General features: G+C 70.2%; 51 protein-coding genes (2 of these 51 cut by a window edge). 22 read left to right on the top strand and 29 right to left on the bottom strand.

Annotation, left to right across the window (positions count from 1 at the left end):
* Positions 1–550, top strand: partial view of a DegV family protein gene (locus BXU09_RS05515; RefSeq protein ID WP_078301073.1) — the 3' portion only. Its footprint begins 314 nt before the window's first position; the window shows 550 of its 864 coding nt (coding positions 315–864); the start codon falls outside the window, past its left edge; its stop codon occupies positions 548–550.
* 133 nt (positions 551–683) lie between these two features.
* Here the strand turns inward: BXU09_RS05515 and BXU09_RS05510 are convergent, their stop codons facing one another.
* The 3 genes from BXU09_RS05510 to BXU09_RS05500 all read right to left on the bottom strand — a co-directional run bounded on the left by BXU09_RS05510 (position 684) and on the right by BXU09_RS05500 (position 3708).
* Positions 684–1667, bottom strand: a complete 984-nt coding sequence (locus tag BXU09_RS05510; RefSeq protein ID WP_078301071.1) for an aldo/keto reductase — start codon at positions 1665–1667, stop codon at positions 684–686.
* 28 nt (positions 1668–1695) lie between these two features.
* Positions 1696–2079, bottom strand: a complete 384-nt coding sequence (locus tag BXU09_RS05505) for a RidA family protein (RefSeq protein ID WP_078301070.1) — start codon at positions 2077–2079, stop codon at positions 1696–1698.
* A gap of 108 nt (positions 2080–2187) precedes the next feature.
* Entirely contained in the window at positions 2188–3708 is a 1521-nt protein-coding gene (locus BXU09_RS05500; RefSeq protein WP_078301068.1) for a hypothetical protein, read from the bottom strand.
* Between the two features lie 160 nt (positions 3709–3868).
* Here BXU09_RS05500 and paaA point away from each other — a divergent pair, with 160 nt between their 5' ends.
* The 5 genes from paaA to BXU09_RS20135 all read left to right on the top strand — a co-directional run bounded on the left by paaA (position 3869) and on the right by BXU09_RS20135 (position 7621).
* Entirely contained in the window at positions 3869–4831 is a 963-nt protein-coding gene (gene paaA, locus BXU09_RS05495; protein ID WP_078301067.1) for a 1,2-phenylacetyl-CoA epoxidase subunit PaaA, read from the top strand.
* 129 nt (positions 4832–4960) lie between these two features.
* The gene (locus tag BXU09_RS05490; RefSeq protein ID WP_078301065.1) at positions 4961–5551 is read left to right on the top strand and encodes a phenylacetic acid degradation protein; all 591 of its coding nucleotides are present in this window, start codon (positions 4961–4963) and stop codon (positions 5549–5551) included.
* Positions 5548–6330 carry a 1,2-phenylacetyl-CoA epoxidase subunit PaaC gene (gene paaC, locus BXU09_RS05485; RefSeq protein WP_078301064.1) on the top strand — a complete coding sequence of 261 codons (783 nt, stop codon included), beginning with the start codon at positions 5548–5550 and terminating at the stop codon, positions 6328–6330. The genes BXU09_RS05490 and paaC overlap by 4 nt, the downstream gene beginning before the upstream one ends.
* A gap of 8 nt (positions 6331–6338) precedes the next feature.
* Entirely contained in the window at positions 6339–6875 is a 537-nt protein-coding gene (gene paaD, locus BXU09_RS05480) for a 1,2-phenylacetyl-CoA epoxidase subunit PaaD (RefSeq protein WP_078301062.1), read from the top strand.
* 5 nt (positions 6876–6880) lie between these two features.
* Positions 6881–7621 (top strand): CBS domain-containing protein, encoded by a 741-nt coding sequence (locus tag BXU09_RS20135; RefSeq protein ID WP_144011995.1) that lies wholly within the window; start codon positions 6881–6883, stop codon positions 7619–7621.
* Positions 7622–7749: 128 nt separating this feature from the next.
* On the opposite strand, the gene map is transcribed toward BXU09_RS20135, so the two are convergent.
* Positions 7750–8493, bottom strand: a complete 744-nt coding sequence (gene map / locus BXU09_RS05475; protein ID WP_078301061.1) for a type I methionyl aminopeptidase — start codon at positions 8491–8493, stop codon at positions 7750–7752.
* Between the two features lie 173 nt (positions 8494–8666).
* On the opposite strand from map, the gene paaZ reads away from it, so the two are divergent.
* Together paaZ and BXU09_RS05465 are read left to right on the top strand one after the other, a co-directional pair.
* Positions 8667–10766 (top strand): phenylacetic acid degradation bifunctional protein PaaZ, encoded by a 2100-nt coding sequence (paaZ, locus tag BXU09_RS05470; RefSeq protein ID WP_078301059.1) that lies wholly within the window; start codon positions 8667–8669, stop codon positions 10764–10766.
* A gap of 114 nt (positions 10767–10880) precedes the next feature.
* Positions 10881–11825 carry an aldo/keto reductase family protein gene (locus BXU09_RS05465; protein WP_078304781.1) on the top strand — a complete coding sequence of 315 codons (945 nt, stop codon included), beginning with the start codon at positions 10881–10883 and terminating at the stop codon, positions 11823–11825.
* Positions 11826–12036: 211 nt separating this feature from the next.
* Here the strand turns inward: BXU09_RS05465 and BXU09_RS05460 are convergent, their stop codons facing one another.
* Complete coding sequence (locus BXU09_RS05460; protein ID WP_078301058.1) at positions 12037–13704, bottom strand: GGDEF domain-containing protein; 1668 nt, start codon at positions 13702–13704, stop codon at positions 12037–12039.
* A 178-nt stretch (positions 13705–13882) separates the two neighbouring features.
* Here BXU09_RS05460 and BXU09_RS05455 point away from each other — a divergent pair, with 178 nt between their 5' ends.
* Both BXU09_RS05455 and BXU09_RS05450 read left to right on the top strand, forming a co-directional pair.
* A complete protein-coding gene (locus BXU09_RS05455) occupies positions 13883–14863 on the top strand; it encodes an ABC transporter ATP-binding protein (protein ID WP_078301057.1) in 981 nt (326 codons plus the stop codon).
* Positions 14856–15728, top strand: coding sequence for an ABC transporter permease (locus tag BXU09_RS05450; RefSeq protein WP_078301056.1), 873 nt, complete (start codon positions 14856–14858; stop codon positions 15726–15728). The genes BXU09_RS05455 and BXU09_RS05450 overlap by 8 nt, the downstream gene beginning before the upstream one ends.
* A 69-nt stretch (positions 15729–15797) precedes the next feature.
* Here the strand turns inward: BXU09_RS05450 and BXU09_RS05445 are convergent, their stop codons facing one another.
* The 3 genes from BXU09_RS05445 to BXU09_RS05435 form a co-directional block, all read right to left on the bottom strand.
* On the bottom strand, positions 15798–17177 hold the full coding sequence (locus BXU09_RS05445) for a hypothetical protein (protein ID WP_078301055.1): 1380 nt from the start codon (positions 17175–17177) through the stop codon (positions 15798–15800).
* Positions 17178–17288: 111 nt separating this feature from the next.
* Positions 17289–18554, bottom strand: coding sequence for a VWA domain-containing protein (locus tag BXU09_RS05440; protein ID WP_240501033.1), 1266 nt, complete (start codon positions 18552–18554; stop codon positions 17289–17291).
* Positions 18551–19450, bottom strand: a complete 900-nt coding sequence (locus BXU09_RS05435; RefSeq protein ID WP_240501031.1) for a MoxR family ATPase — start codon at positions 19448–19450, stop codon at positions 18551–18553. The genes BXU09_RS05440 and BXU09_RS05435 overlap by 4 nt, the downstream gene beginning before the upstream one ends.
* 176 nt (positions 19451–19626) lie before the next feature.
* Between BXU09_RS05435 and BXU09_RS05430 the strand changes: the two genes are divergently transcribed.
* Together BXU09_RS05430 and BXU09_RS05425 are read left to right on the top strand one after the other, a co-directional pair.
* Positions 19627–19980 (top strand): hypothetical protein, encoded by a 354-nt coding sequence (locus BXU09_RS05430; RefSeq protein ID WP_078301053.1) that lies wholly within the window; start codon positions 19627–19629, stop codon positions 19978–19980.
* A gap of 197 nt (positions 19981–20177) precedes the next feature.
* Positions 20178–20804, top strand: coding sequence for a hypothetical protein (locus BXU09_RS05425; protein ID WP_078301051.1), 627 nt, complete (start codon positions 20178–20180; stop codon positions 20802–20804).
* A gap of 51 nt (positions 20805–20855) precedes the next feature.
* Here the strand turns inward: BXU09_RS05425 and BXU09_RS05420 are convergent, their stop codons facing one another.
* The gene (locus BXU09_RS05420) at positions 20856–21320 is read right to left on the bottom strand and encodes a carbon monoxide dehydrogenase subunit G (protein WP_078301050.1); all 465 of its coding nucleotides are present in this window, start codon (positions 21318–21320) and stop codon (positions 20856–20858) included.
* A 103-nt stretch (positions 21321–21423) separates the two neighbouring features.
* Here BXU09_RS05420 and BXU09_RS05415 point away from each other — a divergent pair, with 103 nt between their 5' ends.
* Together BXU09_RS05415 and BXU09_RS05410 are read left to right on the top strand one after the other, a co-directional pair.
* On the top strand, positions 21424–22071 hold the full coding sequence (locus BXU09_RS05415) for a nucleotidyltransferase family protein (protein ID WP_078301049.1): 648 nt from the start codon (positions 21424–21426) through the stop codon (positions 22069–22071).
* Between the two features lie 31 nt (positions 22072–22102).
* Positions 22103–23296: a Xaa-Pro peptidase family protein gene (locus BXU09_RS05410; RefSeq protein ID WP_078301048.1), complete on the top strand. Its 1194-nt coding sequence runs from the start codon at positions 22103–22105 to the stop codon at positions 23294–23296.
* A gap of 27 nt (positions 23297–23323) precedes the next feature.
* Here BXU09_RS05410 and BXU09_RS05405 read toward each other — a convergent pair whose 3' ends face one another.
* Both BXU09_RS05405 and BXU09_RS05400 read right to left on the bottom strand, forming a co-directional pair.
* Positions 23324–24133, bottom strand: a complete 810-nt coding sequence (locus tag BXU09_RS05405) for a metallophosphoesterase (protein ID WP_078301047.1) — start codon at positions 24131–24133, stop codon at positions 23324–23326.
* Positions 24130–24399: a hypothetical protein gene (locus tag BXU09_RS05400; RefSeq protein WP_078301046.1), complete on the bottom strand. Its 270-nt coding sequence runs from the start codon at positions 24397–24399 to the stop codon at positions 24130–24132. Before BXU09_RS05400 ends, BXU09_RS05405 begins: the two co-directional genes overlap by 4 nt.
* 76 nt (positions 24400–24475) lie before the next feature.
* Between BXU09_RS05400 and BXU09_RS05395 the strand changes: the two genes are divergently transcribed.
* The 3 genes from BXU09_RS05395 to BXU09_RS05385 all read left to right on the top strand — a co-directional run bounded on the left by BXU09_RS05395 (position 24476) and on the right by BXU09_RS05385 (position 31980).
* A complete protein-coding gene (locus tag BXU09_RS05395) occupies positions 24476–25342 on the top strand; it encodes a metallophosphoesterase (RefSeq protein WP_078301045.1) in 867 nt (288 codons plus the stop codon).
* A gap of 289 nt (positions 25343–25631) precedes the next feature.
* On the top strand, positions 25632–30461 hold the full coding sequence (locus tag BXU09_RS05390) for a glutamate synthase-related protein (protein WP_078301044.1): 4830 nt from the start codon (positions 25632–25634) through the stop codon (positions 30459–30461).
* 55 nt (positions 30462–30516) lie between these two features.
* Positions 30517–31980: a glutamate synthase subunit beta gene (locus BXU09_RS05385; RefSeq protein ID WP_078301043.1), complete on the top strand. Its 1464-nt coding sequence runs from the start codon at positions 30517–30519 to the stop codon at positions 31978–31980.
* 56 nt (positions 31981–32036) lie between these two features.
* On the opposite strand, the gene BXU09_RS05380 is transcribed toward BXU09_RS05385, so the two are convergent.
* From BXU09_RS05380 to BXU09_RS05355, 7 genes are all read right to left on the bottom strand, one after another.
* Positions 32037–32513 (bottom strand): hypothetical protein, encoded by a 477-nt coding sequence (locus BXU09_RS05380; RefSeq protein ID WP_144011994.1) that lies wholly within the window; start codon positions 32511–32513, stop codon positions 32037–32039.
* Between the two features lie 26 nt (positions 32514–32539).
* Positions 32540–32971 (bottom strand): hypothetical protein, encoded by a 432-nt coding sequence (locus BXU09_RS20130; protein WP_144011993.1) that lies wholly within the window; start codon positions 32969–32971, stop codon positions 32540–32542.
* A 116-nt stretch (positions 32972–33087) separates the two neighbouring features.
* The gene (locus BXU09_RS05375) at positions 33088–33507 is read right to left on the bottom strand and encodes a nuclear transport factor 2 family protein (protein WP_078301041.1); all 420 of its coding nucleotides are present in this window, start codon (positions 33505–33507) and stop codon (positions 33088–33090) included.
* 61 nt (positions 33508–33568) lie between these two features.
* The gene (locus tag BXU09_RS05370; RefSeq protein ID WP_078301040.1) at positions 33569–34648 is read right to left on the bottom strand and encodes an HD domain-containing phosphohydrolase; all 1080 of its coding nucleotides are present in this window, start codon (positions 34646–34648) and stop codon (positions 33569–33571) included.
* 140 nt (positions 34649–34788) lie between these two features.
* The gene (gene glyA, locus BXU09_RS05365; protein WP_078301038.1) at positions 34789–36015 is read right to left on the bottom strand and encodes a serine hydroxymethyltransferase; all 1227 of its coding nucleotides are present in this window, start codon (positions 36013–36015) and stop codon (positions 34789–34791) included.
* Between the two features lie 53 nt (positions 36016–36068).
* Positions 36069–38363 carry a bifunctional diguanylate cyclase/phosphodiesterase gene (locus BXU09_RS21865; protein WP_144011992.1) on the bottom strand — a complete coding sequence of 765 codons (2295 nt, stop codon included), beginning with the start codon at positions 38361–38363 and terminating at the stop codon, positions 36069–36071.
* A gap of 226 nt (positions 38364–38589) precedes the next feature.
* Positions 38590–40062 carry a potassium/proton antiporter gene (locus BXU09_RS05355; protein WP_078301036.1) on the bottom strand — a complete coding sequence of 491 codons (1473 nt, stop codon included), beginning with the start codon at positions 40060–40062 and terminating at the stop codon, positions 38590–38592.
* A gap of 467 nt (positions 40063–40529) precedes the next feature.
* Between BXU09_RS05355 and pheS the strand changes: the two genes are divergently transcribed.
* The 4 genes from pheS (at position 40530) to BXU09_RS05335 (ending at position 45389) form a co-directional block, all read left to right on the top strand.
* Positions 40530–41549 (top strand): phenylalanine--tRNA ligase subunit alpha, encoded by a 1020-nt coding sequence (gene pheS / locus BXU09_RS05350; RefSeq protein ID WP_078301035.1) that lies wholly within the window; start codon positions 40530–40532, stop codon positions 41547–41549.
* A complete protein-coding gene (locus BXU09_RS05345) occupies positions 41546–41995 on the top strand; it encodes an NUDIX domain-containing protein (protein WP_078301034.1) in 450 nt (149 codons plus the stop codon). The genes pheS and BXU09_RS05345 overlap by 4 nt, the downstream gene beginning before the upstream one ends.
* 86 nt (positions 41996–42081) lie before the next feature.
* Complete coding sequence (locus BXU09_RS05340) at positions 42082–44580, top strand: phenylalanine--tRNA ligase subunit beta (protein WP_078301033.1); 2499 nt, start codon at positions 42082–42084, stop codon at positions 44578–44580.
* Between the two features lie 146 nt (positions 44581–44726).
* Positions 44727–45389, top strand: coding sequence for a hypothetical protein (locus BXU09_RS05335; RefSeq protein WP_144011991.1), 663 nt, complete (start codon positions 44727–44729; stop codon positions 45387–45389).
* Positions 45390–45410: 21 nt separating this feature from the next.
* On the opposite strand, the gene BXU09_RS05330 is transcribed toward BXU09_RS05335, so the two are convergent.
* The 5 genes from BXU09_RS05330 to BXU09_RS05310 form a co-directional block, all read right to left on the bottom strand.
* Positions 45411–46376 carry an NUDIX domain-containing protein gene (locus tag BXU09_RS05330; protein ID WP_078304778.1) on the bottom strand — a complete coding sequence of 322 codons (966 nt, stop codon included), beginning with the start codon at positions 46374–46376 and terminating at the stop codon, positions 45411–45413.
* Positions 46377–46381: 5 nt separating this feature from the next.
* On the bottom strand, positions 46382–47083 hold the full coding sequence (locus tag BXU09_RS05325; protein WP_078301031.1) for a creatininase family protein: 702 nt from the start codon (positions 47081–47083) through the stop codon (positions 46382–46384).
* A gap of 179 nt (positions 47084–47262) precedes the next feature.
* A complete protein-coding gene (locus BXU09_RS20125) occupies positions 47263–47811 on the bottom strand; it encodes a YccF domain-containing protein (RefSeq protein ID WP_144011990.1) in 549 nt (182 codons plus the stop codon).
* A 116-nt stretch (positions 47812–47927) separates the two neighbouring features.
* The gene (locus BXU09_RS05315; RefSeq protein WP_078301029.1) at positions 47928–49148 is read right to left on the bottom strand and encodes a hypothetical protein; all 1221 of its coding nucleotides are present in this window, start codon (positions 49146–49148) and stop codon (positions 47928–47930) included.
* 68 nt (positions 49149–49216) lie between these two features.
* On the bottom strand, positions 49217–49723 hold the full coding sequence (locus BXU09_RS05310; protein WP_078304776.1) for an NUDIX domain-containing protein: 507 nt from the start codon (positions 49721–49723) through the stop codon (positions 49217–49219).
* Positions 49724–49763: 40 nt separating this feature from the next.
* Between BXU09_RS05310 and BXU09_RS05305 the strand changes: the two genes are divergently transcribed.
* On the top strand, positions 49764–51026 hold the full coding sequence (locus BXU09_RS05305; RefSeq protein WP_078301028.1) for an aminotransferase class V-fold PLP-dependent enzyme: 1263 nt from the start codon (positions 49764–49766) through the stop codon (positions 51024–51026).
* Positions 51027–51063: 37 nt separating this feature from the next.
* Here BXU09_RS05305 and BXU09_RS05300 read toward each other — a convergent pair whose 3' ends face one another.
* The 6 genes from BXU09_RS05300 to BXU09_RS05275 form a co-directional block, all read right to left on the bottom strand.
* Complete coding sequence (locus BXU09_RS05300; protein ID WP_078301026.1) at positions 51064–52587, bottom strand: GGDEF domain-containing protein; 1524 nt, start codon at positions 52585–52587, stop codon at positions 51064–51066.
* 93 nt (positions 52588–52680) lie between these two features.
* Complete coding sequence (locus BXU09_RS05295) at positions 52681–53274, bottom strand: TM2 domain-containing protein (protein ID WP_078301024.1); 594 nt, start codon at positions 53272–53274, stop codon at positions 52681–52683.
* Between the two features lie 63 nt (positions 53275–53337).
* Positions 53338–54174: a methyltransferase domain-containing protein gene (locus BXU09_RS05290; protein ID WP_078301022.1), complete on the bottom strand. Its 837-nt coding sequence runs from the start codon at positions 54172–54174 to the stop codon at positions 53338–53340.
* Positions 54175–54257: 83 nt separating this feature from the next.
* Positions 54258–55274, bottom strand: coding sequence for an AAA family ATPase (locus BXU09_RS05285; protein ID WP_240501028.1), 1017 nt, complete (start codon positions 55272–55274; stop codon positions 54258–54260).
* A 50-nt stretch (positions 55275–55324) separates the two neighbouring features.
* The gene (locus BXU09_RS05280) at positions 55325–55915 is read right to left on the bottom strand and encodes a nicotinamide mononucleotide transporter family protein (RefSeq protein WP_168174565.1); all 591 of its coding nucleotides are present in this window, start codon (positions 55913–55915) and stop codon (positions 55325–55327) included.
* 13 nt (positions 55916–55928) lie between these two features.
* On the bottom strand, positions 55929–56200 hold the 3' portion of the coding sequence (locus BXU09_RS05275; protein WP_144011989.1) for a hypothetical protein. The gene runs 313 nt beyond the window's last position; only the last 272 of its 585 coding nucleotides appear in the window; its start codon lies beyond the right edge, outside the window — the gene reads right to left on this strand; the stop codon is at positions 55929–55931.

Raw genomic sequence — 56200 nt, 5'->3', positions numbered from 1 at the left:
CTTCCCGGGCCGCGTCACCGTCCACGACTCCTGGCAGTCCGCCGCCGGACTGGCCCTGCAGGCCGAGCGGGCCGCGCGCCTGTTGCGTGACGGCGTGCCCGCCGCGCAGGTGGCGGCCGCCCTGACCACCCTGCGCCCGCAGACCACCACCCGCATGTGCCTGAACACCCTGAACTACCTGCAACGCAGCGGCCGGATCGGCGGCGCTGCGGCCCTGCTGGGCGGCCTGCTGAACCTGAAACCCATCCTGGGCCTGCGCGAGGGCCGCGTGGAACCCTACGCCCGTGCGGTCGGCGCTGGCCGCGCCCTGAACAGCATGACCGAGCAGCTGCGCGCCTGCGCCGCCAGCCTCCCACAGGGCCGCGTGGCGTTCTTCCACAACGGCGCGCCCGACAGCGTGGACGCCCTGCGCTTCGAGGCCCGCCGCCTGGGCGTGCAGGAAAGCATGACGCTGGGCCTGGGCACCGTCCTGTCCGCGCACGGTGGCCCCGGCGTGTTCGGCTTCAGCTTCGAACCCGCGCACGTCTGGCAGAACTTCCGCGCGTACTGATCCGGATTCCGTTTGTTTCGCTGACAACCCGGAAGGGCACCGGATTGCCGGCTCCACGTCCGGAACCCGTTTTGCTCCAACTCGCTTCGCTCGGATTGAACGGGCTTTGCAGCCCATTCAATCGGAGTCCGTATCAGTTCCAGGGCAGTGCGGCCCGCTCCTGCCAGTACGTGCGGGCGTCCACGGTCAGTTCCGGCAGGGCGTCCGCCGGGACCTGCACGCGCAGCGCCGCCAGATTCTGCGCCAGCTGATCGGTGTTGCCCGCGCCGCTCAGGACCATGTCCGCCCACGGTTGCGCCAGCACGGCCGCCAGGGCCGCCGCGTCCGGCGTGACCTCCAGTTCCGCTGCCAGGGCCGCCAGCGGGGCGGGCACGTCCCCGCGTCCGCTCAGGCCGCGCGCACTCAGGCGGCCGTTCGCCATGCCCTCCTTCACCACCACCGCCCAGCCCTCGGCGTGCGCGTCGGCCAGCGCCGCGCCCGCCGAGCGGTCCAGCAGGTTCCAGGTGGCCTGCACGGCACTCAGGGGATTCACGCCGTCCACCCGCACGTCCAGCGCCCGCCGGATCGTGTCCGCCTGCGCCGGACCGCTGGTGCTCAGGCCCACCCGCACGCCCCCCGCCGCCAGTTCCGCCAGTCGCGCCAGCACCGCCGGGTTGTCCAGCACGCCCGACTCCAGCGTCGCCGAGTGAATCAGGTACAGCGCCGGGGGGCCGCCCAGCGCCGCGAGCGTCTGCGGCCACTGCCGGTCCAGCGTGGCCCGGTCGTGCGTCTTGACCTCATGCACGGATGCGTCGGGCTGCCAGTCCGCCACGTACGTGTACCCCCACTTGCTGCCCAGCACGGCGTCCCGGTGCCCGCGCGCCTGCACCCACGCGCCCAGGAACTCCTCGGCCAGCCCGTAACTGCGCGCCGCGTCGAAATACCGCACGCCCGCCGCGTACGCCACGTCCAGCACCGCCCACGCCTGCGCCCGCATGCCCGCCACCGACCGGTCCGGGAGGTCGCGCGCGTGCCCCAGGTTGATGTAACCGGGGCGGCCCAGCGCGGCCAGCCCCACCCCCAGGCGTGGTGACGCCGGATCGAACGGACGGACAGGACCGGACAGGGAAGAGGTCATGCTCCCCAGTCTGCCGGATGGGCAGGGATCACCCGCCGATGACGGCTTCGGCCTCGATTTCCACGAGGTGCAGCGGGTCGATCAGCGCGGCGACCTGCACCAGGGTCGTGGCGGGGCGGATGTCGCGGAACACCTCGCCGTGCGCGCGGGCCACCTCCTCCCAGCGGCTGATGTCGGTCACGTAGATGCGGGTGCGGACCACGTCGGACAGCTGCGCGCCGGCCGTTTCCAGGGCGGTGCGGATGATGCCCAGCGCCGCGCGGGTCTGCTCGGCCGGGTCGCCCTCGCCGACGACCTCGCCGTTCACGGTGGCGGTCGTGCCGCTGACCTGCACGGTGTTCCCGACCTTCACGGCGCGCGAGTACCCGATCTGCGCTTCCCAGGGGCTGCCACTGCTGATGTTCTGACGCATGACCCAGCGTAAACGGCCCGGCCGGCCGCGCGCCGCGCCGTCGTCTGACCCGGCCTGTGCCGCGCCGCGTGACACGCCATCAGCCACCGACCATCAGCGGGCCGCCGTTCACTCCTCGTACAGTTCGCCGCTGCGGGGCGTGAAGGTCCAGTCCGTGACCTGCCAGCCCTGCGCGGTGCGGCCCAGGTTGACGGTCAGGGTGTGGCGTTCGCCGCTCACGTACTCGCTGTCGGTGCGGTCATCGGTGAAGCCGAGGGTGGTCGTGATGACCGCCTGCGCCTGCGTGGGGCTGTCCTGGGTGAGGGTGACACTGCTGAACGTGAAGTTCCCCAGGCGGCCCAGCGGGAAGTCGGCCGGGCCGCGCCGGGTGTCCAGCCACGGGCGGGCGCGGGTGACGGCCGCGTCGATGCGGCGCTGCACCTCGGCGGTCTGCGCGGCGGTGCGGGGCACGCTGCGGTACTGCGAGGCGACGTGCCCGGCGACGCTGCTCAGGTCGCTCAGCAGCGCGGTCGTGACGCCCAGCGGGTCGTCCCGCAGTTCGGTCAGGGCCGCGCTGCCCACGCGGTACGCGGCGTAGCGGACGCTGCCGCTGCGGGCGTCGCGCAGCAGGGTGTCGTCGCGGCCGCCCGCGCGGCGGACCGTGACGGCCGGCCAGACGGTCAGGGTCGGCTGGCCGTACGCATCACGGGTCACGGGGACAGTCAGAAGGGCGGGCCCGGCGGTGATGTCCGCGCCGCGCGGCTGGAACAGGCGCAGCGTGGCGGCCCCGGTGGCGCCGGGTGGCTGCGTGACGGCCAGGTACGAGCGCGTGCCGGGGGCCGTGAACGCCCCGCCCACGCCGCTGCGCAGGCTGTCGGGGTGGCTGCCGGCGCGGGTGGGCCAGTCCCACATTCCGAAATCCGAGAGGTCCTGCCGGACGTCCGGCCCGTAGTTCGCCAGCCACGCCCGGAAGGGCGCGGGTTGCGTCGCCGCCCAGGTGTCGGCGCTGGCGGCGCCCTGCGTGACGGCGCGGGTGGCGTACTCGACCAGCACGCCGCCGCTGAACGGGTCGGCGTTCATGCCGCGCGCGTAGGTCTGCATGAAGCCGGGGAACGCGCGGGTGTTCTCTACGTACTGGCCGTTCAGGAACGAGTACACGACCGGCAGCGGGGCGCTCTCCGCGAAGCTCATGCCGTACCCGTACGCGAACCGCCAGTCTGCGCCGACCAGTTCCAGCGGGCCGCGTCCGTCCAGTTGCCGGGCTTCCAGGGTGCTGCTGTGCGCGCTGAACGCCGTGAGCAGCCGCCGGGGCGGGCTGGTCAGCGAGTACAGCGTGTGCGTGAAACAGCAGTGCGCGCCGCCGGAGAACCCGGCCAGCAGCACTTCCGGGACGCCGTCGCCGGTCAGGTCGCGGCAGCCGTCCACGCTGACCATGGTGTCCTCGACCGTGGCGTGCGTGACGCCGCCGCGCGAGAGGGTCACGCGGTCGGCCGGTTCCTCGAAGCCGTTCTCGCGCAGGGTCAGGGTGTACGCCCCGCAGGTCTGTGAGGAGACCTTCACGGGCGCGGGCGTGGTCTGCGCGGCGGCGGGCGCGGCCAGCAGCAGGCCCAGGGCGGAGGCCAGCAGGAGGGGCGTGCGGGGTCGGGTCATGGGGAACCTCCGGGGGAAAGGGTGTGGATGTGCGCTCGCCTCACAGCATGCCCCATGCGGGCGTCCGGGTGAACGGGCCGCGCGGATGCAACCCACCCCACATCCAACCTAACGCTCGTTAGGTACACTGGGGTCACGTTCCAATCCGGAGGTTGCCCCCATGACCCACACGAACCCCCTGCCCAGCGCCGAGACGCCCGAACAGCACGCGCACTTCGAGGCCCGCATCGCACGCGGCGAGAAGATCGAACCCGGCGACTGGATGCCCGCCGAGTACCGCCGCCAGCTCATCCGCATGATCAGCCAGCACGCCCACAGCGAGGTCGTCGGCATGCTCCCCGAAGGCGAATGGATCAGCCGCGCGCCCAGCCTGAAACGCAAGACCATCCTCATGGCCAAGGTGCAGGACGAGGCCGGGCACGGCCAGTACCTCTACCACGCTGCCGAAACGCTCGGCGCCACCCGCGAGGACATGCTCGCCGCGCTGCTGTCAGGCAAGGCCAAGTACTCCAGCATCTTCAACTACCCCACCCACACCTGGGCGGACGTCGGCATGATCGGCTGGCTCGTGGACGGCGCCGCCATCAAGAACCAGACCATGCTCGCCGGGTGCAGTTACGGCCCGTACAGCCGCGCCATGGTCCGCATCTGCAGCGAGGAAACCTTCCACCACAAACAGGGCAAGGAAATGATCGTCGCCTACGCCCAAGGCACCCCCGAACAGCGCGCCATGGCGCAGGAATCCCTGAACCGCTGGTGGTGGCCCGCCCTGATGATGCTCGGCCCGCACGACGCCGACAGCCCCAACAGCGGCCCCCTCACGAAATGGGGCATCAAACTCAAGAGCAACGACGAGGTCCGCCAGGAATTCATCAACGAACACGTCCCCGAACTGCTCGAAGCGGGCCTGACCATCCCCGACCCGCACCTGCACCAGGACGAGCACGGCAACTGGCGGCACGGCCCCATCGACTGGACCGAATTCTGGGCCGTCATCAAAGGCGAACGCGGCCTGAACCGCGAACGCCTCGGCACCCGCCAGGCCGCCCACGACGACGGCGCCTGGGTGCGCGACGCCATGCAGGCCTACGCCGACCGGCAACGCGCAGTCGCGGCCGACTGAACCCCTCAGTCAGCTTCGCTGACAGCTCCCCTCAAGGCGAGCCAGTGTGATGGTTGGCTCCCCTCTAAGGGGAGCTGGCCGCGCAGCGGACTGAGGGGTCGCCCCCCAGCCCAGAAAGGAACCCCACCCATGACTCAATCTCAATCCCCGTCCTCCGATACGCAGTGGCCGCGCTGGGAGGTGTTCAAGCAGGACGCCCCGAACCGCCCGCATCAGGCGGTGGGGAGCGTGCACGCTGGTGACGCGCCGCATGCGCTGGTGACGGCGCGGAACGTGTTCGTGCGCCGCCCGGCCGCCGTGAGCCTCTGGTGCGTGCTGGAAGGCGACATTCTGACCGCCACGCCCGAGGAACTGACCACCCACCCTGCGCTGCTCGACTCGCCCGGCGAGCCCGGCACGTACCACGTGGGCCTGAAACGCACGAACAAGCGCTCCATGACCTTCGTGGACCTCAGCGGCACCGTGCAGGCCACCGGGAGCGGCGACGCTCTGCGGCAGGCGCAGGTCATGCACCCCGACGTGCTGGCCTGGATGGTGTTCCCGGAGTCGGCGGTCGTCCGCACCGACGAGGACGCGGGCACGGTCGAGAGCTGGTTCGCGCCCGCGAAAGACAAGACGTACAAGCAGCAGCAGTATTACGGCGTGATCGGCCGGCATGTCGGCGAACTGAAACGCGCCGGGCTGATGCCGGGCCGCGCCGCCAGCGAGGAAGGCGCATGACCACCACCCCCACCACCGACCTGACCGCCACGCAGACGCAGGCCCTCCTGCTGAAACTCACGGTCCTCGCCGACGACGAGATCTTAGTCGCGCATCGGAACGGCGAGTGGACCGGCCACGCCCCCATCCTGGAAGAGGACATCGCGCTGGCGAACATCGCGCAGGACGAACTGGGCCACGCGGGCCTGTACCTGACCCTCGCGCAGAACCTCGGCGGCAGCGACCCCGACCGGGTGGCGTTCTGGCGCGGCCCGGACGACTACCGGAACACCCGCCTCGTGGAACTCCCGAAGGGTGACTGGGCGTTCACGATGATCCGCCAGTTTCTGTACGACACTTCCGAGGCGCTGTGGCTGGAGGCCGCCACCCGCAGCACCTACGCGCCCCTGGCCGAGATCGCCGCGAAGGCCGTGCGCGAGGAGAAATTCCACGTGCAGCACACTGCCCTGTGGGTGGAACGCCTCGCCCTCGGCACGCCCGAAAGCGAACGCCGCACCCAGGCCGCCCTGACCGAACTGTGGCCGCACGCCGCGCAACTCTTCCAACCCATCCAGGGCGAGGCCGACCTGACCGCGTCCGGCATCCTGCCCGACCTGAATGCCGTTCACGCCCGCTGGACTGACCTCGTCACCCGGCACCTCGTGGACAAATGCGGGCTCACCCTCCCCAACGCCCCCGCCACCCAGCCGGGCCGCGACACGCACACCCACCACCTCGCCCCCCTGCTGGAAGAAATGCAGAGCGTCGCCCGGCAACACCCCGACGCCGAGGTCTGGTGAACGGGCGGATGGCAGAAGGCGGAAGGCAGAAGGCAGAACGCCCTGCGCCATCGGCCATCAGCATTCAGCCATCTGCCGTCTGGGACGCGCTGGCCAGCGTCCCGGACCCGGAGATTCCCGTCGTGAGCATCACGGACATGGGCATGGTGCGGGACGTGACCGTGGGCGACGATGGGCGCGTGACGGTGACGTTCACGCCCACCTTCAGCGGCTGCCCCGCCCTGCACGTCATCCGGGAGAGCATCGAGCAGGCGGTGCGCGACCTGGGTGTGGCGGAGGTCGAGGTCAGAAGCACCCTCACCCCCCCCTGGACGACCGACTGGATCAACGACGACGCCCGGGAGCGGCTGCGGCAGTACGGCATCGCGCCCCCCGCCCCCACCGGGGAAGGGCAGCTCATTCAGCTGGACGCGGAACCCACCCGCTGCCCCCGCTGCGGCAGCCTGAACGTCCGCATGACCGCCAGCTTCGGCCCGACGTTATGCAAACGCATGTACGTCTGCGACACCTGTAAGGAACCGTTTGAAGGGTTCAAGAGCGTATGAGAGCAATGAAATCGTTAGTTGCGGAGGCAATAGCGCTTGAAGAGGAAGAGGCGAGCTACTTTCTGCGCGTATTAAGAGATGCCCGCTATGCTGCTCTCGCTGATGCGGAAAACTTTCGTTCCGTTTGTTTTGCCTTAGAAGAATTGGGAATGCGCTTGAGAGGTGAGAACCTCAGGAGTTTGCGCAAATATAAGACGATCTTGCAGGATATTGTTCCAACCAAGCTGAAAAATGAGTATTCTGAAATATTTGACTTGGTGGTTTCCGCGAGAAATGAGGCCGCTCATCGGGGAATATTTGCAAGAAATCTGGCATCTAAGTCAATCAGGCTTTCAATTATCGTGGAGGCGGGTTTACAAAGCATGACGACTAAAGTAAAGCACATCATGTCGCAGAATGTGATTTTCGCAGAAAAATTTTATAGTCTAGCAAAAGTAAGGGAGATAATGCTAGAGAATTCTTTCTCATATGTCCCTATCTCACTTGAAGATAAATACTACTTAATACCGGATTTCCTCATTGCCCAACTCTGGCACGATAAAAAATCTACTGATAAGCTGAAATATAACACTAAAATTGACGATATACTCGATAAAAAAGACTTACTAAAGCCCATAGAGCTTTTAAGTAACGCTAAAAAATCTGCGGCGCTTAATCCGTTACTGCAAGCGCCGGCACTGGTTTTTAATGGCACTCATGCTGAGCGAGTTGTTGTGGGAATTCTATCCCCATTCGACTTGTTGTGATCTGAAACATCGATGATTCTATCCGCCCCACGCCAACCCCTTTGCCCCACAGCGGCAGACGCCCGCTGATGCCATATATGTCCACTCAATGGTGGTTATCTCGTTTTAAGGATTTGGCACTTGTAGGTTCACGCTGTCAATATCATCGGTTTCCCTTTGGTGATCATGATGGTGTGTTCGACGTGGGCGGCGATGCCGCCGTCGGTGGTGGCGAGGGTCCAGCCGTCGCGGCGGGTGCGGACGCGGGGGCTTCTGCCGGTGCTGATCATGGGTTCCACGGCGATCACGAGCCCCTCGTGCAGCGGTTTTCTCAGCGCGGGGCGGTAGTAGTTGGGGACGTCGGGTTTCTCGTGGATGGCGCGGCCCACGCCGTGCCCCTGAAGTTCCGGCAGGAGCGTGAAGCCCCGGCGCTCTACCTCGGTCTGAATGGCGCGCCCGATGGCGTTCAGGGGTTGTCCGGCGCGGGCGGCGCTCAGGCCGCGTGCCAGGGCCGCCTCGGCGGCGGTGATGAGGTTCGCGGCGATGGGGGAGACGGGCGGCACGGCGACCGTGATGGCGGCGTCCGCGACGAACCCGCCGACGTTCGGCGTGACGTCGATGCACACGACGTCCCCCGCCTGAAGCGGGCGGTTCGTGGGCAGGCCATGCACGATGTCGTCGTTGACGCTGATGAACACGTTCACGGGCGCGCCGTACTCGGCTCGCGGGGCGGAGAACGCGCCGAACCCCGCGAACACCTGCCCGGCCAGGGCGTCCAGCTCGGCAGGCGTGATGCCCGGTTCGACGGCGGCGCGCAGGGCGTCCAGGGTGCGGGCGACGACCTTCCCGGCGAGGGTCATGCCGTCCAGTTCATGCTGCGTAGTGATCGTCATGCGGCAGTGTAAGCGCCCGGTCGGGAACGGGAGTGTGACGATCCGGTGGCCCGTCTCTTTTCTCCTCCCCCTTGAGGGGGGAGGCGGGGAGGGGGTGCGCGCAGCGCGTATTTTCCCGGCTTCCGCCTCAATTTCAGATCGAATCTTCTTTCTCTATTCAAGGAGCGTTTTCTGTGACTCAATCAATCACTTCTGAGCTTCTTCGTCCGGCGTCTTATGTGTCGGGTTCGTGGCATGCGAATGCGGATGGGCAGGTGCTCCTGGATGCGGTGTATGGGCGTCCGGTGGCCGTGATTTCGTCGGAGGGTGTGGATTTCGGTGGGGCGCTGGCGTATGGCCGGCGGGCGGGCGGATTGCTACGGCGCATGACGTTCCATGAGCGGGCGCGGGCCTTGAAGGCGCTGGGGGCGTTCCTGATGGAGCGCAAGGAGGCGTATTACGCGCTGAGCACCCTGACGGGCGCGACCCGGCGGGATTCGTGGGTGGATATCGAGGGCGGGATCGGCACGCTGTTCAGTTACGCGAGTGCGGCGCGGCGGGAACTGCCGGACGAGCGCTTCTGGCCGGACGGCAGGCTGGAGCGGCTGGGGCGGGAGGGGACGTTCGTGGGCCGTCACCTGCTGGTGCCGCGTGAGGGTGTGGCGGTGCAGATCAATGCGTTCAACTTCCCGGTGTGGGGGATGCTGGAGAAGTTCGCGCCCGCGTTTATTGGTGGGATGCCGAGTCTGGTGAAGCCTGCGCCGCAGACGGCCTACCTGACGGAGCGGGTGGTGCGCGACATCGTGGCGTCGGGCCTGATTCCGGAGGGGACGCTGCAACTGGTGACGGGGGAGCCGGGGTCGCTGCTCGATCACGTGGAGGAGCAGGACGTGGTGGCGTTCACGGGGTCGGCGGCCACGGCGGCGCGGCTGCGGGTGCATCCGGCGATCGTGGGGCGGTCGGTGCCGTTCAATGCGGAGGCAGACAGCCTGAACGCGTCGGTGCTGGGCCTGTCCGTGAAGCCCGAGGACCCCGAGTTTGCTCTGTTCGTGCGGGAGGTGGCGCGCGAGATGACCGGGAAGGCCGGGCAGAAGTGCACCGCGATCCGCCGCGCGCTGGTGCCCTCACATCTGATTGAGGCGGTGACGGAGGGTCTGCGCCGCGAACTGGCGAAGGTGACGCTGGGCGACCCGGCGCGGGATGACGTGCGGATGGGCGCGCTCGTCAGTGTGGAGCAGCGCGAGCGGGTGCGTGAGACGCTGGCGAAGTTGCAGGCCGAGACGCGCGTGCTGATCAGCGGTGAGGCGACCCTGCTGGGCGGCGACCGTGAGAAGGGCGCATTCCTCGATCCGACCGTGCTGCTGTGCGAGACCCCCCTGACCGCACGGGGGCCGCATGAGCTGGAGGCGTTCGGGCCGGTGGTGACGCTGCTGCCGTACGACTCGCTGGAGGACGCCGTGACCCTCACCAAGCTGGGCCGGGGCTCGCTGGCGGGCAGCATCGTGTCGCACGACCGGGCCGAGGCGACGGAACTGGTGCTGGGCATGGCGAGTTCGCACGGACGTCTGCTGGTCCTGAACCGCGACAACGCGAAGGAGAACACCGGGCACGGGTCGCCGCTGCCGCAGCTGAATCACGGCGGGCCGGGCCGCGCGGGGGGCGGCTCAGAACTGGGCGGCCTCTCGGCGGTGCGGCATCACATGAACCGCGTGGCGGTGCAGGCCGACCCAACCACCCTCACCAGCATCACGCGCGAATTCGTGCCCGGCGCGCAGGTGCAGGAGGACGTGGTGCATCCGTTCCGCAAGTCCTTCGACGAGATTCAGGTCGGGGACAGTCTCCTCACGCACCGCCGCACCGTGACCGAGGCGGACATCGTGAACTTCGCGGGCCTGACCGGCGATCACTTCTACGCGCACGTCGATGAGATCGGCGCTAAGGAGGGCATCTTCGGGCGGCGGGTGGCGCACGGGTACTTCCTGATCTCGGCGGCGGCGGGCATGTTCGTGTCGCCCGCGCCGGGGCCGGTGCTGGCGAACTACGGCCTGGAGAACCTGCGGTTCATCGAGCCGGTCGGCATCGGGGACACCATCCGCACGCGCCTGACCTGCAAACGCAAGATCCGCAAGGACCTGCGGCCCGGCGAGACCCGCCCGACCGGCGTGGTCGAGTGGCGCAGCGAGATCACCAACCAGGACGGCGCGCTGGTCGCCACATACGACATCCTCACGCTGGTCGAGCGTTCACGGGACGCCTTCGATCCGCCCGTGGAGGTGCCGGGCGCACCGGCCTGAACGCGGGCCGTGTGGGCAGGGGCGTTTCATACGCGGCGGGCATTGTGCTGAGTGTCTCTTTATGCGCGCTTCACCTGACGGCTGGCCCATGCTTTATCCGATAAAGTGACCCGCATGGAATACCGGAACCTCGGCAAGAGCGGTCTGAAAGTCAGCGAAGTCGCCCTGGGCGGCTGGGAAACGTACGGCGTCGGCGTGAACGAGCAGCAGATGGTGCGCGACATCGTCACCGCCGCGTACGACGGCGGCGTCAACTTCTTCGATCAGGCCGACATCTACGCCAAGGGCCGCAGCGAGGAACTGATGGGCAACGTGCTGCGCGAACTGCCGCGCCACACGCTGGTCATCAGCTCCAAGGTGTACTGGCCCATGAGCGACGACGTGAACGACCGTGGCCTCAGCCGCAAGCATGTCCTGCACAGCATCGACGGCAGCCTGAAGCGCCTCGGCACCGACCACCTCGACGTGTACTTCGCGCACCGCTACGACCCCGACGTGCCCATGGAAGAGATCGTCATGGCCTTCGATCAGGTCATCCGCGACGGCAAGGCCCTGTACTGGGGGACCAGCATGTGGCCCGCCGCGCGCATCGCCCAGGCGGTCGAGTTCGCCCGCGCGAACGGCCTGCACGCGCCCATCACCGAGCAGCCCGAGTACTCCATGATCCGCCGCGACCGCGTCGAGAAGGAGATCCTGCCGTACACCGAGACGGCCGGCGTGGGTCTGGTCGTCTGGAGCCCGCTCGCCATGGGCCTGCTGACCGGCAAGTACGACGACGGCAAACCCGAGGGCGCGCGCCTGACCGAGAAGGAAAACTGGGGCAAGAACTTCCTGACCGACGAGAACATCCAGAAAGTCCGCGACCTGAAAGCCGTCGCCGACGACCTGAACATCACCCGCGCGCAACTGGCCCTCGCCTGGATCCTGCGGCAGAAGGGCGTGAGCAGCGTCATCACCGGCGCCACGAAAGTCCAGCAGATCGAGGACACCGTGAAGGCCGCCGGCGTGCGCCTGAGCAGCGACGTGATCGAGCAGATCGAAACCATCCTGACCCGCTGACAGCGGCGTCTGTTCGCGCGGCCCCCTCCACCCCGGAGGCGGGCCGCCGCTGTTGCCGCCCCTTGCCGACGGCGTTCATACGGATTCCGTCTGTTTCGCTGACAACCCGGAACATCGCCGGGTTGCCAGCTCCACGCCCGGAACCCGGGTTTCTCCCACTCGCATCCGCTCGGATTGAATGGCTTTGTAAGCCCTTCAATCGGAGTCCGTATCAGTCGCTGGGCGGGTGCACGCGGTTGCGGCCGGCGCGTTTGGCGCGGTACAGGTGCTCGTCGGCCTGCGAGAGTGCCTCGGGCAGGCGTTCGCGGGGTTCCACGGCGTACCCGACGCTGGCGGTCAGGTTCGTGCCGGGCAGCAGCGCGGACCAGTCGTGACTGGCGACGGCGCGGCGGCACCCCTCGGCCAGCGCGTGGGCCTGCCCGTGCGTGCCGACCGGGGTGATCATCACGAATTCCTCGCCGCCGTAGCGGGCGAGCAGCGTGCCGGGCCAGCGGGCCAGTTCCCCGCGCAGCAGGTCCGCCACGGCGCGCAGGGCGCGGTCCCCGCCCGCGTGGGAGTGCCGGTCGTTCACGCGTTTGAAGTGGTCGATGTCCAGGAACAGCGCCGCGACCGGCCCGGCAGGCGGCGCGGGCAGGCTCAGCATTCCTTCCTCCAGGCCCCGGCGGTTCAGCAGGCCGGTCAGCGGGTCCTGCCGCGCCTGGGCCTCGGCCAGCCGCAGGCGGTCCTGCCATGAACTGGCGTCCTGCTGCGCCTGCTGCTGCGTGGTGACGTTCATGCGACTCAGCGCGTCCTGCGCGTCGGCGAGGGCCTCGCGCGCGGCGCGCAGGGCCTGCGGGTACTGCCCGGCCCGTTCGTGCAGCGCCGAGATGTCCCCCAGGATGCGCTGCGTGTCCCGGTGCCGGTGCTGGCTACGGACGAGGCTCAGCGCGACGTGGTACTCGTCGAGGGCGGCGGCGTGGTTGCCGCGCGCCCCGGCCAGTTCCGCGAGGCACAGGTTGACCTCTATGTACAGTTGCTGGTCCAGGCCGCTGTGCAGTTCGGCGGCGCGGTCGGCGGCGTGCTGCGCGGCGCTCAGGTCGCCGCTCAGCAGGTGCAGGGTGCTCTCGTGCGCGTAACACAGGACCTCGGTGGTGCGGCTGGGCAGGACTTTCAGGGCGGCGTGCGCGGCGCGCAGCACCATCAGGCCCTGCTGCGCGGCGTGCTGCACCGCCTCCGGTCGGCCCCGGTCGCGGGCCTGCCGGGCCAGCAGCGCGTACGAGTGCGCGCGGTTCTCGTGCAGGTAGTTGCTCAGGTCGTCGCGCAGGGCCGGGTCGTTCAGGTTGTGAATGTGCTCCTCGAGCAGGTTCAGCTGGTGCAGCGCCTCGCCCGGCTCGCCCCGGTTGTTCGCCAGCCACCCCAGGTTCACCAGGGCGTTGCCAGTGTCCAGCGGGTCGCCCTGCTGCCGCGCGAGTTCCAGCGATTCCTGCAGGTCCTGCTGCGCGCCGTTCAGGTCGCCGATCAGCATGTGCGTCAGGGCGCGCACGTTCAGCAGCGACGACTGCAGGTGGCGCAGGTCGTGTTCGCGGATCAGTTCCTGGGCGCGCGTGACGGCGTCCCGGGAGCGTTCCAGCTGGTTCAGGTGCGCCGCGACGAAACTCAGGCCGACCAGGGCCAGGGTCGCCTCGGCGGGGGCGTCGGCCAGCAGCGCGAGTTCCAGGGCGGCCTCCCCGATCCGCTGCGCGCCGTGCATGGTCGTGTCGCGCAGGTGCCGCGCCAGACTGATCAGCGCCTGCGCCCGCTCGCGGTCGTTCGTGGCGGCGCGGAACTCCATGACCAGCGGCCCCGGCAGGTTCGCGGGCAGCTGAAGGCTCCCGATGTCGAACGGGGCGGGTGAGGTCATCACGGTCATTGTCGTGGATTGTGCGGCGGGCGTGGCGGACATGTCCGTGAAATCCGGGCCATTCCACCCGACCACCCCCCCCGGCGCCACATCCAGTCACAGCGCCACATCCAGTCCCGGCGCCGGGCCGTGCACCACTCCGCAGAAAGACTGACGATCCGGCGGGCGGCGCGCGCCTATGCTGGAAGGCGTGAACGCCATCGAAACGCACGAGTTGCGCAAGGAATACCGGGGCCGCGCCGTCGTGGACAGCCTGACCCTGACCGTCCCGCCCGGCGAGGTGTTCGGATTCCTCGGCCCGAACGGCGCCGGGAAAAGCACCACCGTGAAGATGCTGCTGGGCCTCGTGCATCCCACGGGCGGGCGCGTGCAGGTCCTGGGCGGCAGTCCGCACGACCCGGCCGTGCGCGCCCGCCTGGGCTTCCTGCCCGAGCAGTTCCGCTTTCAGACCTGGATGACCGCCGAGGAATTCCTGCGGTTTCACGGGCGGCTGGCGGGCCTGAAGGCCGCCGAACTGGGCGCCCGCATCCCGCAGGTGCTGGAGACCGTGGGCCTGGGCGGCCGGGGCGGCGAGAACCTCGGCGGGTACTCCAAGGGCATGTTGCAGCGCGCCGGGCTGGCCGGAGCGATCCTGGCCCGCCCCGCGCTGGTGTTCCTGGATGAACCGACGAGCGCCCTCGACCCCATCGGGCGGGTCGAGGTGCGCGAGATCATCGAGCGACTGCGCGGCGAGGGTACGGCCGTGTTCCTGAACTCTCACCTGCTGTCGGAAGTCGAGCAGGTCTGCGACCGCGTGGCGTTCGTGAAACAGGGCCGCGTGCTGCAGCAGGGCAGCATGCGCGAACTGATGGGCGGCGTCCTGCCGCTGGACGTGCGCGTGGACCACCTGCCGCCGGGCCTGCTGGAGACCCTCTCGGGCCTGGGCGAACTGCGCCACACCGACACGAACACGCCGGGCCGCGCCGACGTGGAACTGTGGCTGGACCACGAGGACGCCATTCCCGCCGTCGCCAGCGCCATTCACGCCGCCGGCGCGCGGCTGTACGCCCTGAACCCGCGCCGCCCGGACCTGGAAACCATGTTCCTGGACCTGATCGAGGACACCCCGGACAGCCACGCCCGCACCGCCCGCCTGGGCCAGGGGGCCGCCCGTGCGTAACGCCCTGCTGATCGCGGAACTCTCGCTGCGCGAGGCGGTGCGCAAACGCCTCGTGAGCGTGCTGCTGCTGCTGACCGCGCTGTTCCTGGGCTTCTACCTGTACGGCATCGTACGGCTGGAAGGCACCCTGGACGAGCGGTCCCTGGAGGCCGGACTGGACGGCCGCAGCCTGAACGGCGCGTCGAACCTGCCCGTCATCTACTCGGCCATGTTCGGCATGTACCTCGTGTACTTCCTGGGGTCCCTGATGGCGGTGCTGTCCACGGTGGGCGCCGTCAGCGGCGACATCGAGAACGGCGTCATGCAGAGTGTCATCGCGCGGCCCATCAGCCGCGCGCAACTGGTGCTGGGCCGCTGGCTGGGCTTCGGCGCCGTGAACCTCGGGTACGTGGCCCTGCTGAGCGCCGGCCTGCTCGGCGGCGTGTACGCCATCACCGGCTACCTGCCGCCCGCCCCGCTCGCCGCGACCGGCCTGATCCTGCTGTCCACGCTGCTGCTGACCGGCCTGACCGTGCTAGGCAGCACGCTGTTCACCACGCTCGCCAACGGCATCGGCGTGTTCGTGCTGTACGGCGTGGGCTTCACGGGCGGCATCCTGGGGTCCATCGGCACCTTCGCCGACACGCCCACCCTGACCACCCTGGGCCGCACCGCGAACGCCCTGATGCCCACCAACGCCCTGTGGCTGGGCGCCAGTTACCACCTGCAACCCGCCGTGGCCCTCCAGATCAGCGAGGCCTCACGCGGCGCGAACCCCTTCTTCGCGGACGCCCCCATCGCCGCCGGTCTGGTCGTCTGGGCCGTCGCCCTGACCATCCTGGCCGTCCTGGCCGCCATGCAGCGCTTCAGCCGCCGCGACCTGTAAGAGAGGGTGATGGTTGAAAGTCGATGGTTGATGGTTGAAAGAACTCTCCATCAACCATTAACCATCGACTTACCGCAGTTGCCCGAGGACGCCGCCCGTCTCGAACCACACCTGACCGTCCGGGGCGACGTGCAGGGCGCGCGGCCCGGCGGACGGGGCGTTCGCGGGACTGTCCGGCAGGGGCACGGTCGCGGCCGCCGTCTCACCCGGCAGGACGCGCAGCAGGGCCGGGTGGGCGGTGTCGGTGGCCCACACGGTGCCGTCCGGCGCGACGGCGATCTCGCCGGGGCGGGCCTCGTCGCCGGGACCGCTGCCGGCCGGCAGGGTCACCTCGTGCTGCTGTCCCGTGACCGGATCGAGGGTACGCAGCGTGCCGGTGCGGGTCTCCGTGAACCACAGCTGACCGTCCGGCGCGGCGCTCAGGCTGGCGGGAACGCTCACTCCGGGCGTCCCGACCGGGTACGTGCGCCCCGCGCCACCCGTCAGGCTCACGGACACGACGGCGGGACTGGCGCCGCGCCGCGTGAAGAACAGCGTGCCGTCCGCGCCCAGCGTCAGGCTTTCCGGCGCGCCGGACGTGGCGACCGACCCCACCGCGCCGCTGGCCGGATCGAGCAGCAGCACCCGCTCCTGCCCGTACGCCGTGAACGCCACCCGCCCGTCCGTGAGCGGCGTGACGTTGTTCAGCGTCTCGACCGTCCCTGCCAGGAACCGTTTGGCCGTCCCGTCCGCGCTGCGCCGCAACAGGAAACTCCCGTCGGCGCTCACGCCGCGCACCGCCACCCACACGTCCGGGCCGTTCACGGCGTGGCTGGTGATCGTCTCGAAGCCCGCCACCGGGAAGGTCAGGGACGTGAACGTGGCGGCCGCCGCGTCGAACCGCAGCAGGCTGTGCCGGGACGCGGCGTCGGCGCTGACCGTGGCGCGCAGCAGCACCTGAGTGCCCTGCGAGCGGGTCGCGCCCGCCAGGTACGGGGTGGGCGGCGCGTACCGCCCGCTGCCCAGGACCCGCACCGTCACGTCCTGCGAGCGGCTGCCCGCGCGGACGGTCAGGGTGACGGGGCCGCTGCCCTGGCCGCTCACGGCGAGCGGCAGCAGGGTATCGCTGCCACTGGCGACCGGCGTGAGCGGCGTGATGGTCAGGCCGGTCGGCGCGGTCTGCACGGTCACGCTGACCCCGGCCGGGGTCACGCCGCGCAGCCGCAGTGTGCCGGGTTGCGCCAGCGCGCCGCTGACCGGCACGCGCTCCAGGCGGGTGGACAGCGCGCCCGGAGGGGTGGCGCCCGGCGTGCCGCCCGTCACGGCGGCCGGTCCGGACCCGCAGGCGGCCAGCAGCAGCGGCCCCAGCAGCGCGGCCAGCGCCGCCCGCGCGACCGGCGGCCGGGTGGGAAGGCGTCGCGTGCCGGCCGGAACCGCGGACTGATTGACTGCCGTGAGGGAGCGTGTCATGCCGTCAGTTCACCGCACTGGCCCTTGCACTCTCCTTACGACGCGCGGTCATGACGACGCGCGGTCATGACGACGCGCGGTCATGAAGATGCGCCGTCATGACGGAGGGGGTCAGGAGCGGCGGGCGGCGCGCAGGCGGCGCGGCAGGGCGTGCAGGTCGTCGACGCCGGCCACCGGCAGCAGCGCGTCCAGGAACGGCAGGGCCGCCGCGACGGCCCGCTGCACCGGCCGGTAGTTCGGGCCGGCCGCCAGCGGCGAGAGCCACACCACGCCGCCCGCGCGGCGTTCCAGGTCCCGCAGCGCCCGGCCGACCAGCGCGGGCTCGCCGGTGTCCAGGCCGTCGCTGAGAATCAGGATCAGCGTGTCGCGGTTCACGTGGGCGCGTTCCTCGCGCGCCAGCCGCAGCAGGTTCTCGCCGATGCGTGTGCCGCCGCCCCAGGCGTCCCCCAGGTCTGGGAGGGTCAGCGGCACGCCGGGCGGCGCGCGGCGCAGCAGCGGGGTCAGGCGGGTGAGGCCGGTACTGAACGCGTAGACCTCCACCCGTCGGGAGCGCAGGTGCAGCGCCTGCGCGAAGCGCAGCAGCAGCGTGGCGTCCGCGCCCATCGAGCGGCTCCCGTCGATCAGCAGCAGGAAGCGCGGCGCGCGGCGTGGGCGGCCCAGCCAGCGCAGCAGCGTGGCGTCCCCGGCGGTGCGGGCGGCGGCGCGCAGGGTGCGCCGGGCGTCCAGTTTCGGCCCCCGGTTGGGTTGCGGTTTCAGGCGGCGCGCGCGTCCCAGTTGCAGGGACCGCACCAGCGCCGACGCGGCCCGCAGCAGGTCCGGCAGGTCGTCGCCGCCGGCCTGCACGGCCTGTCCCGGCGCGGCGTTCGGGCTCAGGCGGGCGCGCAGGCTGGGCACGGCCGCGTCGTCCGGGGGGGCCTGGTCCTCGCCGGCCAGCGGCTGGCCCGGCGCCTGACTGTCCGGCGCGTCCTCGTCGGGGTCGGGCGCGTCGTCCGGGGTGGGCGCGCGGGTGGGTTTCGGCGCGGGCCGCTGGCCCGGCTGCGGTGGGGGAGGCGGCCCGGGGTCGGTCTGTTCCTCGCCCCCCGGCGCTTTCGTTTCCGGCAGCAGCGGCGGCAGTTTCGGTTGCGCCGCGCCCTCCACCCGGAAGAAGGCGTTGAATTCCAGGTCGAACAGCCGCAGCTGCTCGGGGCTGGCACTCAGGACCGCCCGCAGCGCCCCGCGCACCTCGCGCCGCTCCAGCACGTCCACCGCGCCCAGCGCCCGCAGCGCGTCGGCCGTCTCGCCCGGCCCGATCAGGAAACCGTGCCGGTCACGCAGCCGCGCCGTGAACGCCGACACCTGCGCCGCGAGGTCCGGCGGGACGGCCCCCAACCCGCTCACGCGCCGGGCGGGCGGCCCGCCGCCGCCTGCGCCGCCAGCCCCTGCAGGGTCGGCGCGGCCAGCAGCTGATCCTCGCGCAGTTTCAGGACGGCGCCCAGCGTCGCGCGGATACCGGGGGCGTCCAGGTGATCGGCGTGCAGGCTGACCAGCGCCGCCGCCCAGTCCAGCGTTTCCGCCACGCCCGGCGGTTTGCCCAGCGGCAGGGCGCGCAGGGCGTGCACGGCGTTCGTGACCTGCTGCGCCAGCGTCTCGTTCACGCCGGGCAGGCGCGCGTGCACGATCGCCAGTTCCTGCGCGCGGCTGGGGTACTCGGTCCAGTGGTACAGGCAGCGGCGGCGCAGCGCGTCACTCAGTTCCCGCGAGCGGTTACTCGTCAGGATCACGTGCGGGCGCGTGCGGGCCTCGATGGTTCCCAGTTCCGGCACGGTGATCTGCCACTCGGCCAGCAGTTCCAGCAGGAAGGCCTCGAAGGCGTCGTCGGCGCGGTCCACCTCGTCGATCAGCAGCACGGGGGCCTGCTCCTCGCGGATGGCCTGCAGCAGTGGCCGGGCCATGAGAAAGCGTTCGCTGTACAGGTCCTCGTCGGTCACGCCGCCCAGCCCGCCCAGCTCGGCGGCCCGCAGGTGCAGCAGTTGCCGCGCGTAGTTCCACTCGTACAGCGCCGACTGCGCGTCCAGCCCTTCGTAGCATTGCAGGCGGATCAGGCGCGTGCCCAGGGTGGCGGCCAGCGTCTTGGCGGCCTCGGTCTTCCCGACCCCGGCCGGACCCTCCAGCAGCAGCGGCTTGCCGAGCGCCACGACCAGCCGCAGCGCGGTCGCCAGGGCGTCGTCGGCCACGTACCCGCGCGCCAGGAAGGCCTCCTGCAGGTCGGTGGGTGTGGGCAGCGCGGCGTTCACGCGGCCCTCAGGTCGGTGGGGGGGGTGAGGCGCGGCGTGAGCGTCTGACAGCAATTCTTACAAGACATGTTTCTCTCTCCTGGCGCGGCTCCAGCCACTTCGGACCGCGATCTTAATGTTCGGACGGGACGGTGACGGTGACGGGACCGTGAGAGTCCGGCCGCTACGGTAACGGCATGACCTTGCCCCTGCTCCTGTGCGCCCTGATCGCCCTGACCTCCGGACTGCACTTCGGTCGCCGGTTCGCGCAGGCCCACGCGGCAGGCGGCGCCCTGGCCCTGCCCGCCCTCGCGCACGGCGTGATCGTCACGCCCCTGATGATCATGACGGTCCTGCTGGACCCCACCGCCGCCGGCCTGCTGTGGATGACCGTGGCGACCGCCGCGCTGGGCGGTCTGGCCGTCGGCGCGCTGCGCCCCATCCGCGAGGTCGTCCCGGCCGTCGTGCTGGCCCCGCAGCGCCTCGCGGACATCCCGGCCCAGCACCCCGCCCAGCCCAGCGCTCACAACGCCCAGCACAGCGCCGCCTGAACCCCCCGCCCGGCAGGTCATCCGCGCCGCCCCACTCCGCACCGGAGGGGGCGGCGCGCGCGCGTACCGGGTCGCGCGGGCGGCAGGTGAAGGAACTCCACCGTCCGGAGGATGCAACGCGCCCCCGCCTGAGGCACACTGAACCCGGACGGCCCGGCCGGGCAGCGCCCGCCGCAACCCGCTCCCCCGGAGGACCCATGAGCCGCAGCAGCAAGACCGGCCGCACCCTGAACACCCTGATCCGTCTGGGCCGCGCCCTGACCGACACCGACACGCCCGCCAGTCCCGTCCGGGCCGCGCAGGAGGCTGCCACGCAGGCGCTGCGCGGCCCGGTCGGCGGGGCCGCCGAGAGCCTGCGCCGCCGCGGCTCGCAGGTCCGCGACCAGCTGGGCGAACGCGCCGACGCCCGCCTGGAACGCCTGATCACCGAACGCCGCGCCGCTCAGGCCGCCCCGCCCGACCCGGAAGCCCTGGCGGTCCTGGCCCGCCGCCGCGCCGAACGGGAGGCCCGCGCCGCCCGCCTGCGCGCCCGCCAGACCCTGCTGGCCCAGGCGCAGACGCCCGCCGAGCGGCAGGTCATGCAGGCCGTCGTGAACGTCACCGACTGGGCCGGCGGGCAGGACGCGCCGCTGCGCTACACGGCGCTGCTCGACCAGCTCGCGCCGCGCGGGGACGCCGCGAGTGAGATGGCCGCGCACCGCGCCCTGTGGACCCTGGCCGAACGGCAGGTCCTGAGCGTCTCGCCGCACGGCCTGATCCGCGCCGAACCGCTGCGCGCGCCGCTGGCACTGCCGCCCGCCCGGCCCGACCTGCCGGAATCCTGACGCGCCCGCCCGCCACGTCGGGCCGGGCGCGGGCGGCGTCCGGAACGTCATTCAGGCCGTCGCGGTGTTGGCCGCGCCGACGTGCGCGCTCATGTTCTCGAAGGTCTTGGAGATCAGTTTCTGCGCCTGGGCGTCCAGCAGGCGCCCGCCGACCGTGGCGACCGGGCCACGCATGGTGGCGTCCCCGGTCCAGTCCAGGGTGGTGGTGCCGTCGCCGTTGTCCACGACGTTCGCGCCGGCCGTCAGGTCCACGACGCTGCCCAGCCCGCCGCCCTGCACCTTCACGTTCACGCGGCCCTGCGGCTCGTCGGGCAGCACCTCGATCTTGAACTTGAACTTGCCGCGCACCATGCCCACGCCCACCTGCACGGTGGCGTCCATGTGCGTCTGGTCGTGCACGACGACCTCCTGCACGTCCGGCAGGCAGCGGGCCACCCGCTCCGGGTCCTGCACGAACGCCCACACGGCGCTGGGCGGCGCCTGCACTTTTTCCTGACCTGAGTAACTGAGTTTCATGGGGGTCCTCCTGGCGGCGCACGCCACGCTCGAATTGAAGTGAACGCCGCCATTGTAAGGCGCGGCGGGTTGAAGAAAGATTGGCCTGCACTACCATGCCGGCATGACCCTGCCTTCCCACGCGCCGGTCGCGGGCGTGCTGCTCGCCGCCGGACGCAGCGCCCGCATGGGCCGCCCCAAGCAGCTGCTGCCGGTCGCGGGCGTGCCGCTGGTGCGCCGCGCCGCGCAGGCCCTGGCGGGCGGCGGGCACGACGCGCTGCTGTGCGTCGTGCCGCCCGGCGAGGTCGGCGAGGGCATCCGCGCGGCGCTGCGGGGCCTGCCGTTCGCGTTCGTGGTGAACCCGGACCCGGCGCGCGGCCTGGCGAGTTCCTTCCGCGTGGCCGTGAGCGCCCTGCCGGCCGGGCTGGCCGGCGTGAACTTCGCGCTGGGCGACATGCCGCTGCTGGGGGCCGCGCAGCACGCCGCGCTGATCGGCGCCTTCCGCGAGACCGGCGCGCCCGTCGTGCTGGCCCAGTACGGCGACCCGGACGCCGACCCTGGCGCAGAGCCGGTGCGCGCACCGCCGCACCTGTTCCGCGCGGACCTGCTCGCGGGGGTGCGCGACGCCCCGGACGCCGATCACGGTCCCCGCCACCTGATCCGCGCGCACGCCGCGCAGGCGCTCACGCTGACCTTCCCGGCCGGGCTGCTGCTGGACGTGGACACCCCGGAGGCGCTGGCGCAGGCGCAGGTGCTGTTGCAGGCACCGTAGCGGCGGTCGGGGCACCGGCGTATCCTGCCGTATGGCCCCCAACACGGCAGCGAACGCGCTTCAGGACGGCAAGCGGCGGCAGGCACAGGCGCTGCTCGGGAACGGCGAGGTGTGGCTGATCGCGGCGCGCGAGTCGGGCGTGCGCCCGGAACCGGCCCTGACGCTCGTGGCGGGCGTGGACGTCACCTGGGACAGCCTGTTCCTGCTGACCCGCAGCGAGGCGGTGGCGATCGTGGGCCGCTTCGACGCGGACGCCGTGCCGCCCGGCTGGACCGTCCACGGCTACGACGCCGACCTGCGGGCACTGCTGCGCGCCGAGGTCACGCGGCTGGGCGCGCGGCGCGTGCTGCTGAACATCAGCGAGGACGACCCGTTGTGCGACGGCCTGACCTCCGGCCTGGAACGCCGGGTGCGCGGCTGGCTGGCCCCCGGCCCGGACCTGATGCCCGACCTGGAGTGGGACAGCGCCGCGCCGCTGCTGGGGCAGCTGCGGTCCGTCAAGACGCCCGAGGAACACGCCGCGATCCGTGAGGCGGTGGACCTGGCCGAGGCGCACCTGCGCGAGATGGCGGCCGCCGCCCGCCCCGGCTGGCGGGAGCGGGACGTGGCGGCCTTCCTGCACGGCCTGTGCCGCCGCGACGGCGCGGAGCCCTCCTGGGGCTGGAACGCCTGCCCGAACGTGCACATCGGCCCGGACAGCCGGCCCTCGCACGCGCCGCCCGGCGATCACGCGCTGCGGCCCGGCGACCTGCTGCACATCGATTACGGCGTGCGTCTGAGCCACGGGTACTGCTCGGATATCCAGCGGGTCTACCGCCTGCCCGACGGGAACCCGGTCCCGGACGCCGTGCAGGCCGCCTTCCGCTCCTGCTGGAACGCCATTCAGGCGGGCGCGGACGCCCTGCGCCCCGGCACGCCCGGCCACGCCGTGGACGCCGCCGCCCGCGCCGCGCTGGTCGCCGCCGGGTACCCCGAGTACCAGCACGCGCTGGGGCACGGGCTGGGCCGCGCCACGCACGACGGCGGCACCCTCCTCGGCCCGCGCTGGCCCCGCTACGGCCAGACCGTCGAGGGACCGGTGCGCGAGAACGAGGTGTACACCCTGGAACTGGGCGTGATGGTGCCGGGCCACGGCTTCATCGGGCTGGAGGAGGACGTCGTGGTGCGCGCCGGCCCCCCGCAGTGGCTCTCGGAGCGGCAGGACGACCTGAAGAGCCTGGGCTGACCGGGGCGGCGTTTACCGGGGCGGCACTTACCTGGGGGGCGCGCCGGGCAGGTCGACCGGCGTGACCGGAATGGGCTCTCCGAAGCGGGCGTACTTGCGGGCGCGGGCCGGGTCGCCCCGCCCGCAGAACACCGTCACCTGCGGCAGCCCGTGGACGTTCACCTCGGCCACCGCCAGCCGCCCCGTGTCGTACGCGCCCAGGTCCAGGTACAGGTGGCGGCCCAGCCGGGACGGCGTGGGCACCGGGGTGTGGCCGTGCACGGAGTACATCACGCCGTCGGGCAGCGGGAACGGACCCTCGAAGGGCCGCAGCCACAGCGCCGCCGACAGCGGGTTGGGGTGCTGCGGGTGCCGCACGGGCGGCGAGGCGTGCGCGATCAGCACGCTGGGATGCGGGGGCGGCTCGTCGTGGATGTCCCCGTCGGCCGTCACGTACACCACGCGCCGCAGGACCTTCAGGTACGCCTCGAGCAGCGGCGGGAACTTCTCCAGGGTCAGGCCGCCCAGTTCGGTGCGGACCGTCTCGCCGCCGGCGCGCATCCACCACTGGTAGCCTTCCATGGCGCGGCGGTAATCGCCGAGGTCGTGCGTGCCCAGGTACTGCCGGTACCACTTGACGCCCTCTTCCATCATGCGTTCGTGGTTGCCCATCAGCAGCGTGGCGCGCCCGGCGGCGTGCAGGTCCATCAGGGTCTCCACGACCGGCATGGAGCGCGGCCCACGGTCGATGGCGTCGCCCAGAGACACGTAATGCGCGTCCGGGAAGTGGTCGAGCGCGGCGCGCAGCAGGTCGGGCCGGCCATGCAGGTCGGGAATGATCAGGATCTGGCGGCTCACGCGCCGTCTCCGGCGTCGTGCTCGTCGCTGAAGTCCAGCAGCGTCTGCTTGCTGCGTTCCCGCAGGCGGGCCGCGCCGTGCGGGTCGGGCGTGAACGTCACCTGCCCGCCGCTGAGCGTCACGCGGTACGCCGCGCCGTCCGCCGCGCCGGGCAGCCACTCGGCCGGCAGCTGGAAGGTGCGGCCGCGCAGGTCCTCCACGTCGGCCAGTCCGGCGTCGTCGTCCAGTACGTCTATGACCAGCAGATTCTCGGGCTCGGCGTGCATCCCGGCAGTCTACCGCGCGCCCGCGTGCACCTTCCGGTGGACGCCCCCCGACCGGCCCGGGCGCTAGGGTGAGGGCATGACCGTGACCCGCCGCCACGTCCTGCGCGCCCTGGGGGGCGGCGGTCTGGCCGCCCTGGCCGCTGGCGGGGCGGGCGCGGCGCAGGCGTACCGCTTCGGCGTGACCCGCCACGCCCGCGCCCTGCCGGGCCTGCGCGCCCCGCTGCGGGCCGCGTTCCTGACGGACCTGCACTACGGGCTGTTCATCGGGGCCGGGAGTGTGGCGGCCTGGGTGGACGCCACGAACGACCTGCGGCCCGACGTGGTGCTGCTGGGCGGCGATCAGCTGGACGCGCGCATGGACGCCCCGCCGGAACCGCTGCTGCGCGAACTGGGGCGGCTGCGCGCACCCCTGGGCGTGCTGGGCGTGTGGGGCAACCACGATTACGGCAGTTTCGGACGGTACGGGGGCCGGCAGTACGGCGCGCCCCGGCCGGACTGGGCCGCGAAACGCGCCGAGCTGGAGGCGGCGTTCGCGCGGGCGGGCGTGACGGTCCTGCGCGACGCGGGCCGCGCGCTGCGCGACGACGCCTGGGTGGGCGGCACGGACGACCTGTGGTTCGGGAAGCCGGACGTGAGGGCGGCCCTGGCGGGCGCGGGGGACCGGGCCACACTGCTCGTCACGCACAACCCGGACCTGCTGCCCGACCTGCCGCGCCCGGCGGGACTGGTGCTGTGCGGGCACACGCACGGCGGGCAGGTGCGCTTTCCGCTGCTGGGCGCGCCGGTGGTGCCCAGCCGGTACGGGCAGCGTTACGCGATGGGCTGGGTGCAGGGCGCGCACGGCACGCCCGCCTACGTCAGCCGGGGCCTGGGCCTGAGCGGCCTGCCGCTGCGGAACCTGTGCGAGCCGGAACTGACGCTGCTGCACCTGAACCCCGCCTGAAGAGGTCCGCCCCGCCGTATGAAGTTGTATGGAGGGGTGGCGTGGCCCCCGCCGATCCTTGCGCCCGGAGTGTCCGGATGGGCAACCTTCGTGGTACAAAGTGCCGCCTGAGGCCGGACCTGTTGCGCTGCGTACCGTGAAAACTGGCCGGATGTGCAGAAAAGTGTGCACAGAACATTGGACCCGTTATAAACAACGGCCCTGCATAGACATGCATCTCTCTGTATGGTGATTCTAGCAGCCTGCACCCTGCGGGCCAGCGAGTCACGAGCGAGATGGGAGCGTCAACATGAACAGAACAGACAACCGGGTGACGCCGGCTGAGGCGCCGCACACCCCCGTAACCCCCGCGAGCGGCGCGGAACTGAACCTCGCCCGTGAGCAGGGCCTGTACAGCGGTGCCGAGCACGACGCCTGCGGCGTGGGCTTCGTTGCGCACATCAAGGGTCACAAGAACCACTCCATCATCCAGCAGGGCCTGAAGATCCTGGAGAACCTCGACCACCGCGGCGCGGTCGGTGCCGATCCCCTGATGGGCGACGGGGCCGGCATCCTGATCCAGATTCCCGACGAGTTCTACCGCGCCGAGATGAACGCGCAGGGCGTGACCCTCCCGCCGCTGGGCGACTACGGCGTCGGCATGATCTTCCTGCCCAAGGAGATCGCCTCGCGCCGCGCCTGCGAGCAGGAACTCGAACGCGCCGTCACCGCCGAGGGACAGGTCGTGCTGGGCTGGCGCGACGTGCCGGTCAACGCCGGGATGCCCATGAGCCCCGCCGTGCGCGAGAAGGAACCCGTCATCCGGCAGGTATTCATCGGCGCCGGTCCCGACACGCTGGTCCCTGACGCCCTGGAACGCAAGCTGTACGTCATCCGCCGCCGGGCCAGCAACGCCATCCGCGCGCTGAACTTCACGCACGGCGCCGAGTACTACGTGCCCTCCATGTCGTGCCGCACGGTCATCTACAAGGGCCTGCTGCTCGCCACGCAGGTCGGCGAGTACTACCTGGACCTGCAGGACCCGCGCGTGACCTCCGCGCTGGCCCTGGTGCACCAGCGCTTTTCCACGAACACCTTCCCGGAGTGGCCGCTGGCGCACCCGTACCGCATGGTCGCGCACAACGGCGAGATCAACACCGTCAAGGGGAACTTCAACTGGATGCGCGCCCGCGAGGGCATCATGGCCAGCCCCGTGCTGGGCGACGACCTGAAGAAGCTCTACCCGATCTCCTTCGAGGGCGAGAGCGACACCGCCACCTTCGACAACGCCCTCGAACTGCTGACGCTGGCCGGGTACCCCATGGCGCACGCCGCCATGATGATGATCCCCGAGGCCTGGGAGCAGAACGCCAACCTCGACCCGCGCCGCCGCGCGTTCTACGAGTACCACGCCTCCATGATGGAGCCCTGGGACGGCCCGGCCGCGATGGTCTTCACCGACGGCCGTCAGGTGGGTGCGACCCTGGACCGCAACGGCCTGCGCCCCGCCCGCTACGTGCAGACCCGCGACGATCTGGTCATCCTGGCCAGCGAATCCGGCGTGCTGCCCGTCCCCGAGAGCAAGATCGTCAAGAAGTGGCGCCTGCAACCGGGCCGCATGTTCCTGATCGACTTCGAGCAGGGCCGCATCATCGAGGACGACGAACTGAAGATGCAGTTCGCGTCGGCCCGACCCTACGCGCAGTGGGTCGAGAACACCCGCTTCCGTCTGGACGACAGCGAGGAGACCGGCACGGTCGGGCAGTTCCGCGAGTCGCTGCTGGATCGCCAGCAGGCCTTCGGGTACAGCCAGGAGGACCTGAAGTTCCTGATGGGCCCCATGGCCCTGACCGGCGAGGAAGGCATCGGGAGCATGGGCAACGACAGCCCGCTGGCCGTGCTGTCCGGCAAGAACAAGCCGCTGTTCAACTACTTCCGGCAGCTGTTCGCGCAGGTCACCAACCCGCCCATCGACCCGATCCGCGAGTCGGTCGTCATGAGCCTCGTGTCGTTCGTGGGGCCGCGCCCGAACCTGCTGGACATCAACGCCGTCAACCCGCAGCTGCGCCTGGAAGTCGAGCAGCCCATCCTGGACTTCGACGACATGGCCCGCGTCCGCAACATCGAGGAACACACCCGCGGCAAGTTCAAGGCCTACGACCTCGACATCACCTACCCCGCCGAGTGGGGCGCGCGCGGCGTGGAAGCCAAACTGGCGACCATCAACGCCTGGGCCGTGGACGCCATCGAGAGCGGCCACAACATCATCATCATCAGCGACCGCCGCGTGGACCGTGAACGCGCCGCGATTCCCAGCCTGCTGGCCCTCAGCAGCGTCCACCACCACCTCGTGAAGGCGGGGCTGCGCATGAAGGTCGGTCTGGTCGTCGAGACCGGCGACGCCCGCGAGGTCCACCACTTCGCCGCGCTGGCCGGCTACGGCGCCGAGGCCATCCACCCGTACCTGGCGCTCGAGACCCTGATCAACCTGCACACCGACGTGCCCGGCATGCCCGCCCTGCACGGCATCGACGCGCACAAGGCCATCTCGAACTACATCAAGGCCATCGGCAAGGGCCTGAGCAAGATCATGTCCAAGATGGGCGTCAGCACGTACATGAGTTACTGCGGCGCGCAGCTGTTCGAGGCGGTCGGCCTGAAGACCGACTTCGTGCACAAGTACTTCTACGGCACGCCCAGCCAGGTCGGCGGGATCGGCCTGTTCGAGGTGGCCGAAGAAGCCCTGCGCAACCACCGCGCGGCGTTCAGCGACGACCCCGTGCTGGCGCAGAACCTCGACGCGGGCGGCGAGTACGCGTGGCGCGTGCGCGGCGAGGAGCACATGTGGACGCCGGACTCGGTCGCCAAGCTGCAACACTCGGTGCGCAGCGGTTCGTACAGCACCTACGAGGAGTACGCCCGCCTGATCAACGACCAGAGCCGGCGTCACATGACCCTGCGCGGCCTGTTCGAGTTCCGCACCGACGGCGTCACGCCCGTCCCGCTGGAAGAGGTCGAGAGCGCCAGCGAGATCGTTAAACGCTTCGCCACGGGCGCCATGAGCCTCGGCTCGATCAGCACCGAGGCGCACGCCACGCTGGCCGTCGCCATGAACCGCATCGGCGGCAAGAGCAACACCGGCGAGGGCGGCGAGGATCCCGCCCGCTACGAACGCGAGATGCGCGGCGAGACGCTCGGCGAGGGCCACACCCTGGCCAGCATCCTGGGGGAAAGCAGCAGCGGCGAGAAACGCGTCGAGGTGGACTACCCGCTGGAACCCGGCGACTCCCTGCGCTCCAGGATCAAGCAGGTCGCCTCGGGCCGCTTCGGCGTCACCACCGGCTACCTCAGCAGCGCCGACCAGATCCAGATCAAGATGGCCCAGGGCGCCAAGCCCGGCGAGGGCGGCCAGCTGCCCGGCGGGAAGGTCAGCGAGTACATCGGCTTCCTGCGCCACTCCGTGCCCGGTGTGGGTCTGATCAGCCCGCCCCCGCACCACGACATCTACTCCATCGAGGACCTCGCGCAGCTGATCCACGACCTGAAGAACGTGAATTCCCGCGCGGACATCAGCGTGAAACTCGTCTCGGAAGTCGGCGTGGGCACCATCGCGGCGGGCGTGGCGAAGGCCAAGGCCGACCACATCGTGATCGCCGGGCACGACGGCGGCACGGGGGCGAGCCCCTGGAGCTCCATCAAGCACGCCGGGTCCCCGTGGGAACTGGGCCTCGCGGAGACGCAGCAGACCCTGGTGCTGAACCGCCTGCGCGACCGCGTACGCGTGCAGACCGACGGGCAGCTCAAGACCGGCCGTGACGTCGTGATCGCCGCGCTGCTGGGCGCCGACGAGTTCGGTTTCGCCACCGCGCCGCTGGTCGCGCAGGGCTGCATCATGATGCGCAAGTGCCACCTGAACACCTGCCCGGTGGGTGTGGCCACGCAGGACCCGGTGCTGCGCGCCCGCTTCCAGGGCAAACCCGAGCACGTCATCAACTTCTTCTTCTTCGTGGCCGAAGAGGTCCGTCAACTCATGGCCAGCCTCGGCATCCGCCACTTCGACGACCTGATCGGCCGCGCCGACCTGCTCGACACGAAAAAGGGCATCGAGCACTGGAAGGCGCAGGGCCTGGACTTCAGCCGCGTCTTCTACCGCCCCGAGGTGCCCGGGGACGTCGGCGTGCGCCACCTGCACACCCAGGATCACGGCCTGGACCGCGCGCTCGACCTGCAACTCATCGAGAAGTGCCGCCCCGCCTTCGAGAAGGGCGAGAAGGTCCACTTCCTGCAGGACGTCCGTAACGTCAACCGCACCGTGGGCGCGATGCTGTCCGGTGAACTGGTCCGTCGTCACCCGGCCGGACTGCCCGACAACACCGTGTTCGTCCAGATGGAAGGCACGGGCGGCCAGAGCTTCGGCGCGTTCCTGGCGCCCGGCATCACCCTGTACCTGATCGGGGACGCCAACGACTACACCGGCAAGGGGTTGTCCGGCGGCCGCGTGGTCGTGCGCCCCAGTATCGAGTTCCGGGGCCGCGCCGAGGAGAACATCATCGTGGGGAACACCGTCCTGTACGGCGCGACCACCGGCGAGGCCTTCTTCCGGGGCGTGGCGGGCGAACGCTTCGCCGTGCGCCTCAGCGGCGCCGAGGCCGTCGTGGAGGGAGTGGGCGACCACGGCTGCGAGTACATGACCGGCGGCACCGTCGTCGTGCTGGGCCAGACCGGCCGGAACTTCGCGGCGGGCATGAGCGGCGGCGTCGCCTACGTGTACGACGTGGACGGCAGCTTCGCCACACGCTGCAACACCAGCATGGTGGACCTGCTCCCGCTTCTTCCCGAAGACCAGCAGTTCGCGCAGGGCCAGGACACCCTGCACCTGGGCCAGAGCGACGAGGCGCACCTGCGCCGCCTGCTGGAAAGCCACCACAAGTGGACCGGCTCGCAGCGCGCCTCCGAACTGCTTGACGACTGGGAGAACAGCCTGAAGCGCTTCGTCAAGGTCTTCCCGAAGGAGTACCAGCGCGCCCTGCGCGAACGCGCCGAGAGCAACGCCGGGACCGTGCAGGCCGCCGACACCACCAGCATGCAGACCGCGCAGCCCGCCAACGCCGTGGCGGCGCAGGGTACGCTCACCAAGTAACCCCCTTCCGCGCCCCGCCCACACGGGCCGGGCGCGTCCCCCCACCGGAGCACGCATGAGCAAGATCACCGGTTTTCTCGACCAGCCGCGCATCAAGGACCAGTACGCCCCGGTCGACGTGCGCCTCAAGCACTACCACGAGTTCCTGATTCCGCTCGACAGCGGCGCCGCGAAACTCCAGGCGACCCGCTGCATGGACTGCGGCATTCCGTTCTGCAACAACGGCTGCCCCGTCGGGAACATCATCCCGGACTTCAACAACCTCGTGTACCAGGACGACTGGCGCAGCGCGCTGGACACCCTGCACTCCACGAACAACTTCCCGGAATTCACGGGCCGCATCTGCCCCGCCCCCTGCGAGGCCGCCTGCACCCTGAACATCAGCGGCGACGCGGTGGGCATCAAGAGCATCGAGCTGAGCATCATCGAACGCGGCTGGCAGGAAGGCTGGGTCACGCCGCAACCCCCCACCGTGAAGACCGGCAAGAAGGTCGCCGTGATCGGCAGCGGGCCCGCCGGACTGGCCGCCGCGCAGCAGCTCGCGCGCGCCGGGCACGACGTGACCGTGTTCGAGAAGAACGACCGCGTGGGCGGCCTGATGCGCTATGGCATCCCCGACTTCAAGATGGACAAGCACCACATCGACCGCCGCGTCGAGCAGATGCAGGCCGAGGGCGTCACGTTCCGCACCGGCGTCCTGGTGGGCGCGTGGCCCGAAGGCAGCCGCGTCACGAACCTCAGCCGGAAGACCGTCACGCCCGACGAACTGAAAGCCGAGTTCGACGCCGTGCTGCTGGCGGGCGGCGCCGAGCAGCCCCGCGACCTGCCCGCCCCTGGCCGCGAGCTGGACGGCATTCACTTCGCCATGGAATTCCTGCCCCAGCAGAACCGCGTGAACGCCGGCGACAAACTGAAGAAACAGCTGCGCGCCGACGGCAAGCACGTCATCGTGATCGGTGGCGGCGACACCGGCAGCGACTGCGTGGGCACCAGCAACCGCCACGGCGCCGCATCCGTGACCCAGTTCGAGGTCATGCCGCAGCCGCCCGAGCAGGAGAACAAACCCCTGGTGTGGCCCTACTGGCCCATGAAACTCCGCACCAGCACCAGCCACGAGGAAGGCGCCGTGCGTGAATTCGCCATCGCCACCAAGGAATTCATCGGCAAGGGCGGCAAGGTCACGGGCGTCAAGACCGTCCGCATGGAACTGATTGACGGCAAACTCACCGAAATCGAAGGCAGCGAGGAAATCCACAAGGCCGACCTCGTCCTGCTCGCCATGGGCTTCGTCAGCCCCATCGGCAGCGTCATCGACGCCTTCGGCATCGACAAGGACGCCCGAGGCAACGCCCACGCCCACACCGACGAGGGTGGCTACCACACCAACGTGGAAGGCGTGTTCGCCGCCGGGGACATGCGGCGCGGCCAGAGCCTCGTCGTGTGGGCCATCCGCGAGGGCCGTCAGGCCGCCCGCGCCATCGACCAGCACCTGATGGGCACCTCGGTCCTGCCCCGCTAAATCCCGCACAGGAAGGCCGCGCCGCCCCAGGCAGGGGAGAGGCGCGGCCATTCGCGTTACAGGCAGCGGGTCAGGGTCTCCAGGGCGATCTCGATGCCCGCGAAGGTCAACCGGTCACTGCCGTCCTCCGGCAGCCGTTGCCTCAGGGCCAGCCCCCCGTTGGCGACCGAGGCGTCCAGGCGCCGCTGCTCGTCCGGAGTGATCAGCACGACCTCGTTCGCGCGGAGGATCGCGCGGATCTGCTCCGGGTCGCCGCCCGTGCCCAGCAGTCGCCGCCTGATGATGTTCAGCGGCACGCGGTGCTCGCCATACAGCTGCAAGGCGCACAGGCCGGACTCAAAGGCCGCGCGGGACATGCGGTAGTGCGAATTGCCTCGGCGGTGGCGGTAAAGCGGCTGGCCCTGCGCATTGAACTCGTCGTAACTGCGCAGCAGCTTGTCGAACGGATTGCCCCGGCTGAACGCCTGCACGACCTCGTGCGGCTGGCTGAGGATGGCGGCCAGCACCTGCACTATCCCTTCCTGATGCGTCATGGATTCAGAGTAAGTGTGATTCAAAATCAGGATGATCCTTTGTGCGGACGATAGACGCTGACAATCTGATCACTCGTATCATCGTTATCGATTCTGTCTGGAAACGCGACTCCGAGATCGTGGAAATGTCTTACTCCCTCCATTATTTCATATTTGCCCAGGGAGGCTATCGTCTCGTTGATATCTGGAGACCAATATTCCTCGAATATGATTTTATGGCCGTTCATGCTCACTTCCTTATCGCCGTAGAGCGTGCATGAAATGCTAAAAATGGTGTCAGTGTAGTCTGCATAGAGAATGACGATATCGCCGTAAACGGCCCGTTTCATTCCTGAGCCTTCGCTGATGACGCTCGAAGGATTGAGGCCAAGTATGCTCCCGGCATCACTTAATGACATTCCGAGCCTTATCGGCAAAAGCCCTATCCTAGGTGCGAGATTGAAATTCCATCTGGCCATTTTGCTGCCTCACGCTATGAAAACTTGGATGTATTTGTCATTCAGAACCTTGAGACTACGCGCCATCACGTTGTAATCACGAAGGCTGGGTGAGGTTCCTCTCAGCTCCTCCTCGTTCACGCCGGGCGCTGGAGGTTGACCTTGCCGGTTTCGGAGTCGGCGGGGGCGCTGCTGTGTTCGTGGAGGATCAGCCAGCCGCTCCCTTCGGGGACCAGGGTCAGGCTGAGGCGGTTGTTCATGGCGCGCAGGCGTTCGCCGGTGGCGCTCAGGCCCGCGTAGGTGGCGAAGGCGTGCACGAGGGCCATGTCGGGTGTGACGTGGGTGCGGATGTCGTCGAAGGTGACCTGCACGCGCTCCTCGCCGAGGCTGGCGAACCAGCCTTCGATCATGCCGCGCCACTGCTGCTGGCCGTCGTAGAGCCAGTGTTCCCACAGGTCGTACACGGTGACCTGCGGGTGGTACAGGGCGAGCAGGGCCTGGGTGTCGCGGGCGTACACGGCTTCGGCGTAGGCGCGCAGGATCTGTTCGGGGGGCATGGTCTACCGTACCACCTGATCGTGTTCAGGCGGAATGGGATATTCCTGCTATGTTGCCTGCTTACGCGGCGTGGTGGCCGAGGACTTTCATGAGGGCCTGCACGACCTGCGGGTCGAAGTGGGTGCCGCTGGCGGCCTGCACGAAGGCCAGGGCCTCGTCGGGGGTCCAGGCGTGCTTGTAGGGTCGGTTGCTGGTCAGGGCGTCGAACACGTCGCACACGGCGAAGATGCGGGCCGGGAGGGGGATGTTCTGGCCGCGCTGTCCCAGGGGGTAGCCGCTGCCGTCCCAGCGTTCGTGGTGCGCGGCGATGACGTCCAGGGCGGGTTTCGGCAGGAACGTCAGCTGCTGCGCCAGCGACACGCCTTCCTCCACGTGAACGCGCATGCGTTCGCGCTGCGCGGGGCTGAACGGGCCGGGCCAGCGCAGCACCTCGTCGGGCAGGGTGATCTTGCCGATGTCGTGCAGGTACGCGCCCCAGCGCAGCGCGCACAGGCTGGATTCGTCGAGTTGCAGGGCGCGGCCCAGCCGCACGGCGAGTTGCGTGACGCGGTCGGTGTGGCCGTGCGTTTCGGCGTCCCGCGCTTCCAGGAACAGGCCCAGGGTGCGCAGGGCGCTCTCGTGCGCTTCGCGTTCGCGTTCCTCGGCGTCCAGGCGGGCGGCCAGCAGGGACAGCAGGCCGGTGACGCTGCCGGTCAGGGCACATTCGATGTCCGTCCAGGCGTGCGGGGTATGCGCGTGCGCCAGCAGCGCGCCGATCAGGTGTCCGTGGCGGTCGTGGATGGGCGCGGCGATCAGGGCGTGGATGCCCAGCGCGGCGAAGCCGGTCACGGCCGGGTGGGTCAGGGTGTCGGTGTAGAAGTTGACGCCGTCGGCGGCGCGCAGGGCCTGAATGAGCGGCAGGGCGGCGGGCAGGCCGGACGTGTCGTGCCAGGGGTGGTGGCCGCTGGACGCGCGGATGCGGAAGGTCTGTTCGGATTCCCACCACTGGAAGTACCCGGCCCCGGCGGCGGCGGTGTGGGTGATCAGGGCGTCCAGGACGGGCTGCATGGCGCTGCCGAGGTCCGGGGCGCTCAGGCCCAGCCGGGTGAGTCGCAGGGTCAGTTCAGCGTAACTGACCTGTGGGGGGGGCGGTTCAGTCATGGATGCTCACACTATGGCACGCCGATTGACGGAATTTTCACACGCGTCGGGTGGACCCGGTGCATGGTGCCGGGGGGGGAAACGCGGTGCGGGCGCTGAGGTCCGCTCCGACCGTCAGCGCCCGCACCGTCCGGCCGGGGTCAGGGGATCGGGAAGCCACCGGCGAAGGCGTGCACCTCGGCCTTCACGTCCTCGCCTTTCAGGGCGCGGTCGATCAGGTCGGCGACGGTCTGCATGTCGCTCTCGACCATGCCGCGCGTGGTGACGGCGGGCGTGCCGATGCGGATGCCGCCGCCGTGCAGGATCTTCTCGGTGTCGTACGGCAGGGTGCTCTTGCTGATCGTGATGTGGTTGGCGTCCAGCAGCCGTGTGGCCTTGGTGCCGTTGAGGCCCTGGGGGCGCAGGTCCAGCACCAGCAGGTGGTTGTCGGTCCCGCCGGACACCACGCGGTACCCTTTGTCCTGGAAGGCCTGGGCGAGCGCCTGCGCGTTGCGGATGATCTGCGCGGCGTACGCCTTGAAGTCGTCGGTGAGGGCCTCGCCGAACGCGACGGCTTTCGCGGCGATCACGTGCTCCAGCGGGCCACCCTGGTAGCCGGGGAACACGGCCCGGTCGATCTTCGCGCCCAGTTCCGGGTCGTTGCTCAGGATAATGCCGCCGCGCGGGCCGCGCAGGGTCTTGTGGGTGGTGCTGGCGACCACGTGCGCGTGCGGCAGCGCGTTCGGGTGCACGCCGCCCGCGATCAGGCCCGCGATGTGCGCCACGTCCGCGAACAGGATCGCGCCCACCTCGTCGGCAATCTCACGGAACGCCGCGAAGTCGATGGTGCGGCTGTACGCGCTGGCGCCCGCGATGATCATCTTCGGCTGGTGCTCGTGTGCCAGTCGGCGCACCTCCTCCATGTCGATCAGTTCGGTCTCGGGGTTCACCTTGTAGCTCACGATGCGGTAGCGCAGGCCCGAGAAGTTCACGGGGTTGCCGTGCGTCAGGTGCCCGCCGTGGCTCAGATCCATGCCCAGCACCGTGTCGCCCGGCTGGATCAGCGCGTTGTACACCGCGAGGTTCGCGCTGCTGCCGGAGTGCGGCTGCACGTTCGCCCACGCCGCGCCGAACAGTTCCTTCAGGCGGTCGATGGCCAGCTGCTCGATGCGGTCCACGACCTCGCACCCGCCGTACCAGCGTTTGCCGGGGTACCCTTCGGCGTACTTGTTCGTCACGATGCTGCCCTGCGCCTCACGCACCGCCGCCGAGGTGAAGTTCTCGGAAGCGATCAGCTCCAGGCCGCGCTGCTGACGCTCGGCCTCCTGGGTGATCAGGTCGAAGAGTGCCGTGTCACGGGCGGCAGATTTCTCGGCGGTGGTCGTCATGACCTCACGGTAACACCGGCGCCGCCGCCCGGTGTCCCCCGTGTCTTTGCAGGTCAGACAAGGCCGGGTGCGGGCCGAGCCGCTGCGCCCGCCGGCCCGCCCGGCTGTTCGCTCAGGGTCTCCGGAGGCGCGGCCCGCCCGATCCAGTACCCCTGCAGGGCGTCCACGCCGAGTTCCCACAGCAGCTGCGCCTGCTCCGGGGTTTCCACGCCCTCGGCCACCACCCGCAGGTTCAGGGCGCGGCCCAGGCCCACGACCGCCTGCACCACCTTGAACGCCGCCTGACCGTCCGCGCGGTCCCCCGTGAGTTCCGTCACGAACGCCCGGTCCACCTTCAGCACGCTGATCGGCAGGCGCAGCAGCGACGACAGCGACGACTGCCCCACCCCGAAGTCATCCACGGCCACCTCGATGCCCAGGTCCATCAGGGCCTGAAGGGTCTGCCGCGCCTCCGCCTCGTTCTCGACCAGCAGACGCTCGGTGACTTCCAGGCCCAGCGCGGCGGGCGGCAGCCCGTGCTCCCGCAGGGTCCGCAGCAGGAACGGCAAGAAATCCGGCCGGACCAGGTTCGGCGGACTGATGTTCACCGCCACCTGCCACGGCCGTCCCGCCGCCCGCCACCCGGCCAGCTGCCGGCACGCCTGCGCGATCACCCAGCGGTCCAGGCTGACCATCAGGCCCGCGCTCTCCGCGACCGGCACGAACTCGGCCGGGGAGACCGCGCCCAGTTGCGCGTCCTGCCAGCGCAGCAGCGCCTCGAAATGCACGCGCTGCCCGCCGCGTTCCAGCTGCGGCTGGTAGTGCAGTTGCAGTTCCCCGCGTTCGGCGGCGCCGCGCAGGCGCGTCTCGATCATGACCCGCCGCGAGGCGGCCGCGTCGTCGCGCAGCGGGTCGAACAGCCGCAGTCCGTTGCCGCCGCTGCGTTTGACCTCCTTCATGGCGAGGTCCGCGCGGCGCAGCAGCGCCGCCCCGTCCAGCAGACCGTCCGCCGGTCTGAGCGCCGCGCCCACCGACGCCGTGATGTTCAGCACCTGCCCCTCGAGCGTGACCGGCTCCCGCAGGGCGCGCCGCAGCGCCTCGCCCGCCGCGCGCACCTGCTCCTCGCGGGTGGCCGGGACGATCACCACGAACTCGTCGGCGCTCAGGTGAAAGCACTCGCCGTTCAGGGCGGCGGCCTGACCCCGCAGCGTGGCGGCCGTGCGTTGCAGGAAGGCGTCCCCGGCGCGGTGCCCGAGCGCCTCGTTCACGAAACGGAAGTCGTCGAGGTCCACGACCAGCAGCCCCGTTCCCGCCGCGTTGCTCCCACATCTGTCCAGCGTCAGGTGCAGTTGCCGGCGGTTCCCCAGGCCGGTCAGCGCGTCGTGCCGCGACTGGAATTCCAGTCGTGCGCGGCTGTCCTCCAGCTGGCGCAGCGTCAGCGTCTGTCGTGCCGCCACGAAGATCGCCGCGAAGAACGTCGCGTACAGCGCCCCCCGCGCTTCCAGCGGCAGTCGCACCGCGCCCAGCAGCATGAACCCGGCCAGCAGCGCCGAGTACGGCGCGAGCGGCCCGTACCACAGGGAACGCGGACGGCGCGGCGCGGCGCCGACCGTCAATGGGCGCACCCGCCCCGCCTGCCACGCCCCCGCCGCGAACAGCAGCGCCGCCAGCGGCCACAGCGCGTCCGGCCACATGTGGCCCTCGTACGCGTCCCGCAGCGCCAGGATGGTGTACCCGGTGTCCGCCACCACGAACAGCACCATGCCCGCCGCGAGGAACCCCATGCCGCGCGGCGCGCCGTCCGGGCCGCGCCACGTCTGCGCCAGCAGCAGGCTCAGCAGCACCAGATCCGACAGCGGGTACAGCGCCGCCACGAGATTCGACAGCAGCGACGGCCCGGCGCTCTGCATCTGCTCGGCCAGCACGAAAAACCACAGGTACGCCCCGGCCGCCATGACCTGCGCCGCCACGTCCAGCCGCGCTTCCCGCGACGGCAGCGACGGCCAGCGCCGCTCGAACAGCCGGAAGGCCAGCAGCATGCAGGCCGGCAACGCCAGGAACCACGGGTCCGTGAACCCCAGCACGCCCGCCTGCACGTTCCCCAGCGTGTACAGCGCGTTCCCGACGCCCCAGCAGAACGTCCCGGCCGCCACCCACCGCCACGCGCCCGGCGCTTCCGTGCGGGCCGCGAGCGACCAGATCAGCGCCGCCGACCCCAGGAAGACCAGCAGGTACGGCCCCAGCGCCCACTCCGGCGAGCCGGACGTCCAGCCGAGCAGGTGCATCAGGTGCAGCAGGTACCCGGCCCCCAGGCCCAGCGCCGCCAGACCGGTGCCCCTGGGCACGGAACGGGGCGCGGGCAGGATCATGTTTCCCAGCCTGCGCCCCACGCCCTCGCCAAAGTCTTACGGGGACATCATGAACGCCCCGCCGCCCACCTTATACGGACTCCGATTGAATGGGCTGCAAAGACCGTTCAATCCGAGCGGACGCGAGTAGGAGCAAAACGGGTTCCGGACGTGGAGCCGGCAATCCGGTGAAGTTCCGGATTGTCAGCGAAACAAACGGAATCCGTATTACGGCCGCAAGGGGCAGCTATACGGTCCCGGCCGGGCGGTGCAGCTTGCCTTCCACTTCCCGCAGCTCGGTCTCGCCGGCCAGCACCAGCAGGCTGTCCCCGGCGAGCAGTTCGGTCGCGCCCTTCGGAATCAGGAACTCCCCGGCCCGGTGAACCAGGATCACGAGCGCCTCGGGCGGCAGCCTCAGGTCCATGATGCGCTGCCCCACGGCGGCGCTGCCCGCCCGGACCTCCACCTCGACCATCTCGTTCTTGTTGTGCCCGGTCGGCGTGTAAGTGATCGGGTACTGCGTCACCTCGGGCAGCGCCTCACGCACCCGCAGGAAGCGCGCCACCAGCGTCAGCGTCGTTCCCTGCAGCAGCACGCTGGTCAGCACGATGAAGAACACGATGTTGAACAGCGTGTTCGCCTGCTCCACCCCGGCCAGCAGCGGAAAGGTCGCCAGGACGATCGGCACCGCGCCGCGCAACCCCACCCACGCCACCATGCTCTTCTCGTTCAGCGGCATCTTCGCGCGCGCCAGACTCAGGTACACGCTCAGGGGCCGCGCCACGAACACCAGCACCAGCGCGCACGCCAGCGCCAGTCCCGCCGTGGGCAGCAGCTCGTGCGGGTTCACGACCAGGCCCAGCGTCAGGAACATCGCCACCTGCATCAGCCACGACAGCCCGTCATGAAACGACAGCAGGCTGCGCCGGTGAATGAACTCGGCGTTCCCGATGATCACTCCGGCGATGTAGATCGCCAGGAACCCGCTGCCGCCCGCCACCGCCGTCCCCGCGAAGATCGTCAGGGCCAGCGCCAGACTGAGCACCGAGTACAGACCCTCGAACTGCAACTGCAGGCGGTTCAGGATCCACAGACCCGCGCGGCCCAGCACGACCCCGAACACCGCCCCGATCAGCATCTGCTTGACGAACAGCGGCACGATGCTCAGCACGCCCAGTTCCGGATTCGCCATCAGTTCCAGAATGCCGACCGTCAGGAAGACCGCCATCGGGTCGTTCCCGCCCGACTCGAACTCCAGCAGCGGCGCCACGTCACCCTTCAGGCCCAGCTGCCGCTCCTTGAGGACGCTGAACACCGCGCTGGCGTCCGTGCTGCTGACGATCGCGCCCAGCAGCCACGCCGCCAGCCACGGAAACCCGAACGCGTAGTGCGCGAACGCCGCCATCACGCCCGCCGTGACCAGCACCCCCACCGTCGCCAGACTCAGGCCCCGGCGCACCACCGGCCGCGTCTTGGCCCAGTTGGTGTCCAGCCCCCCCTGAAACAGGATGAAGCACAGGGCCAGCGTACCCAGCGCCTGAGCCAGCCGGTAATCCTGAAACTGAATGCCCAGCCCGTCCGACCCGGCCAGCATGCCCACGCCCAGGAACAGCAGCAGCCCCGGAATGCCCAGGCGGCCTCCCAGCCGGTTGACCAGCAGACTGACCAGCAGCATCACCCCGACAGCCAGCAGGAACAGCTCGGTGTGAACTTCACCCATCCTGACCCTGCCCGTTCCACATCAGTCGCCGTAATCCGAATTCAAAAGAAGACCTGCCGCGCAGTAATGACATCATGCTGTCATGGTCGCATGCGTCCAGGCGCACGAAAAAGGACCGGGCACCCCCTGGGCGGCCCGGACCGGGAACATGAAGGCCCGGTGAACTGCCGGCTCATCAGTCGCCCGGCTGCCAACCCGGCCACCCGGCGTTCCGGCCAGCCCCGACCGAAACGGACAGCGCCCGTACCAGCCAGAAGAACAGCGGCAGGGCAGCGCCGGCCGGATGCTGCGCCCGCGCAAACCTGCTACCCTGACAGGCATGACGCCCCGGCCCGGTACACTTTCGCCGTTTACCCGCTCCGGGGTCACGCTCGCCTGAACCTCAGGCCGCAGCGAGTCACCCCGCCCACCCCCGTGAGGCGGGGCTTTTTCATGGCCAGACCGTTCATTCCCACACAGGAGAACCCATGCAACACGAAGCCATCCAGGCCATCCAGGCGGCCACCACCCTCGAAGCGCTCCAGACCGTCAAGACCAGGTACGTCGGCAAGAGCGGCCTCGTCACCCGCGAACTCGGCTCCCTGGGCAAACTGCCCCCTGAGGAACGCAAGGCACGCGGCGCCGAGATCAACGCCGTCCGGCAGGCCATCCAGGACGCCCTGGATGAACGCGAAGCCACCCTGAAGCGCGAAGCCCTCGACGCCCAGCTGGCCAGCGAAGTCATCGACGTCACCCTCCCCGGCCTGCCGCTCCCCGCAGGCGGCCTGCACCCCATCAACCGCGTCTACGACGACCTGACCGGCATCTACGAACGCCTCGGGTACACGGTCGTCGAGGGACCCGAAGTCGAAGACGAACACCACAACTTCGAAGCCCTCAACGTCCCCTGGTACCACCCCGCCCGCGACCTCCAGGACACCTTCTGGCTTGAGGACGGCCGCCTGCTGCGCACCCACACCAGCCCCATGCAGATCCGCTACATGGTCAATCACGAACCCGACCTGAAAATCGTCGTGCGCGGCAAGGTCTACCGCTACGAAGCCACCGACGCCACCCACGAAAGCATGTTCCACCAGCTCGAAGGCCTCGTGGTGGGCGACCACATCAGCATGGCCGACTTGAAAGGCACCATCGCCGAAATGGCCCGCGGCCTCTACGGCCCCGGCGCCAAAGTCCGCTTCCAGCCCAGCTACTACCCCTTCGTGGAACCCGGCGCCGACTTCGCCGTGTACTGGGACAACCCCCGCGGCGAAAGCAAATGGCTCGAACTCGGCGGGTGCGGCATGGTCCACCCCAGCGTCTTCAAAGCCGTCGACGACCTCCGCGAAGCCCAGGGCAAGGAGCGCGTGTACGAAGGCAAGACCGGCTTCGCGTTCGGCCTCGGCCCGGAACGCATCGCCATGCTCAAGTACAAGATCCCCGACATCCGCTACTTCTACGCCAACGACCCCCGCGTGATCGGGCAGTTCCGGGGAGAGCTGGAGTGAGAGCCCGCGCCGTCGCCATCATCCTCAATGATCATCACGAAGTCCTGCTCATGCTCCGGCGCAAGGCGGGCCGCGCATACGCCACGTTGCCCGGCGGTGGCATCGAGGACGGCGAGACGCCCGCACAGGCCTGCATCCGTGAGGTACTGGAGGAAGTGAACCTGACCGTCACCGTCGGCCCCGAACTCCTCGTGCTGGAGAACATCGGCAACCTGGAGCACTACTTCCGGGCGCAGGTGCAGTCCGGCGAGATGCGCCTCGGCGACGGCCCGGAAGCCATCCGCAGCAGCGACGAGAACTGGTACTCGCCGCAGTGGGTGCCCCTCACGCAGCTCGACGCCGTGAACCTCGTGCCCGAGCGGGCGCGGGAACTGGTGCGCGAGGTGGCGCACGGACCCCTCACCCCAACCCCTCTCCCCACGGGAGAGGGCCTGACAGAAAGCTGAAGCCAGAGCGTTTTTCTCCCTCTCCCTTGGAGAGAGGGGCGGGGTGAGGGGTTCCCTACCCCCCGACCAACTCAAGAGGTTACTCAATGAAAATTCCGTATTCGTGGTTGAAGGAACTGGTGCCGGGTCTGCCGGTCGTGTCGGAGCTGGAGCCGATTTTCGCGCAGCTGGGTCTGCCGCTGGAGGGTGTGGAGGAGGTGCCGGCGCCGCCGGCGGGGGTGCTGCTGGTGGCGGTGAAGGCGGCCGAGGCGATGCCGGGCACGCAGCTGACGCGCCTGACGCTGGATGTCGGTGAGCACGGCGAGAAGGTCATCGCGTCGGGTGCGGGGAACGCGGTGGGGCTGCCGGCGGGGACGATGCTGGCGCTGGTGTCGCCGGGCACGGAGCTGGGCGGCATGACGTACGGCGTGCGGGCCTTGCAGGGCGTGGAGTCGTGGGGCATGGCAGCCAGCGCGAAGGAGCTGGGCCTGGGCGAGAGCGCGGCGGGCCTGATGCTGTTCCCGGCCGGGACGGCGAAACCGGGGACGCCCATGCGGGAGCTGTGGGCGGCGGATCACGTGCTGGACGTGGAGGTCACCCCGAACCGCGCGGACGTGCTGAGCGCGCTGGGGCTGGCGCGGGATCTGGCGGCGTTCCTGAAACTGGAACTGGTGCAGCCCCCGGCCGGGCCGCAGGCGGTGGGGGAGGGCGAGATCCGCGTGTCCCTGCCGCCCAAGGGCATCCGCATCGAGCGGGACCCGACGCAGAAGCTGCGCTTCGGCTGCGACCGCTTCGTGGCCCGCACCGTCAGTGGGCTGCGGAACGGCCCGTCGCCGCTGTGGATGCAGCGCCGCGTGACCCTGTCCGGCATGCGCTCCATTGACCTGATCGTGGATACCAGCAACTACGTGATGCTGGAACTGGGTCAGCCGACGGCGCTGTACGACCGGCGGGACGTGCGCGGCGATCAGATTCTCGTGGCGTTCGGGCTGCGGCAGGGCGAGCGGGTGCGGGACCTGATGGGCGGCGAGCACGAGGTCGGCCCGGAGGACCTGCTGATCCTCGACGGCGCGCAGCCCGAGGTGTCCACCGTCGCGGAGGCGTTCGAGACCGCAAAGCAGCCCAAAGTGGGGGATACGGTGCTGGGCATCGCGGGCATCATGGGTGGCGACCACGGGCACGTGCGGGCCGACACGACGGACGTGGTGGTCGAGGTCGCGCACTTCGACCCGGTGCTGCTGCGCCGCACGAGCACCCGCCTGGGCCTCAAGACCGACGCCGTGTACCGCTACGAGCGCGGCGTGGACCCCCTGCTGCCCGAACGCGCGGCGGCCCGCTTGGTGGGCCTGCTGGGCGACGCGGGCGGGCAGGTGCACCCCGGCGCGACCGTCGTGGGCGACCCCGAGATCCCCGGCCGGATCGAGGCGACGGGCGAGCAGATCCGCGCGCTGCTGGGCATGCCCGTGGACACCGACGAGATGCGCGGCATCCTCACCCGCCTGGGCTGCGTCGTGGAAGGGGAGGGGGATACCCTGAGCGCCCTGCCACCTTCGTGGCGGGTGGACATGGCCATCTGGCAGGACCTCGCCGAGGAGGTCGCGCGCCTGCACGGCTTCGTGCATCTCCCCGAGAGCCTCCCCACCCTGCGCGTGCATGAAAGCAACATCGGCGCGGAGAAGCCCGGCGTGGCCCGCGCGACCCTGCGCCGCACCCTGGCCGGACTGGGCGCGCAGGAGGTCGTCACGTACACCTTCACCAGCGACGAGGAAGCCGGGAAGGCCCGCACCGAGCGGCCCGGCGTGCGCCTGCGCAACCCCCTGACCGCCGACCGCACCGGGCTGCGCACCGCGCTGTACCCCAGCCTCGTGAAGGCCGCGCAGGCCCACGCGAAAGGCGACCGCGTGCTGATCTTCGAGATGGGCCGCATCTTCCCCGCCAGCGGCGAGACCGAACGCGTCGGCCTCCTGATGCGCGGACCGCTGGCACCCCGCACCGATCAGGCGGGCGTCGCCGGGGACTTCCGGGCGTTCAAGGGCCTCGTCGAATCGCTGGCGGGCACCCTGGGCGCCAGCTTCGAACTGCGCCAGATGGGTGGTACAAGCGTCGCGAATCAACTGGAAGTGTTGTCGGGGCACCGTAAGGACGCCCCACAAGCCCTGCACCCCGGCATCGCGGGCGAGGTCATCTGGAACGGGCAGAGCGTCGGCTGGCTCGGCGCGCTGCACCCCGAGATCGCCCAGGCGTTCGGCCTCAAGGGCGACACCTTCCTCATGGAAGCCGCGCTGCCCCTGCCGGGCCGCGAGTGGGCGTTCCGCGACCCCAGCCGCGCCCCCGCCGCGTGGCGTGACCTCGCCGTCATCACCCCCACCGGCGTCAGCTACGGCGAGATCGCCGCCCTGCTGCGCGAACACGGCGGCACCCTGCTCGAAAGCGTGGAACCCTTCGACGTGTTCACCGGCGAGCAGATCGGCGCGGGCAACCGTTCCGTCGCCGTGCGCCTCGTCTTCCGCGGGGATAGGACCCTCACCGACGCCGAGGTGGACCCCGTCATGGACGCCCTGATGACCGCCGTCCGCGCGCAGGGCTGGAATATCCGCGAGAAGTAACCCCTCTGCGGGGCAGCTCTTCGAGTCCGCCCCTCCGGGGCACCTCCCCTCAAAGGGGAGGCAGAAAGAGGCCAGGGTCATGTGCTCTGGCCTCCTTTCCGTGCAGGTGCAGCAGCGGCGCCGGGTGGGGGCGGGTAGGCTCGGGCATGACTTCCGAGACAGTGACGGCAGATGTGCGCGGCTTCCGGGGCGAGGCGCTGCCCTGCATGGTGAACCGACACCCGCCGGGCGAGGCGGTGGGGGCGGCGCTGCTGCTGCCGGGGCTGGGGTACGGGGCGCGGCAGCCGGGCCTGCTGTACCCGGCTCTTCTGCTGGATGAACTGGGGTTCGACACGCTGGCACTCGACACCCGCTGGAACGTCCCGGCGTTCATGGACGCCCCGCCGGAGGAGCAATTGGCCTGGCTGCGGGAGGACGTGCGGGCCGCCTGCCACGCGATCCTGCCGGAACCGGGGGGTGCTTGTGTGGTGGCGAAATCCATCGGGACGCTGGGCCTGACCCTGCTGCTGCAGGGGGGAGCGGTGCCGCCCGGTGCGCGGCTGGTGTGGCTCACGCCGCTGCTGGAACGCCCGGAGGTCCGCGCGGCCATCGCGGCGCACGCGGCGACCTCGCTGGTCGTGATCGGCACTCAGGACGGCCACTACCGCCCCGAGTGGATCACGGAACTGACCGGCGCGGGCGTGCGGGTGCTCGTACTGGACGGCGTGAATCACGGCCTTCAGGTCGAGGGGGACGTGGTCGGCACGCTGGGCGCGCTGCACGCCCTCATGCGGGAACTCCGCGCGTTCCTGACCGGGCAGGCTGAATAAGGGGCTGCCCGCTGAGTCGGGTCAGCCGTGCGTGCGCCACCAGCGGAGGTTCGCGCGGATCAGTTCGCCGCTCAGTTCCTCCTCGGGGGGAAGGTCATCCCGGCTGAACCAGCCGACCTCCAGCACCTCGCCGGGCTGGGGGGTGAGGGTGCCGGTGACGCCGTGGGCGCGGTACAGGACCGACACGAAGTCCACGACGTGTCCGTTGGGGTACGTGAAGCGGTACTCGGGTCCGGCGAACATGCGCAGCGGTTTCAGGTGGGCGGCGTGCAGGCCGGTCTCCTCGAACAGTTCCCGCGCGGCGGTCTGGGCGAAGGTCTCGCCGGGTTCCAGGCTGCCGCCGGGGAGCGTCCACAGGCGGGTGTGCCCGTGCCGCAGCAGCAGGAGGCGCCCCTGGTCGTCGGTGATGAGGACGTTCGAGCCGGGCGCGAACCAGGGGCGCGGGCCGATCACGCGCCGTAAGTCCATCAGGAAGTTCCCGACCGGCGGCGCGGGTGGCGTGGGGGCCAGGGGCATGGGCGGGAGGCCCGCGCGGGCACGCAGGACGTTCATGCTGGCGCGGTTGGCGTTGTTGCTGAGGTCCGGCAGGGCGTCCAGCGGGAACCACTGGAGTTCCAGCGTCTCGCCGCTGTCGTCCGGCGCGGCGTGCTTCAGCGCGGCGGCGTTCAGGGTGCCGTGCGCGCGCATCCCGATGATGTAGATCTCGTGCCCGTTCGGGTAGCGGTGGAACAGCTCCGGGCCGTCCTGAAGCCCCTCGGGCAGCGGCAGCAGCGTCAGGTTCGGGCAGTCCAGGCCGGTCTCCTCGAACAGTTCGCGTCGCGCGCCGGTCAGGAAGCTCTCGCCGGGTTCCAGCGCGCCGCCCGGTTCGCCCCACAGGCCGTCATCACCCCGGCGTTGCAGGAGCACCCGCCCGTGCTCGTCCTGAATCAACGCGCCCGCCGACGCCGCCATCAGGGGACGGTTGCCCCACACGGCCCGCAGTTGCATCAGGGTCACGCCCAGCCTCCCTGAAGCAGGGCGCGCGTCTCCGCGACGGCCTCCTGCCAGATGCGCTGCATCTCCCGGTCCGGGCGGCGGTGCAGCCCGCCGTAATTCCCGTCGCCCAGCCGCTCCCGCACCAGCGCGGGCGGCAGTTGCCGCAGGGCCGCCACGTCCACCATGGGTTTGCGCTCCTCGGGGGCCGCCACGCCCTCCAGGCGCGTCCAGGGGAAGTTCTCCATCCAGCTCGCGTGACTCGCCAGTTCGTCGGTCGCCTGCACGGCCGCCCAGGTGCGCGGCGCGTTCCACCAGTTATGCCACTGCACCCGCGCGTCCGGATGCCGCGCCAGCCACTCCCCCAGCCACCCCTGCCCCGGCGAGTTCCCCCCATGCCCGTTCACGATCAGAATCCGCCGGAACCCCTGGGCGTGCAGGCCGGACAGCAGGTCGTCCAGCAACGCCAGGTACGTGCCCACCCGCAGACTCACGGTGCCCGGGTACGCCGTGAACGACGGCGTCACCCCGTACGGCAGCGCCGGGAATACCGGCACGCCCAGCCCGTCAGCGGCCTCGGCCGCCACCCGCGCGGCGAGGCGCGTGTCGGTCGCCAGACTCAGGGTCGCGTGCTGCTCGGTGCAGCCCAGCGGCAGCACGCAACGGTCCTCGGTGCGCAGCGTCTCGGCCACCATGGCCCAGTTCATGTCCTCGATCCGCATGAACCACGCTACCTCACCGCCCACACCGGCGCGGCCGCAGACAGGGCAACCCGGAAAGGCGCAGGCCGGAGCACCCGCCCCGGCCTGATATCAGGAGATAGAAGTGACTGTTCCCTTTGGTGGCATCGGCACGTTGCGCCGGTACGCGCAGCAGCTTCTGACGACCGCCATTTTCTGGACTACAGGATGAAGGAATCCAGAGCGCGGCTGAGCATCAGCAGGCCAATGGGAAGCCCGATCACGCTGATACACAGCAGAAGCGCCACGCCCACCCAGATGAAACCAGCCCACCAACCGATGAAGAGGAAGTACAGGAGGCGGATAATTGTTGAAGGATGCTGACGAACATTGCTGACAGCCGCCACATTCGCCGTGGCAGTTGAGACACTACTGCTCGTGTTGGTGATGTTGACGATAACTGGCGCGGGCGTAGCGGGCGCCTGCTGCCCAGTCATACGCATACGAATCTCGGCGCGCATCTGCTCTTCCTGAAATTTGGCCAGTTCTTCAGCTTCGATGCGGGCGCGCAGAGCAGCCTGGGGATCTGTCTGGGCACGTTGAGGGGAGAATGACGACGGCACAGCACCGATTTCACTTCCTGCTGCCGGAGCAGTGCTGGAAGCTGGTGAGGTGATCTCAGTGCTGGGAGCAGAAATCAGTTCAGTAGACGGTACGGAAGTGATTTCTTCTGTGGAAACTTTACGTAGTGAAAAATTGTCGTCGTTCATTAAACCCCCTGTGATGCTCTGTCCCTGTAGATGCGGCGGTGCAGCGCGTCAACTGCCTCACTCTTCCGTGCAGGTGTCTCCAGTACCTCCTACGACTGAGTGGTGATCTGGCCGGTTCAGCGGCGCGGGTTGGCGAGTTCCTGCAGGTCCTTCTCGGCGGTGCGGAAGTCCGCTTCGACCAGTTTGCCGCTCTTCACGTAGCGGAACTTCACCTGATCGCCCGGCTGCAGGTCCATGTCGTTCCCGTCGGCCAGCGGGCCGAAGGCGGTCACGACGGCCTTGCCGTTGAAGGTCAGGGCGGCGTTCACGGTCCCGCCGATCCGGTCCAGGGCGTTGGGGGCGTTCATGGCCTGGGCGCTGAATTCCAGGTTGCTCAGGTCGCGCAGGTACACGTTCAGTTCGGTCTTGTGGCTGGGGATGTCCAGCGTGCCGGTCAGGTCGGCGCGGGTGGGCGTGAACGCGAACGCGTCGCCGCAGCGGTTGCGGGTGGTGCCGGTCACGTTCAGTTTCATGCTGGCCGCCACCTTCTCTTTGGTGGTCGCGTACTGCGCCGAGCCGCTGAGCAGCACGTCCTTCTCGGTCCAGGCGTATGCCAGGTCCAGTTTGACGGGGGCGTTCGCCTCGCGGCCCGCCCAGCCGCTCAGGGTCAGTGCGGTGGGGCCGACGGTGTTCAGGCAGTCGCCGGGCGTCATGTTGAACTTCAGGCCCGCCACGGTCTTGCCGGAGGCGGTGACGCTGCCGGTCGCATTGGTGGGCACTTCCTGCTGCACCATCACGCTCTGCCCGGTGCGGTAATCGTACCGGTAGCCGTTGTTCACCCAGACGGTCGCGGCGCCGCCGACCTTCCACTGGGCTTGAATGCGCAGGTCAGAGCGGGCGTCCACCAGCACGTACCCGTCGGTGGGCGTGGTGGTTTCCGAGATCGTCCCGTCACGGTTGATGGTGCGGGTGCCGGTGGGCAGGGCTTCCTGCACGGTCGTCAGGGCCTGCGTGGTGACGCGCCCCTTCCCGCCGATGCCCTGCACGAAGCTCTTGCCGAACGAGGCGGCGCCGCTCAGGTCCAGGCTGTTCGGGCGGACGGGCGCGCCGCCCACATTGAACAGACCCAGCAGTGTTTTCAGGTCGGGGTCCAGGTCCGGGTTGTTCGGGTCGGTCATGGCGGCCATCTGTTTGGCGGCGCTCTGGGCGGTGCCGGCCACGTCCTGTACTTCCAGGCTCTGGCCCACGACAGGGGCGGCGGGTTCCTTCTGGGCGGGATCGGTGGGGGTGGGAGTGGTGCGGTCGCAGGAGGCGAGCAGCAGGGCGCCGACAGTCAGCAGGGCAAGGGAACGTTTCACATGCTCAGCTTAGGGAGTGTTCAGAAAGCTGTCGTGCTGATATGACGCACCCCTCCCACCAGTCGCGTCTAGGCCGGGGGCTGGGGCAGTTCTGGCAGGCCCTGCTCGCGGCGCAGCAGGTTCAGGCTGGCGACATTGATCGCGCCGCTCAGGGGCGGCAGGTCGGTCAGCGGGAACCACGCGAGGGCCAGTGTTTCGCCGCTGTCGTCGGGCGCGGCGAGGTCCAGCGCGGCGGCGCTGAGGGTGCCGCGCGTGCGCAGGCCCACCTGATAGCGGTCGCCGCGCGGCGTGCTGATGCGGAAGGCGGGGCCGTCGATCAGGGCGTCCGGGAGGGGCAGCAGGTGCAGGTCCGGGCAGATCAGGCCGGTCTCCTCGAACAGTTCGCGCTGCGCGGCCTGCAGGAAACTCTCGCCGGGGTTCAGGTGCCCGCCGGGCGTGCCCCACCGGCCGTCGTCGCCGCGCCGTTGCAGCAGCACGCGCCCGTGCTCGTCCTGCACGAGGACGCTGACGCCCACGGACAGCGTGGCGGCCGGGCGGGCCGGGAGGGTGGTGAAGGGGTCGGGTGGGCCGGACATGCCCGGCACCCTAGCGCGGCGCGCGGCGTAGCGTGAGGGCATGACCGACACGCCCCGCCCGGACGCCCACCCCGCCGAACCCTGGAGTTACGAGACGACTGCCGTGCAGAGCAGCATTCCGCGCGGGCTGGGGCAGACCATCGGCTTCCCGATCCATGCGGCCGCCGCGTTCCAGTTCGACACGCTGGAAGAAGCGCAGAGCGAATTTCAGTACAACACGGGCCTCAGTTACGCCCGCCTTCAGAACCCGACCGTGCGGGCGCTCGAAGACCGCCTGACCACCCTGGAGGGCGGCGCGGCCACCGTGGCCGTGGCGAGCGGGCAGGCGGCCACCCTGACCGCGATTCTCAGCGTGTGTCGCGCGGGCGATCACGTGGTGTCGGCGTCCAGTCTGTTCGGCGGGACGACCGGGATGCTGGGTAACATCTTGCCGCTGATGGGCATCACGGCCACGCTGGTCGAGAACACCCCGGACGCCGTGCGGGCCGCCATGCAACCCAACACCCGCCTCGTGTGGGCCGAGATGATCAGCAACCCCGCCGGGGACATCGCGGACATCCGTGCTTTCGCGGACATCGCGCACGCGCACGGGGCGCTGCTGGCCATCGACAACACCTGCGGCGGCGTGGGCTTCCTGGCCCGGCCGCTCGCGCACGGCGCGGACATCGTCAGTCAGTCCCTGACCAAGTGGGCGGGCGGGCACGGCAGCGTGCTGGGCGGGGCCGTCACGGTCGGCACCGGGCACGACCTGACCCGCAATCCCATCTACACGGACGGCGGCGAGCAGAGCATCCTGAACGTGCGCGGCGACGCGGCCCTCGCGTGGCGGCAACGCTGGTTCGGCGCGCACCAGCTGGGCATGACGCTGGCCCCGCACAGCGCGTTCCTGATCGCGCAGGGCCTCGAAACCCTCGCCCTGCGACTGGAACGCGAGAGCGCGACCGCGCTGGGCCTCGCGCAGTGGCTCGAGGCGCACCCGCGCGTCGGGAAGGTCAGTTACCCCGGCCTGCCCAGCCACCCGCACCACCACCTCGCCCAGACGTACCTGCGCGGCGGGCAGGGCGCGGTCCTGACCTTCGAGGTTCCGGACCCCAGCGCGTTCCTGTCACGTGTGCGGGTGCTGCGCATCGCCCCGAACCTGGGGGACGTGCGCACCCTGGTCGTGCACCCCTGGACGACCACGCACGCCCGCGTGCCCGAGGCGGCCCGCCACGCCGCCGGGGTCACGCCGCTCACCATCCGCATGAGCGTGGGCGTCGAGGCCCTGACCGACCTGAAAGCGGACATCGAGCAGGCGCTGTAACCCCGTTCGTCCGGCTTCCGTCCGGCTGGAATCCGGATCAGTCGAACAGGGTGGGGGCGTGCGGGACGGGCCGCTGCGCCTTACGGTCGCGTTTCACGCGGTACATGGCGTGATCCGCGCCGGACAGCAGGGCGCTGGTGGTCACGCCGGCCGTCAGGGCGCTGTGCATCTGCCCCAGCGATCCGGCGGTCGTGAGGGTCTGCCCGTCCGGCAGGGTGATGGGCCGCGCGATCAGCGCCGCGATCTGCCCGGCCAGCGCCTCGCCACGCTCGGGGGTGCCCAGGAACACCAGCGCGAACTCGTCGCCGCTCAGGCGGGCGGGCAGCAGGTCGGGTTCCTGCCCGGCCAGTTCCGTCAGGCGGTATCCGACCGTGCGCAGCACCTCGTCACCGGCGGCGTGCCCGTACCCGTCGTTCACGTTCTTGAACCCGTCCAGGTCCAGGAACAGCACGCCCACGTCGGTTCTGGCGGGATTCTGCGTCAGCCAGCTGTCCAGGCGGTCCAGGCACGCGCGGCGGTTGGGCAGGCCGGTCAGGTCGTCGGTGTGCAGTTGCCGCCACAGGTCCCGGCGGCTGCCCTGAAGGGCCTGCGCGGTGCTGCGCAGCCGGGTGGTCAGGCGGCGCTGGCGGACCCCCAGCAGTTCCTGCCGGGCCAGCAGCAGCGCCGTGAGGGCCATGATGCCGCCGAAGGTCACGTTCTCCACCGCTTCCCCATGCGAGATCAGCGCCCAGGTGAGGGTCGCGACTCCCAGCGCCACGTACGGTCCGGCCTGCACCAGTGCCGGTACCCAGGCGGGCCGGTTCCATTCCGGGTCGGTGGTGAGGGTCAGGGCCCGCAGGGCCGACAGGCCGAAGGCGCCCATGGCGGCCGTCCACAGCGCCGTGACGGGATGCAGGGGCGAGTACTGCCCGCGGGCGCTCAGGATCACGTACGCCATGTCGCCCACCACGATCAGCAGGACGCCCGTGACGAGTGGCAGGACGATCAGGGGCAGGCGGCGGCGGGTGAACAGCAGGGCCAGCAGCGTACTCAGGACCCAGGCGTCCAGCGCCGGGTACAGCGCGCCCGTCCACCACGCCAGCTGCCGCTGCTCCGGCGAGGCCTGCACCAGCACGACGTACAGCGGCAACACGATGGTCAGGGTGGTCGCCAGGATGTTCAGGCGTGACATCAGCGGCAGCGGACGCCCGCCCCGCAGGGACTGGAGTGCCCACAGGACCAGCGGGTAGAACGCCAGGTACAGCAGGTCCGGCAGCCCCGGCTCTCCTGTCGAGACGGCCATGGACGACGAGGTCAGCACGAAGGCGGCCTCGCCCGCCACGTACATCAGCGTGGCGGCCAGCAGGCGGCGGAACACGCCCCGCAGGTCCGGCGGGGCGCGGACGGCGGCCAGGGCCAGCAGCAGCAGCGCCGCCGCCCGCATCAGTCCCGAGAACAGCAGGACCGGGCCGGGCTGGTCCGTCAGCAGCAGCGTGAGAACCGTTCCGCACAGTCCGGCCGTCAGGCACACTCCTCCCCACCACCAGTAGGCTGGCAGGAAGGGGGAGGTGCGGACGTTCATGCCTCCAGTGTTTCACTCCCGCGTTGACATGAATCCCACAACCCCACCCCGAACCGCTTCATGAACCGGTCAGCTGGGGGGAGGGGTGGCCGCTTACAGCCAGGCTTTCTGGCCCACGATGTACTCGCGTTCGAAGTCCGCGTCACTCCTGGTCAGGTAGATGATGCCCTCGACCAGTCCCAGCAGGCCCACGGCGCTGCTGACCAGCGCGGCCAGCGGCAACGTGATGACCAGCCCGAAGCCCAGCGTCAGCAGGCCCAGCACGAACGCCACGATCCACACGCCCACGTTCACGCCCAGCATGATCGCGCCGGGCGTGGTGTTCCCCAGGTAGAACTTGTGCACGCCCAGGCTGCCCAGGAAGATGCCCAGCAGCCCCGCGATCAGTTTCTTCTGCGCGACGTCCGCGCGGCCCAGCGGTTGCGGGGCCTGTGGTCGCGCCGGTTCCCCGAAGCGGTCCAGGTTCGAGGCGGGCGGCGTGATGGGCCGCGCCCCCAGGTCCGGCTGGGGCGTCGCCGGTTTCGTCAGGGACGGCGAGACGGTCGGGGCCGGGGTGGCCGTGGGAATCCGCAGGTCCTGGGGGCGCCCGTCGTCCGGCCCGCTCGTGCCGGCGCGGCCCAGCACTTCATCCACCCACGACGGCGCGTTTCCCGGCGTGCCCTTGCCATCATCTTCCGGTCTGGTCATGCCCCACAGTACGCCCCGGAAGGCCAGCGGTTCATCCTCCGAAAGTCGCCGCGCCCCTGGGGGTCATTCGGGCCGCACGCCGCGTGCCACGATCACCGGCAGCGGCACGGTCAGCGGCCCCCGCAGGAACAGCGGCGCGAGGTCCAGCCCGCAGTGCTGCGCCGCGATCTGCGCCCGCACGGAAGGCGCGAAGCCCGCCAGCGGCTGCCCCTCCAGGCCCGCCGCGATCTCGTCCCAGCGGTCCCCCACGCACGCCAGGGTGTACGGCAGGTCCGTGCGGTCCACCTGCACGTCCCGCAGGCCCGCCCCCAGCAGCAGGTCCCGCGCGGCCTCCGGCGTGGGAATGCGGCCCAGCGGCGGGAACCCCGGCGTGACCCCGTGCGACTCCAGCCGCGCCCGCCACAACCCCGGCAGGTCGCCCAGCAGGCGCCGCCCGAACGACGAGAACACCACCGACCCGCCCGGCCGCACCACCCGCCGCCACTCGCGCAGCGCCGCGCCCATGTCCGGCACGAAGAACAGCCCCGACGCGCACACCACCACGTCGAACGATCCGTCCGGGAAGGGCAGGTGCGCCGCGTCCCCCACCACGAACTGCGCGCCCGGCACGCGCCGCCGCGCGACCTCCACCATGCCCGCCGACAGGTCCAGGCCCACCACAGACCCGCCCGCGCCCCCCTGACCGGCCCTCACCTGCCCAGCCCTCACCTGCCCGGTCAGGGCCAGCGCCACGCCGCCCGTCCCGGTCATCACGTCCAGCGCCACCTGCCCCGGCCGCGCGCCCACCCGGTCCGCCACGAACGCCGCCACCCGCGCCAGGAACCCCAGCCGGTCGTACCCGCCCGCCAGCGCGTCGAACTGCTGCCGGTTGCGGTCCTCCCACCCCTGTGGTGTCGTCATGCCCTACCTTATCCGGACTCCGATGGAATGGGTTGCAAAACCCGTTCCATCCGGGCGGCTGCGAACAGGGAACGGACTCCGTACTACGCCCCGTTCAGGGCGGCCTGCACCTGCGCCACACGCTCGGCCACCGTGCCGCGCAGCAGCGTGAACGGTACGCCGCGCGTGGCGAGGTCCTGCCGGATGAACGCCTGCTGCACGGCACGGACCTCGGTGTTCGCGCGCCAGCCGTCCTGTTCGTGCGGGAGGTCGGTGTCGCACAGGAACGTGTGCGCGTAGCGGGTGCGGCAGGCATCGGCCAGGGCGCTCAGTTCCGCCGGGGCCGCGCCGGTCAGCAGGTGCGACCACATCAGGGTCGTGGCGGCGTTCGTGTCGCTGAACACCCACTCGCGCACGCCGGGCGACCGCGCGGCCTCGTCCTCCAGCGCCCGGTGGCCGCGCGCGATCTCCAGGAAGTGCCCTGGGCTCAGCGCGCCGTTCTCGCGTTCGTACACGTCCCGGCCGTACTCGCGCACCCAGGTCGTGCCGAACGCCTCGCCCAGCGCCCGCGTCAGGGTGCTCTTGCCGGTGCTCTCCGCACCCAGGATCACCACGCGCTGCACGAAATGGGCGTACACCACGGGATCAAGGAAGTGGCGCAGGCTGTGCACGTCCGCCCGCAGAGCCGTTCCGCTGACCGGCACCGCCGCCCGCGCCCGGTCCACGCACACGTGCGCTGCGCCCAGCGACGCCGCGAACGCCTCGCCGTACCCCTCGGACGTGAACACCGCGTCCGGCCGCACCCCCCAGCCGTCCAGCACGCCGCGCACGTACTCGCGGTGCACGGCATCCGGCTCGTCGTTCAGGGGTGGGTTCGGCGCATCCGGCAGCAACTCCAGCCCCGGAAACAGCCGCGCCGGGTACAGCGCCCGGATCCAGCCGCGCCGCAGCGGACTGGGCATCTCCGGAAAGTCCGGCCGGGAGTACACCCACACGCTCACGCGCTCGCACTGCTCAAGCGCCGCGTCCAGCAGGAGCATGTGCCCCCGGTGCAGCGGCGCGAACTTCCCGACGATCAGGCCGTGCTGATAGGTTTTCACCAACCCACTTTCGCTGGTCACACGCCCCCTCACCCCAGCCCTCTCCCGCCAGGGGAGAGGGAGAACAACCATCAGGCAAACGCCACTTCCCGCCGCTCGTCCCGCCGCCACGCCTGCCAGCCGACCACGCTCATGGCCGCCAGCACGAACTGCAACGCGAACAGCACCCAGTACTCCGCGTGCCAGAAGTACACCGCCTGCACGGCATTCACCGCGATCCACACCGGCCAGGACCACGCCCAGCGGCGCGTCGTCCCGAAATTGGCAATCAGCGCCAGCGTCACCGCCGCGAACTGCACCCAGTTCCACGCCGCGCTGAAATCCGTCACGGCCACCGTGTACGCGAAGATCGCCAGACTTGCCGCCCACGTTACGCCGTACCAGAGCGGCTCGTTGAAACGGATCTCGCCCCGCGCTCGCCGCGCCTCCAGGTGCCACAGGTACAACCCGTGAATCCCGAACAGCAGGTACGTCACCTGCAAGCCCGCCAGCATCCACTGCCCGCCCGACGCGAACAGCAGGAAGTACGGCAGCAGCGACAGGTTGCTCCAGTGCCAGTACGTGCTGCTCTTCGCCCACAGGAAATACAGGCTGACCAGCACGCACAGGCCGCCCGTCAGGTCGAGAACCAGCGGCGGAATGCTCAGGCCGAGAATGTTCATGCGTGCCCCCCGTTCACGTCTCGATCCGCAGGGTCGCCACGCCCGCCCACGCACCCAGCGGCAGTCGCGCCAAGTCGATCAGCAGCAGCGCCACGCGACCCGCCGTGACCGTCACCAGCCGCCGCTCCGGATGGGCCAGGAACAACGCCTGCGCCGCCCGGATGGCCTGCACTTCCTCCGGCGCGTAGAAGTCCGCTGCGTTCCCGTCCGCCTCACGCCGCGCCAGCCGCTCCGCCACGCGGAAGTCCGATCCGGTCACCTCCACCTCGACCTCGCCGGTCGGGA

This window comes from Deinococcus sp. LM3 (genome assembly GCF_002017875.1).
Taxonomy (GTDB): Bacteria; Deinococcota; Deinococci; order Deinococcales; family Deinococcaceae; genus Deinococcus.
The sequence above is the reverse complement of the archived record's forward strand: the minus strand, read 5'-3'. Positions and strand labels throughout refer to the sequence as shown.

Excerpts from the sequence above, each read along its gene's own strand:
- BXU09_RS05490 (WP_078301065.1), top strand. The coding sequence starts at position 4,961 with ATGACTCAATCTCAATCCCCGTCCTCCGATACGCAGTGGCCGCGCTGG.
- glyA (WP_078301038.1), bottom strand. The coding sequence starts at position 36,015 with ATGACGACCACCGCCGAGAAATCTGCCGCCCGTGACACGGCACTCTTC.
- BXU09_RS05385 (WP_078301043.1), top strand. The coding sequence starts at position 30,517 with ATGAGCAAGATCACCGGTTTTCTCGACCAGCCGCGCATCAAGGACCAG.
- BXU09_RS05280 (WP_168174565.1), bottom strand. The coding sequence starts at position 55,915 with ATGAACATTCTCGGCCTGAGCATTCCGCCGCTGGTTCTCGACCTGACG.
- BXU09_RS05330 (WP_078304778.1), bottom strand. The coding sequence starts at position 46,376 with ATGCAACTGCGGGCCGTGTGGGGCAACCGTCCCCTGATGGCGGCGTCG.
- BXU09_RS05500 (WP_078301068.1), bottom strand. The coding sequence starts at position 3,708 with ATGACCCGACCCCGCACGCCCCTCCTGCTGGCCTCCGCCCTGGGCCTG.
- BXU09_RS05420 (WP_078301050.1), bottom strand. The coding sequence starts at position 21,320 with ATGAAACTCAGTTACTCAGGTCAGGAAAAAGTGCAGGCGCCGCCCAGC.
- BXU09_RS05375 (WP_078301041.1), bottom strand. The coding sequence starts at position 33,507 with ATGCCCCCCGAACAGATCCTGCGCGCCTACGCCGAAGCCGTGTACGCC.
- BXU09_RS05460 (WP_078301058.1), bottom strand. The coding sequence starts at position 13,704 with ATGACCTCACCCGCCCCGTTCGACATCGGGAGCCTTCAGCTGCCCGCG.
- BXU09_RS05325 (WP_078301031.1), bottom strand. The coding sequence starts at position 47,083 with ATGCGGATCGAGGACATGAACTGGGCCATGGTGGCCGAGACGCTGCGC.
- paaA (WP_078301067.1), top strand. The coding sequence starts at position 3,869 with ATGACCCACACGAACCCCCTGCCCAGCGCCGAGACGCCCGAACAGCAC.
- BXU09_RS05305 (WP_078301028.1), top strand. The coding sequence starts at position 49,764 with ATGACCGACACGCCCCGCCCGGACGCCCACCCCGCCGAACCCTGGAGT.
- BXU09_RS05425 (WP_078301051.1), top strand. The coding sequence starts at position 20,178 with ATGAGCCGCAGCAGCAAGACCGGCCGCACCCTGAACACCCTGATCCGT.
- BXU09_RS05430 (WP_078301053.1), top strand. The coding sequence starts at position 19,627 with ATGACCTTGCCCCTGCTCCTGTGCGCCCTGATCGCCCTGACCTCCGGA.
- BXU09_RS05390 (WP_078301044.1), top strand. The coding sequence starts at position 25,632 with ATGAACAGAACAGACAACCGGGTGACGCCGGCTGAGGCGCCGCACACC.
- BXU09_RS05340 (WP_078301033.1), top strand. The coding sequence starts at position 42,082 with ATGAAAATTCCGTATTCGTGGTTGAAGGAACTGGTGCCGGGTCTGCCG.
- BXU09_RS05510 (WP_078301071.1), bottom strand. The coding sequence starts at position 1,667 with ATGACCTCTTCCCTGTCCGGTCCTGTCCGTCCGTTCGATCCGGCGTCA.
- BXU09_RS21865 (WP_144011992.1), bottom strand. The coding sequence starts at position 38,363 with ATGATCCTGCCCGCGCCCCGTTCCGTGCCCAGGGGCACCGGTCTGGCG.
- BXU09_RS05380 (WP_144011994.1), bottom strand. The coding sequence starts at position 32,513 with ATGACGCATCAGGAAGGGATAGTGCAGGTGCTGGCCGCCATCCTCAGC.
- BXU09_RS20130 (WP_144011993.1), bottom strand. The coding sequence starts at position 32,971 with ATGGCCAGATGGAATTTCAATCTCGCACCTAGGATAGGGCTTTTGCCG.
- BXU09_RS05290 (WP_078301022.1), bottom strand. The coding sequence starts at position 54,174 with ATGACGACACCACAGGGGTGGGAGGACCGCAACCGGCAGCAGTTCGAC.
- BXU09_RS05415 (WP_078301049.1), top strand. The coding sequence starts at position 21,424 with ATGACCCTGCCTTCCCACGCGCCGGTCGCGGGCGTGCTGCTCGCCGCC.
- BXU09_RS05455 (WP_078301057.1), top strand. The coding sequence starts at position 13,883 with ATGCTGGAAGGCGTGAACGCCATCGAAACGCACGAGTTGCGCAAGGAA.
- paaD (WP_078301062.1), top strand. The coding sequence starts at position 6,339 with ATGGCAGAAGGCGGAAGGCAGAAGGCAGAACGCCCTGCGCCATCGGCC.
- BXU09_RS05310 (WP_078304776.1), bottom strand. The coding sequence starts at position 49,723 with ATGTCCGGCCCACCCGACCCCTTCACCACCCTCCCGGCCCGCCCGGCC.
- map (WP_078301061.1), bottom strand. The coding sequence starts at position 8,493 with ATGACGATCACTACGCAGCATGAACTGGACGGCATGACCCTCGCCGGG.
- pheS (WP_078301035.1), top strand. The coding sequence starts at position 40,530 with ATGCAACACGAAGCCATCCAGGCCATCCAGGCGGCCACCACCCTCGAA.
- BXU09_RS05370 (WP_078301040.1), bottom strand. The coding sequence starts at position 34,648 with ATGACTGAACCGCCCCCCCCACAGGTCAGTTACGCTGAACTGACCCTG.
- BXU09_RS05355 (WP_078301036.1), bottom strand. The coding sequence starts at position 40,062 with ATGGGTGAAGTTCACACCGAGCTGTTCCTGCTGGCTGTCGGGGTGATG.
- BXU09_RS05505 (WP_078301070.1), bottom strand. The coding sequence starts at position 2,079 with ATGCGTCAGAACATCAGCAGTGGCAGCCCCTGGGAAGCGCAGATCGGG.
- BXU09_RS05400 (WP_078301046.1), bottom strand. The coding sequence starts at position 24,399 with ATGCACGCCGAGCCCGAGAATCTGCTGGTCATAGACGTACTGGACGAC.
- BXU09_RS05445 (WP_078301055.1), bottom strand. The coding sequence starts at position 17,177 with ATGACACGCTCCCTCACGGCAGTCAATCAGTCCGCGGTTCCGGCCGGC.
- BXU09_RS05335 (WP_144011991.1), top strand. The coding sequence starts at position 44,727 with ATGACTTCCGAGACAGTGACGGCAGATGTGCGCGGCTTCCGGGGCGAG.
- BXU09_RS20125 (WP_144011990.1), bottom strand. The coding sequence starts at position 47,811 with ATGAACGACGACAATTTTTCACTACGTAAAGTTTCCACAGAAGAAATC.
- paaC (WP_078301064.1), top strand. The coding sequence starts at position 5,548 with ATGACCACCACCCCCACCACCGACCTGACCGCCACGCAGACGCAGGCC.
- BXU09_RS05295 (WP_078301024.1), bottom strand. The coding sequence starts at position 53,274 with ATGACCAGACCGGAAGATGATGGCAAGGGCACGCCGGGAAACGCGCCG.
- BXU09_RS20135 (WP_144011995.1), top strand. The coding sequence starts at position 6,881 with ATGAAATCGTTAGTTGCGGAGGCAATAGCGCTTGAAGAGGAAGAGGCG.
- BXU09_RS05395 (WP_078301045.1), top strand. The coding sequence starts at position 24,476 with ATGACCGTGACCCGCCGCCACGTCCTGCGCGCCCTGGGGGGCGGCGGT.
- BXU09_RS05465 (WP_078304781.1), top strand. The coding sequence starts at position 10,881 with ATGGAATACCGGAACCTCGGCAAGAGCGGTCTGAAAGTCAGCGAAGTC.
- BXU09_RS05410 (WP_078301048.1), top strand. The coding sequence starts at position 22,103 with ATGGCCCCCAACACGGCAGCGAACGCGCTTCAGGACGGCAAGCGGCGG.
- BXU09_RS05300 (WP_078301026.1), bottom strand. The coding sequence starts at position 52,587 with ATGAACGTCCGCACCTCCCCCTTCCTGCCAGCCTACTGGTGGTGGGGA.